54 protein-coding genes (2 of these 54 cut by a window edge) are annotated in these 56,547 nt (G+C 63.8%); 20 read left to right on the top strand and 34 right to left on the bottom strand.

Annotated elements, in window-relative coordinates; translation table 11 throughout:
- From DK366_RS06325 to DK366_RS06315, 3 genes are all read left to right on the top strand, one after another.
- Positions 1–1,613: the 3' portion of a multidrug efflux RND transporter permease subunit gene (locus DK366_RS06325; RefSeq protein WP_109124695.1), read on the top strand. 1,588 nt of this gene lie to the left of the window's left edge; 1,613 of the gene's 3,201 nt are visible here — the last part of the coding sequence; its start codon lies beyond the left edge, outside the window; the stop codon is at positions 1,611–1,613.
- 202 nt (positions 1,614–1,815) lie between these two features.
- On the top strand, positions 1,816–3,204 hold the full coding sequence (locus DK366_RS06320; protein WP_198651452.1) for a TolC family protein: 1,389 nt from the start codon (positions 1,816–1,818) through the stop codon (positions 3,202–3,204).
- A gap of 38 nt (positions 3,205–3,242) precedes the next feature.
- Positions 3,243–3,965 carry an SDR family oxidoreductase gene (locus DK366_RS06315; RefSeq protein ID WP_109124693.1) on the top strand — a complete coding sequence of 241 codons (723 nt, stop codon included), beginning with the start codon at positions 3,243–3,245 and terminating at the stop codon, positions 3,963–3,965.
- 39 nt (positions 3,966–4,004) lie between these two features.
- On the opposite strand, the gene DK366_RS06310 is transcribed toward DK366_RS06315, so the two are convergent.
- The 11 genes from DK366_RS06310 to DK366_RS06260 all read right to left on the bottom strand — a co-directional run bounded on the left by DK366_RS06310 (position 4,005) and on the right by DK366_RS06260 (position 11,368).
- Positions 4,005–5,099 (bottom strand): AI-2E family transporter, encoded by a 1,095-nt coding sequence (locus DK366_RS06310; RefSeq protein ID WP_232820941.1) that lies wholly within the window; start codon positions 5,097–5,099, stop codon positions 4,005–4,007.
- 71 nt (positions 5,100–5,170) lie between these two features.
- Positions 5,171–5,461, bottom strand: coding sequence for a hypothetical protein (locus DK366_RS06305; protein WP_109124691.1), 291 nt, complete (start codon positions 5,459–5,461; stop codon positions 5,171–5,173).
- Complete coding sequence (locus DK366_RS06300; protein ID WP_109124690.1) at positions 5,458–5,922, bottom strand: hypothetical protein; 465 nt, start codon at positions 5,920–5,922, stop codon at positions 5,458–5,460. Before DK366_RS06300 ends, DK366_RS06305 begins: the two co-directional genes overlap by 4 nt.
- Before the next feature lie 21 nt (positions 5,923–5,943).
- Positions 5,944–6,309: a DUF883 family protein gene (locus DK366_RS06295; RefSeq protein WP_109124689.1), complete on the bottom strand. Its 366-nt coding sequence runs from the start codon at positions 6,307–6,309 to the stop codon at positions 5,944–5,946.
- Positions 6,310–6,395: 86 nt separating this feature from the next.
- On the bottom strand, positions 6,396–6,551 hold the full coding sequence (locus tag DK366_RS06290) for a DUF1328 domain-containing protein (RefSeq protein WP_109124688.1): 156 nt from the start codon (positions 6,549–6,551) through the stop codon (positions 6,396–6,398).
- A gap of 130 nt (positions 6,552–6,681) precedes the next feature.
- Positions 6,682–7,302, bottom strand: a complete 621-nt coding sequence (locus tag DK366_RS06285; protein WP_109124747.1) for a YbhB/YbcL family Raf kinase inhibitor-like protein — start codon at positions 7,300–7,302, stop codon at positions 6,682–6,684.
- Between the two features lie 52 nt (positions 7,303–7,354).
- Complete coding sequence (locus tag DK366_RS06280; protein ID WP_109124687.1) at positions 7,355–8,449, bottom strand: PQQ-dependent sugar dehydrogenase; 1,095 nt, start codon at positions 8,447–8,449, stop codon at positions 7,355–7,357.
- 61 nt (positions 8,450–8,510) lie between these two features.
- Positions 8,511–8,912 carry a DUF3224 domain-containing protein gene (locus tag DK366_RS06275; RefSeq protein ID WP_109124686.1) on the bottom strand — a complete coding sequence of 134 codons (402 nt, stop codon included), beginning with the start codon at positions 8,910–8,912 and terminating at the stop codon, positions 8,511–8,513.
- Between the two features lie 108 nt (positions 8,913–9,020).
- Positions 9,021–10,025 carry an alpha/beta fold hydrolase gene (locus DK366_RS06270; protein WP_109124685.1) on the bottom strand — a complete coding sequence of 335 codons (1,005 nt, stop codon included), beginning with the start codon at positions 10,023–10,025 and terminating at the stop codon, positions 9,021–9,023.
- The gene (locus DK366_RS06265) at positions 10,022–10,798 is read right to left on the bottom strand and encodes a lysophospholipid acyltransferase family protein (RefSeq protein ID WP_232820936.1); all 777 of its coding nucleotides are present in this window, start codon (positions 10,796–10,798) and stop codon (positions 10,022–10,024) included. The genes DK366_RS06270 and DK366_RS06265 overlap by 4 nt, the downstream gene beginning before the upstream one ends.
- Positions 10,799–10,891: 93 nt before the next feature.
- Entirely contained in the window at positions 10,892–11,368 is a 477-nt protein-coding gene (locus tag DK366_RS06260) for an Lrp/AsnC family transcriptional regulator (RefSeq protein WP_109124683.1), read from the bottom strand.
- Positions 11,369–11,513: 145 nt separating this feature from the next.
- Between DK366_RS06260 and phhA the strand changes: the two genes are divergently transcribed.
- Complete coding sequence (gene phhA / locus DK366_RS06255; RefSeq protein ID WP_109124682.1) at positions 11,514–12,404, top strand: phenylalanine 4-monooxygenase; 891 nt, start codon at positions 11,514–11,516, stop codon at positions 12,402–12,404.
- A 158-nt stretch (positions 12,405–12,562) separates the two neighbouring features.
- Positions 12,563–13,180: an OmpW family outer membrane protein gene (locus DK366_RS06250; RefSeq protein ID WP_109124681.1), complete on the top strand. Its 618-nt coding sequence runs from the start codon at positions 12,563–12,565 to the stop codon at positions 13,178–13,180.
- A 70-nt stretch (positions 13,181–13,250) separates the two neighbouring features.
- Here the strand turns inward: DK366_RS06250 and DK366_RS06245 are convergent, their stop codons facing one another.
- A complete protein-coding gene (locus tag DK366_RS06245; RefSeq protein WP_109124680.1) occupies positions 13,251–13,934 on the bottom strand; it encodes an RES family NAD+ phosphorylase in 684 nt (227 codons plus the stop codon).
- A gap of 141 nt (positions 13,935–14,075) precedes the next feature.
- Positions 14,076–14,468 (bottom strand): MbcA/ParS/Xre antitoxin family protein, encoded by a 393-nt coding sequence (locus DK366_RS06240; RefSeq protein ID WP_109124679.1) that lies wholly within the window; start codon positions 14,466–14,468, stop codon positions 14,076–14,078.
- A 144-nt stretch (positions 14,469–14,612) separates the two neighbouring features.
- Between DK366_RS06240 and DK366_RS06235 the strand changes: the two genes are divergently transcribed.
- Complete coding sequence (locus DK366_RS06235; RefSeq protein WP_109124678.1) at positions 14,613–15,146, top strand: SRPBCC domain-containing protein; 534 nt, start codon at positions 14,613–14,615, stop codon at positions 15,144–15,146.
- Between the two features lie 39 nt (positions 15,147–15,185).
- On the opposite strand, the gene DK366_RS06230 is transcribed toward DK366_RS06235, so the two are convergent.
- From DK366_RS06230 to DK366_RS06200, 7 genes are all read right to left on the bottom strand, one after another.
- Positions 15,186–16,958 carry a DUF885 family protein gene (locus DK366_RS06230; RefSeq protein ID WP_198651451.1) on the bottom strand — a complete coding sequence of 591 codons (1,773 nt, stop codon included), beginning with the start codon at positions 16,956–16,958 and terminating at the stop codon, positions 15,186–15,188.
- Between the two features lie 14 nt (positions 16,959–16,972).
- On the bottom strand, positions 16,973–18,643 hold the full coding sequence (locus tag DK366_RS06225) for a SulP family inorganic anion transporter (RefSeq protein WP_109124676.1): 1,671 nt from the start codon (positions 18,641–18,643) through the stop codon (positions 16,973–16,975).
- A gap of 178 nt (positions 18,644–18,821) precedes the next feature.
- Positions 18,822–19,529 (bottom strand): YafY family protein, encoded by a 708-nt coding sequence (locus DK366_RS06220; protein WP_109124675.1) that lies wholly within the window; start codon positions 19,527–19,529, stop codon positions 18,822–18,824.
- A gap of 142 nt (positions 19,530–19,671) precedes the next feature.
- On the bottom strand, positions 19,672–20,313 hold the full coding sequence (locus DK366_RS06215; protein WP_109124674.1) for a glutathione binding-like protein: 642 nt from the start codon (positions 20,311–20,313) through the stop codon (positions 19,672–19,674).
- A gap of 33 nt (positions 20,314–20,346) precedes the next feature.
- Positions 20,347–20,751, bottom strand: a complete 405-nt coding sequence (locus DK366_RS06210; RefSeq protein WP_109124673.1) for a GFA family protein — start codon at positions 20,749–20,751, stop codon at positions 20,347–20,349.
- Positions 20,748–20,942: a hypothetical protein gene (locus DK366_RS06205; protein ID WP_109124672.1), complete on the bottom strand. Its 195-nt coding sequence runs from the start codon at positions 20,940–20,942 to the stop codon at positions 20,748–20,750. Before DK366_RS06205 ends, DK366_RS06210 begins: the two co-directional genes overlap by 4 nt.
- A gap of 13 nt (positions 20,943–20,955) precedes the next feature.
- A complete protein-coding gene (locus DK366_RS06200) occupies positions 20,956–21,573 on the bottom strand; it encodes a DJ-1/PfpI family protein (protein WP_109124671.1) in 618 nt (205 codons plus the stop codon).
- A gap of 320 nt (positions 21,574–21,893) precedes the next feature.
- Here DK366_RS06200 and DK366_RS06195 point away from each other — a divergent pair, with 320 nt between their 5' ends.
- From DK366_RS06195 to DK366_RS06170, 6 genes are all read left to right on the top strand, one after another.
- On the top strand, positions 21,894–22,907 hold the full coding sequence (locus DK366_RS06195; RefSeq protein ID WP_109124670.1) for a class 1 fructose-bisphosphatase: 1,014 nt from the start codon (positions 21,894–21,896) through the stop codon (positions 22,905–22,907).
- 333 nt (positions 22,908–23,240) lie between these two features.
- A complete protein-coding gene (locus DK366_RS06190) occupies positions 23,241–24,164 on the top strand; it encodes a patatin-like phospholipase family protein (protein WP_109124669.1) in 924 nt (307 codons plus the stop codon).
- A 156-nt stretch (positions 24,165–24,320) separates the two neighbouring features.
- Positions 24,321–26,348, top strand: coding sequence for a S9 family peptidase (locus DK366_RS06185; RefSeq protein WP_109124668.1), 2,028 nt, complete (start codon positions 24,321–24,323; stop codon positions 26,346–26,348).
- A gap of 111 nt (positions 26,349–26,459) precedes the next feature.
- Positions 26,460–26,843: a GntR family transcriptional regulator gene (locus DK366_RS06180; RefSeq protein WP_109124667.1), complete on the top strand. Its 384-nt coding sequence runs from the start codon at positions 26,460–26,462 to the stop codon at positions 26,841–26,843.
- Between the two features lie 66 nt (positions 26,844–26,909).
- Positions 26,910–27,803 carry an ABC transporter ATP-binding protein gene (locus tag DK366_RS06175; RefSeq protein WP_109124666.1) on the top strand — a complete coding sequence of 298 codons (894 nt, stop codon included), beginning with the start codon at positions 26,910–26,912 and terminating at the stop codon, positions 27,801–27,803.
- Positions 27,800–29,278: a hypothetical protein gene (locus DK366_RS06170; RefSeq protein ID WP_109124665.1), complete on the top strand. Its 1,479-nt coding sequence runs from the start codon at positions 27,800–27,802 to the stop codon at positions 29,276–29,278. The genes DK366_RS06175 and DK366_RS06170 overlap by 4 nt, the downstream gene beginning before the upstream one ends.
- 7 nt (positions 29,279–29,285) lie before the next feature.
- On the opposite strand, the gene DK366_RS06165 is transcribed toward DK366_RS06170, so the two are convergent.
- Complete coding sequence (locus DK366_RS06165; RefSeq protein WP_109124664.1) at positions 29,286–30,377, bottom strand: PA0069 family radical SAM protein; 1,092 nt, start codon at positions 30,375–30,377, stop codon at positions 29,286–29,288.
- 49 nt (positions 30,378–30,426) lie between these two features.
- Positions 30,427–32,640, bottom strand: a complete 2,214-nt coding sequence (locus DK366_RS06160) for a hypothetical protein (RefSeq protein ID WP_109124663.1) — start codon at positions 32,638–32,640, stop codon at positions 30,427–30,429.
- A 198-nt stretch (positions 32,641–32,838) separates the two neighbouring features.
- Between DK366_RS06160 and DK366_RS06155 the strand changes: the two genes are divergently transcribed.
- Positions 32,839–33,099, top strand: a complete 261-nt coding sequence (locus tag DK366_RS06155) for a GlsB/YeaQ/YmgE family stress response membrane protein (protein WP_109124662.1) — start codon at positions 32,839–32,841, stop codon at positions 33,097–33,099.
- A 77-nt stretch (positions 33,100–33,176) separates the two neighbouring features.
- On the opposite strand, the gene DK366_RS06150 is transcribed toward DK366_RS06155, so the two are convergent.
- Positions 33,177–34,835, bottom strand: a complete 1,659-nt coding sequence (locus tag DK366_RS06150; RefSeq protein WP_109124661.1) for an MFS transporter — start codon at positions 34,833–34,835, stop codon at positions 33,177–33,179.
- Positions 34,836–35,013: 178 nt separating this feature from the next.
- Complete coding sequence (locus tag DK366_RS06145) at positions 35,014–36,528, bottom strand: hypothetical protein (RefSeq protein ID WP_109124660.1); 1,515 nt, start codon at positions 36,526–36,528, stop codon at positions 35,014–35,016.
- 220 nt (positions 36,529–36,748) lie between these two features.
- Between DK366_RS06145 and acs the strand changes: the two genes are divergently transcribed.
- Positions 36,749–38,689 (top strand): acetate--CoA ligase, encoded by a 1,941-nt coding sequence (gene acs, locus DK366_RS06140; RefSeq protein WP_109124659.1) that lies wholly within the window; start codon positions 36,749–36,751, stop codon positions 38,687–38,689.
- A gap of 172 nt (positions 38,690–38,861) precedes the next feature.
- Entirely contained in the window at positions 38,862–39,536 is a 675-nt protein-coding gene (locus tag DK366_RS06135; protein WP_109124658.1) for a response regulator transcription factor, read from the top strand.
- 15 nt (positions 39,537–39,551) lie between these two features.
- On the opposite strand, the gene DK366_RS06130 is transcribed toward DK366_RS06135, so the two are convergent.
- Positions 39,552–43,016 (bottom strand): NahK/ErcS family hybrid sensor histidine kinase/response regulator, encoded by a 3,465-nt coding sequence (locus DK366_RS06130; protein WP_109124657.1) that lies wholly within the window; start codon positions 43,014–43,016, stop codon positions 39,552–39,554.
- Between the two features lie 109 nt (positions 43,017–43,125).
- Here DK366_RS06130 and DK366_RS06125 point away from each other — a divergent pair, with 109 nt between their 5' ends.
- Complete coding sequence (locus DK366_RS06125) at positions 43,126–43,770, top strand: 4'-phosphopantetheinyl transferase superfamily protein (protein WP_109124656.1); 645 nt, start codon at positions 43,126–43,128, stop codon at positions 43,768–43,770.
- Positions 43,771–43,844: 74 nt separating this feature from the next.
- The gene (locus tag DK366_RS06120; RefSeq protein WP_109124655.1) at positions 43,845–44,588 is read left to right on the top strand and encodes a pyridoxine 5'-phosphate synthase; all 744 of its coding nucleotides are present in this window, start codon (positions 43,845–43,847) and stop codon (positions 44,586–44,588) included.
- Between the two features lie 205 nt (positions 44,589–44,793).
- On the opposite strand, the gene DK366_RS06115 is transcribed toward DK366_RS06120, so the two are convergent.
- The 9 genes from DK366_RS06115 to dnaA form a co-directional block, all read right to left on the bottom strand.
- Positions 44,794–45,210, bottom strand: coding sequence for a biopolymer transporter ExbD (locus DK366_RS06115; protein WP_109124654.1), 417 nt, complete (start codon positions 45,208–45,210; stop codon positions 44,794–44,796).
- Positions 45,211–45,215: 5 nt separating this feature from the next.
- On the bottom strand, positions 45,216–45,629 hold the full coding sequence (locus DK366_RS06110; protein ID WP_109124653.1) for a biopolymer transporter ExbD: 414 nt from the start codon (positions 45,627–45,629) through the stop codon (positions 45,216–45,218).
- A gap of 11 nt (positions 45,630–45,640) precedes the next feature.
- Positions 45,641–46,387 (bottom strand): MotA/TolQ/ExbB proton channel family protein, encoded by a 747-nt coding sequence (locus tag DK366_RS06105; RefSeq protein ID WP_109124652.1) that lies wholly within the window; start codon positions 46,385–46,387, stop codon positions 45,641–45,643.
- A gap of 49 nt (positions 46,388–46,436) precedes the next feature.
- A complete protein-coding gene (locus DK366_RS06100) occupies positions 46,437–46,991 on the bottom strand; it encodes an energy transducer TonB (protein WP_109124651.1) in 555 nt (184 codons plus the stop codon).
- Between the two features lie 197 nt (positions 46,992–47,188).
- Positions 47,189–48,478, bottom strand: a complete 1,290-nt coding sequence (locus DK366_RS06095) for a tetratricopeptide repeat protein (RefSeq protein WP_198651446.1) — start codon at positions 48,476–48,478, stop codon at positions 47,189–47,191.
- Positions 48,479–48,788: 310 nt separating this feature from the next.
- On the bottom strand, positions 48,789–51,206 hold the full coding sequence (gene gyrB, locus DK366_RS06090) for a DNA topoisomerase (ATP-hydrolyzing) subunit B (RefSeq protein ID WP_109124650.1): 2,418 nt from the start codon (positions 51,204–51,206) through the stop codon (positions 48,789–48,791).
- A 75-nt stretch (positions 51,207–51,281) separates the two neighbouring features.
- A complete protein-coding gene (recF, locus tag DK366_RS06085; RefSeq protein ID WP_109124649.1) occupies positions 51,282–52,361 on the bottom strand; it encodes a DNA replication/repair protein RecF in 1,080 nt (359 codons plus the stop codon).
- 96 nt (positions 52,362–52,457) lie between these two features.
- Positions 52,458–53,558 (bottom strand): DNA polymerase III subunit beta, encoded by a 1,101-nt coding sequence (gene dnaN, locus DK366_RS06080; RefSeq protein ID WP_109124648.1) that lies wholly within the window; start codon positions 53,556–53,558, stop codon positions 52,458–52,460.
- Between the two features lie 261 nt (positions 53,559–53,819).
- Positions 53,820–55,175: a chromosomal replication initiator protein DnaA gene (dnaA, locus tag DK366_RS06075; protein ID WP_109124647.1), complete on the bottom strand. Its 1,356-nt coding sequence runs from the start codon at positions 55,173–55,175 to the stop codon at positions 53,820–53,822.
- Positions 55,176–55,388: 213 nt separating this feature from the next.
- Between dnaA and rpmH the strand changes: the two genes are divergently transcribed.
- The 3 genes in view from rpmH to yidC are tightly spaced (at most 58 nt apart) and all read left to right on the top strand, a layout consistent with a single transcriptional unit that may run on beyond the window.
- A complete protein-coding gene (gene rpmH, locus DK366_RS06070) occupies positions 55,389–55,526 on the top strand; it encodes a 50S ribosomal protein L34 (RefSeq protein ID WP_019464789.1) in 138 nt (45 codons plus the stop codon).
- Between the two features lie 13 nt (positions 55,527–55,539).
- Entirely contained in the window at positions 55,540–55,938 is a 399-nt protein-coding gene (gene rnpA / locus DK366_RS06065; RefSeq protein ID WP_109124646.1) for a ribonuclease P protein component, read from the top strand.
- Between the two features lie 58 nt (positions 55,939–55,996).
- Positions 55,997–56,547, top strand: partial view of a membrane protein insertase YidC gene (gene yidC / locus DK366_RS06060; RefSeq protein WP_109124645.1) — the beginning only. Its footprint extends 1,147 nt past the window's final position; only the first 551 of its 1,698 coding nucleotides appear in the window; its start codon is at positions 55,997–55,999; the stop codon falls past the right edge of the window.

Below are 56,547 nucleotides of genomic sequence, written 5' to 3'. Positions count from 1 at the left end.
GCGGTGCAAATCGCTACGTGGGCGGCGTGAAGCGCATCCTGCGTTCGGGCTCCATCGCACTGATCATCTACGGCGGCCTGGTGGTGCTTGGTCTGTTCGGCTTTGCCCATGTGCCGTCGGGTTTCGTACCGCCGCAGGACAAGCAGTACCTGGTGTCGTTTGCGCAGCTGCCCGACGCGGCCTCGCTGGATCGTTCGGAAGACGTGATCCGTCGCATGAGCGACATCGCGCTCAAGCAGCCGGGCGTGGAAAGCGCGGTGGCGTTCCCGGGTCTGTCGATCAACGGTTTCACCAACAGCACCAACTCCGGCATCGTGTTCGTGACGTTGAAGCCGTTCGAGGAACGTCGTGATCCGTCGCTGTCGGCAGGTGCCATCACGGCGGCCCTGCAACAGAAGTACATGGGCATCCAGGATGCGTACATCGCCATCTTCCCGCCGCCGCCGGTGAACGGCCTCGGCACGATTGGCGGCTTCCGCCTGCAAGTGGAAGACCGTTCGGATGCCGGCTTCGAGGAGTTGTACAAGCAGACGCAGAACCTGATCCAGGCGAGCACCAAGGTGCCATCGCTCGCGGGCCTGTTCTCCAGCTACCAGGTGAGCGTGCCGCAGATCGACGCAGACGTGGATCGCGAGAAGGCGAAGGCTGAAGGCGTGGACCTGGCCGACGTGTACCAGACCATGCAGGCGTATCTCGGCTCGCTCTACGTCAACGACTTCAACCGCTTTGGTCGCACGTATCAGGTGAATGTGTCCGCGGAGCCGAGCTTCCGTCACGAAGCCACCGACATCCTGCAATTGAAGACGCGCAGCACCACGGGTGAAATGATTCCGCTGGGATCGTTCCTCACCGTGAAGCAGACCGTGGGTCCGGATCGCGTGCAGCACTACAACGGTTATCCGACAGCCGAGATCAACGGTGGACCGGCACCGGGCTTCAGCAGCGGCCAGGCACAGGCGGCGATTGAAAAGCTGGCCAAGGACAACCTGCCCAACGGCATGACATTCGAGTGGACCGAGCTGACGTACCAGCAGATCCTGGCCGGCAACACCGCGGTGCTCGTGTTCCCCTTGTGCGTGCTGCTGGTGTTCCTGGTGCTGGCGTCGCTGTACGAAAGCCTGCTGCTACCGCTCGCGGTGATCCTGATCGTGCCGATGGTGTTGCTGTCTGCCATCTCGGGCGTGTGGATGACCGGTGGCGACAACAACATCTTCACCCAGATCGGCCTGATCGTTCTGGTGGGCCTGGCGTGCAAGAACGCGATCCTGATCGTGGAGTTCGCCCGCGAAGCGCAGATCATCGAAGGCATGGACCGCGTGCAGGCCGTGCTGGAAGCCGCCCGCCTGCGACTGCGTCCGATCCTGATGACGTCGTTCGCTTTCATCATGGGCGTGGTGCCGCTGGTGACCTCGCATGGCGCAGGTGCAGAGATGCGTCACGCGATGGGCGTAGCGGTGTTTGCCGGCATGCTGGGCGTCACCTTCTTCGGCCTGATCTTTACCCCGCTGTTCTACGTGCTGGTGCGCGGCTGGGGCGAACGCATGAGCGAACGCCGCCGCGCCCGCAAGGCTGCGCGCCTTGCGCAAGCCAGCAAGCTCATCGAGGAGCATTGATATGTCTTTCTTCAAGAACCTCAAAGCCACACTTCTCCCTCTCCCCACCGGGGAGAGGGCCGGGGTGAGGGGCCAATCTGGCGACACTCTCGCAACCGGCGCGGGCCTGATGGACGTCTCCAACATCGACGCCTGCGAAACGTGCCGCCCCGTCTCGCGACGCGCTTCAGCCAAGAAAGTCACCGCGATCGCCGCCGCCATCATGCTCTCCGGTTGCGTCAGCGTCGGCCCCGACTACCACGCGCCCCAGGAAACACCGGTCGCGGTCCAGGGCGTCAACGCGCAGGAGAACACACAGAACTTCCAGGCGCAGTGGTGGAAGCAGTTCAACGACCCGACGCTGGACGCGTTGATCCAGCGCGCTGCGTCCAACAGCCCGGATCTGAAGATTGCCTACGCACGACTGCGTGAATCGCGTGCGTTGTTGGGTGTGGCTAAGTCGGCACAAATTCCGGACATTGAAACCGGCGCCAATTACACGCGCAGCAAGGAACAGCAACCCGGCTTCACCGATCAGCGCGTGACCACCACCAGCTATCAGGCGGGTTTCGACGCAAGTTGGGAGATCGACCTGTTCGGTGGCGTGCGTCGCTCGGTGGAAGCCGCGCGTGCGGATGCCGGCGCCAGCCAGGCGGCGCTGCAGGACGCGCAGGTGACGCTGTTCGCCGAGATCGCGCGCTATTACTTCGACCTGCGTGGCGTGCAGTTGCGCATCGACGTGGCCAACCGCGACATCGAGAATCAGCGCGAGACGCTGCGCTTGATCCACGCCCGAGCCGACATTGGCACCGTGTCGGAACAGGATCTGGCCAGCGCCACGGCGCGACTGAATTTTGTCGAGGCGCAGCTGCCCACGTTGCAGACGCTGGCGCAGAACGACACGTCGCGACTCGCCGTGCTGGTCGGTGAGCGCCCCGGTGAACTGGATGTCGACCTGTCGCCGAAGGGCTTCAAGCCCATCGATGTCGCACTGGACATCGGCAATGCTGGCGACGTGCTGCAACGCCGTCCGGATGTACGCATCGCCGAACGCGAACTTGCTGCTGCCAACGCCCGCATCGGCGTGGCGAAGGCCGACTACTACCCGCATATCCAGCTCGGTGGTTTCCTCGGTTTTCTTGCCGGTCGCAGCAACGACTTCGGCGGCGCACAGTCGCGTGCGTGGTCCATCGCGCCAAGCATCACCTGGTCCGGGCTCAACGTGCAGCGCGTGCGTTCCAACGTGAAGGCCAGCGAAGCGCGAGCCGATGCCGCACTCGCCGGTTATCAGCGAGCCGTGCTTCAGGCTGTGGAAGACGTGGACAACGCCATCGTCGGCTACAACCTGCAACGCGATCGCGTGCTCAAGCTGGAACAGCAGGTGACCAACAGCCGCCACGCGACCGACCTGGCGCGCATCCGCTACAACGAAGGCGCGGCCGACTTCCTGCAGTTGCTGGATGCCGAACGCACGCAGCTGGAAGCGGAAGACGCGCTGGCCGATGCGCAGGCATCGATCAACCTGCGCGCGGTGTCGGTGTACAAGGCACTGGGCGGTGGCTGGCAGGCGTGTGCCACCGAGCGTTGCGACCAGCTGGCCGCCACGCCATGAGCGCGGTGGCGTTTCCGGGGAGGCCATCGCGACGCCGCATGCTCGCGCCCGAACCGGAACCGTCACAACGCGTAGCGCTGGTGAGCGGCGGGAATCGCGGACTGGGTCTTGAGGTCTCGCGACAGCTCGCCGCCACCGGCGTCACCGTGTTGCTCGGTGCACGCCGTCCACTCGCGGGCGAAAAGGCGGCACGCCAGTTGCGACGCGACGGTGGCAACGTGGTGTCCGTGCCGCTCGATGTCACATCGGCGGAAAGCGTGCGCGAACTCGCCGCGCGTATCTCCGGTGAATACGGTCGGCTCGATATCCTGGTGAACAACGCCGGTGCATATTTCGACATCGACGACCAGGCCTCGTCGGTGGATCTCGATGTGGTCCGGCAGGCGCTGGAAACCAACCTGATCGGCGCGTGGCAACTCACCGAGGCCATGCTTCCGCTGATGCAGCGCCACGGTTATGGGCGCATCGTGAATGTGTCCAGCGGCTGTGGTGCCGTCGAAAGCGAAGGCGCGAGTTGCCCGGCCTATCGCGTGTCCAAGGCCGCGCTCAACAGCCATACGCGCATGCTCGCGGCGGAACTCGCCGGCAGCGGCATCCTGGTCAACGCGGTATGTCCCGGCTGGGTCGCCACCGACATGGGCGGTCACGGCGGACGACCTGTACCTGATGGTGCAGCAGGCATCGTATGGGCGGCGATGTTGCCGTCGCGTCCGGCGATCAACGGCGGCTTTTTCCGCGACAGGCAACGGATCGACTGGTAGCGCCGTGCTACGGAAACAGTCTCGCCGCGAATCGCGCGACTAGCGCTGCACCATGCGCGCAAACCAGCGCCAGCCGCGCACACGCTCGGTCACCAGTTTTGCGCTGGTGAGCATGGGCACGGCGAGCAGGGCGCCGGGAATGCCCCACAACCAACCCCAGATCAATAGCCACAGCAGGATGGCGATGGGGCTCAGGCGCATGCGGTGGCCCTGGATCAACGGCGTGACCAGGTTGCCTTCGAACGCCGTGATGCCCGCAAAGGTGAGCGCTGGCAACAGCGCCTCGCCCGCCTGGTTGAAATTGAGCAGGCCCACGATGGCAAGCACCGCCGTGGTGCTGATGGCGCCCACGTAGGGAATGAAGTTGGCGAGCATGGCCACGGTGCCCCACAGCAGCGGATCGGGCATGTGGTAAAGCCACAGCATGCCTGCCGTTACCGCGCCCAGGCCGAAGTTGATCAAGGTGGCGGTGAGGATGTATCGCGACACCTCGTATTGAATGCCGCGCACCACGTGCACCGCGTGCCGCTTGTAACCGAAGCTGGGTGAGGCCTCCACCAGCCGCCGCAACAGCAGGTCGCCATACACCAGGAAGAAGAACACCAGCAGGATGACCGTGAGCACGCCGGCCAGCACCTTCGGCGTGGTGGCGAGCACGTCCCACACCGTGAAAGACAACGGCGGCGGCTGCACGGAACCCTGCACGCGCGATGTGCCTGTCAGGCCCTGCGTGGCGCGGTTGGCGGCTTCCAGCGGCTGGATCACGTTGCGCAGCTTGGGAACGAAATTGCGGATGGCCGTCGGCGCCTGGTGCACCCACTCGGCCGCTGGCTGCGCGAGCATGCCGATGCCCGCGCCGATGGACGCGATCAGGCCAATCATCAACACGCTGGCACTCAACCAGCGCGGAATACCCAGGTGCCTGCAGCGTGCCACGAGGGGATTCAGCGCAAGGCCAATGAACGATGCGAGCACCAGCGGTATCAGCAGTTGCTTGGTGAGCGTGACCGTGTACAGCAACGCCAGCGCGAGGAACACGTTGAGCACGAGTCGGATGCCGCGCAGGTGCCGGCGCGCACTCTGCGTACGTTGCACCCGAAGCAGGTGCGGCGGCGGTTCGCGGCTGGGCACCATCGCTTCGACGGGCGCTTCGGTAAGCGCCGCGTCACCTCCGGCAACGGGCGGTGGGGACGAGATCGGCGTGTTCATGTGAAGTCGCTGGTGTCCTGCGTGAACTCGGCCACCAGGCGCATGGCCTGCCCCACGACTTCGGCAGCGGTGCCACTGAGCAGCGCGCCGAGCCCGGGCACGCGCAGCGGGTGCACGTTGAGCTGGCCCAGCACGAAGCCTGCGCCCGTCGCGATACCTACGGTGGTCAGTGGATAACGCTGTCCACGCGCCAGCAGTGCCTGTGCGGGCACGGCCAGTTCCTCGCGGGCAGCCTGCGCACGCGCCTGTGCCTCGCGTACCGCATGCAACTGCTGGATGAGGCTCATGGCACGTCCTCCGGGCGGGATCCACCCTGCGGGTCGGGACGACGCAGGGCCTCGCGCATCATCGCATTCCACTCGCCGCGCGTCGCGGGCAAGGTCATCCAGTGCATGCAGCGACGGAACAGCACCATCGCGCCGGCCAGGAACAACAGCTCGACCAGCGCCAGCGCGGCCAGCGCCCAGGCCCATGAGCCCAGCCACTGCGCCAGCAGCCAGCCCATCAGGCCGAGCAGGGTCAGCCCCATTCCCACCGCGGCCACGGTGGCCACCAGGCCCGCGATCAGCAGCCAGTGGACCGCGCTGCGCGCCAGCCCCAGTTCGGCCGCCAACAGCTTGAGTTGTGCCCCGAACAGCTTCTGGAAAGCACGACCGAGTCGGCCGATATCGTCCAGCAGGCCCGGCGGCGCAGGGAGTGGCGTCTCGTCGGGCGAGGCGGGCGCGTCATCGCGTCCGGTCTGGTCCATCCGCTGTCCTCGATGTGGCTATCAGCGGCGAAGTATGCGGCCCAGCAGCCAACCAGCGCCAAGGGCGATGGCGACGGACTGCACGGGTTTCTCACGTACGTAGTCGCGGGCGACTTCCAGCCATTCGTCGGCGCGGTCCACGGCTTCGTCATAAGCCTCGCGACCACGCTGGCGATATTCGTCGGCCTTCTCCGTGGCGCGCGTGGCAGTGTCGGCCGCCTTGTCGGTGGCGCGATGCAGGCCGTCCTCGACCTTGTCGGCCGCCTTGTCGACGGCTTCCTTGGTGTGCGCCACGGCAGCGCTGGTCGCCTGCTTGACGCGCTCGGCGCGTTCCTCGATGCGCTCGGCAGCCGTGCTTTCCTCGTGCGCCTGGACTTGCTTGTTCATGACGTTCTCCGTTGAAGCGGACATTCACTCTACCCAATCGTGTCGGCGGAAACGCATCGGGGCGTTACACCCCGATGCGCCATCGTCTAACTCGCGCGTCGGAAGAACGCGATGATCGCGAGGATCAGGAAGACAATGAACAGGATCTTCGCAATGCTTGCTGCCGTGCCCGCAATGCCGGTGAAACCGAACAAGGCAGCAATGATGGCGATGACCAGAAAGACCAGGGCGTAGTGGAGCATGGGTGCGATCCTCTTGGCGGGCATGACATCGTCCCTCGGCCATTCACCCACAGCCCATGCCTTGCGGGTGTGAAAATCGCAGGAACCCCCGGCTGCCTTTGGTCCCCGTTCACGCTTGCGACGAGGATGTTTACGTCGCAGCCGGATTGATGGTGTAGCTGCCCATGATCTCCGCCTCGGCCAATACATGGCCGTCCATCGCCGCGCGCAGTTCGTCCACGGTGAAACCATCGGCGAGGCGCAGGCTTTCCACGTCCAGCGCAAACAGGCGGAAGTGGTAGTGGTGGATGATCGAATCGTTCCAGGGCGGGCACGGGCCGTCATAACCGAGGTATTCGCCGCGCATGTCGGCATCGCCGGCGAACCAGCCGGTGTAGTCGTTCTTGCCCTGCACGCTGCCCGGCGGCCCGTAGGGCGCACGCTTGCCGTGCGGCACGATGCCATCGCTGCACGCGCCTTCGGCCAGTTCGCCGCATTCCACCGGAATGTTCGCCATCAGCCAGTGCACGAATTCCACACGCGGCAGGTCAGCAGGCACGGTGCGGCCTTCCTTGTTGACGTCGTCCGGCTTGCTCGGCACGTCGAAGTCCAGCGCCATCAGCGCGAACGAACGCGTCGCATGCGGCGCGTCTTTCCATGCCAGGTGCGGGCTCAGGTTGTCCGACAACGCAATGGGTTCGCCGCGCTTCGCGAAGGCAAGGCGGGTCGGCATCGGCTGGCCGTGTTCGAAACTTTCGCTGCGCAGTTGCAAGGTCATTCTCCCAATCAGAGGCAAAGTCGGTGAGCGTCGCTCCAGCGGCGCATCAGGGTTTTCGATAAGTAACGCGATAGACCGCGCCGGCCAGGTCGTCGCTCACGAGCAGGCTGCCATCGGGCAGCGGCTGCACGTCGGCGGGCCGGCCCCAGGCCTTTTCGTCCTTCTGGAATCCATCCAGCAACGGCTCGTACGAAGTGACCTTGTCGCCACTCAGGTGCACGGTCATCACGCGATAACCGGATTTCTTGGTGCGGTTCCATGAGCCGTGTTCGGCGATGATGATCGCGCCCTTGTAACTGGCCGGAAACTGCGTGCCTTCGTAGAAGCGCATGCCGAGCGCCGCCACGTGCGGTCCCAGTTTGTAGACCGGCGCCGTGTAGTCCTTGCAGTTCCTGCCCTGGCCGAATTCAGGGTCGAGCGTGTCGCCCTGGTGGCAGTACGGGTAGCCGAAGTGCTCGCCCACATGCGAGAGGCGATTGAGTTCGTCATTGGGCATGTCGTCGCCCATCAAATCGCGGCCGTTGTCGGTGAACCACAGCTGCCTGGTGGCCGGCTGCCAGTCAAAACCCACGGTGTTGCGAATGCCGTAGGCGACATCTTCCAGGCCGCTGCCGTCGGCATTCATGCGGGTGAGCTTGGCGTAGTCCTTGCCCTTGTCGCAGATGTTGCACGGTGCGCCGATGGGCACGTACAGCTTGCCGTCCGGACCGAAGGCGATGAACTTCCAGCCGTGATGCGTCTCGGTGGGAAACTTGTCGTAGACCACGTCCGGCTTTGGCGGATTGTCGAGATGGTTCTCGATATCGCGCAGCACCAGGATCTTGCTTACGGCGGAAATGTAGAGATCGCCGTTCTTGAACGCGACGCCCACCGGCAACTGCAAGCCACTGGCGATCACGCGCACCTTGTCGGCGCGGCCCGCGTTGCCGCTGTCGGTGAGCGCATAAACCTTGCCCGCGCTGTTGGAACCGACGAACACCGTACCTTTCGCGCCCAGGGCGATTTCCCGCGCATTCGGCACCTGATCCGAATACAGCGCGACATGGAAACCTTCCGGCAGGGTGAGCTTGTCCAGCTGCGGCGCGGCGGCAGCCACGCTGGCGGCGAACAGTGCGAGCAGCACCGCAATCAGCCTGCGCATGAACGACGCTCCAGGAAGGTGGTTTGAAAGCGTAGCGCCAGCGCTGCCTGCAGGGGAAGCCTCAGGGTTCATCGGGCAACGTGTAATCCAGCACATAGCTGTGTGCGCCATGCTCGACAAGGATCGAGAAGCTGCCGGCGATGCCTGCCAGCGCATCCGTGCCCGAATCGGGAACGATGGTGACCGACAGCTGCGGGTTGCCGCGGTTCATCGTGCCGGTGTGCTGCAGCGCAAAGCTGCCCTGGCGACCGTGCACACGGGCGGTGACGCGTTCCATCGCCACGTACCCGGCGGAACCGTCGACGGGCGTGCCGACGGCAAGCATCTGGCCTTTGCCGTGGCCCTGCATGTCGCCCTTGAACTGCTTGTCGATGGCCATGCGGCCCACGGTGGGATCGCCCACGCCGTCCTGCGGCGGTTGGGGCGACATCTTCACTTCGAACGTGCCGGTAGCGCGTGCCATGTCCGTCTCCTTCCGCATTGAAGGGCGATGCTGACGCGGATGTTGCAATGTCGTTGTGACAACCAGCGCATGCTCCGCGCCGGCTGCCAGCGTGTCAACGCCGAAAGATCACGCCGCCGCCACCGCATTGAAGCGCGCGGCGATGTAGTCGTCGGTGAAGCTGGTCATGTCCCAGCCGCGGATGAAGCCGCAGTGGCCACCGTAGGCGGAGATATCCAGCTCGACGTTGGCGGGCAGGTCCAGTTTTTCAAAGGCGGTGACGGGAATGACGGGATCGTCGCGCGCCGTGAGGATGGTGCACGGCACGTGCATGTTTTCCAGCGCACGACCGGCCACGGAATAGCCGTCCAGATACGCTTCGAGTGAACCGAAATCCGTGTGGCGGGACACCAGCGACGCGGTAAGACCACGCAGGTTCTGCTTCAGCTCGGCCAGCTCGAAATACTGCACATGCGGAAACGCGGCCTGCTTGGCCTGAAGCGAACGACGCCACTTGTGCATGAAGTACGCCTGGTAGAACCACGGCGCCGATGCTTCCAGCGAGAACAGGCCCTCGCCTGGATCAATGATGGGACACACCGCCAGCGCATAGCTCAGCGACAGCCCTGCCGCGGGCGCGCTCATGGCCGCGCGCAACGCGAAGTTGCCGCCGAGCGAAAAGCCTGCCAGCACCATGGGGCGCGAGGGAAAACGCTGCGAAATGTCACCCAGCGCGTGCACCACTTCGTCGATGCGGCACGAATGGAACAGCGCCTCGTTGAGGTGATGGCTGTCGCCGTGATCGCGGAAGTTCAGGCGGAAAACGTCCCAGCCATCGGCCAGCAGGCGACTGCCGGTCTGCAGGACATAGGTGGAATCGACGCTGCCTTCCCAGCCGTGGAACAGCACGGCCAGGCCGCGCGACTGCGCGTGTGTTTTCTGCGCGGTGTACGCGCCGGTGAGCCGCACGCCGTTGCCGCCATCCACCATCATGGGCTGCGAGCCCTGCAGCACGGTCTGCGCGGCCTTGGGCAGCAACAGGCGCCGCACGCCGCTGGAAGACAGCATGGTCTGGATATGGCCGCTGCGTAGCGGCCTTGGCGGCAGAAAATCCTTTCCCCTGGGTAGCGTCATGCGCGGTTTTCGCTACCCGGCTTGTCTTCCAGTGCCTGCGCAATGCGCTCGCGCGAGGTTTCCGCCATGCGGCGGCGCGCGTCCGGTGTGTTCGGCACGGGTTCGAGGAAATGTACTTCCGCGTCCAGCGGCGCTTCGCCGAGCAGGCGCAGGAAGTTCTGCATGAAGTTCTCGTGTTCGCGGAAGCCGGCATCGATCACGCGGCGACCGTCGCGCGCAAAGCGCAGCGCCACCGGTTGCACGGGGACTTCGGCATCCAGCGCCGCCTGGAAAATGCGCGCATGGAACACGCGCAGCACGCCGTTGTGGCCGGTGCCGCCTTCCGGGAATACCGCCACGGAACGACCGGCGCGCAAGCGATCCACCATCACCTGCATCACTGCCGCCAGCGAGTGGTTGTTGCCGCGACGGTGGAAGATGGTGCCGCCGGCCGAGGCCAGCCAGCCCACCAGCGGCCAGCTGGCGATTTCCGCCTTGGCCACGAAACAGGCCGCACGCTGGCTGTGCAGCAGCTCGATGTCGATCCAGGAGGTGTGGTTGGCGACAAACAGCACCGGATCGGCCAGCGGCTGGCCGACGCGCACCGAGCGCAGGCCAAAGATGCGAAGCAGCGCGGTGGACCACCAGCGGATGGTGCGATGCGCAAACGGCTCGCGGCCGTTTTTCATCACCACATCGCGCCGCCAGGTAAGTACCAGCGAGCAGAGCAGGATGCCCAGCACCACGTGCAGAAGCAGCAACGGCACGCGCCAGAGGTAGCGCAGCGGTCGCATCAGGTCTCGGCGAGCAGGGGCGGTAAGGGAATGGCTGTTCATCAGTCCAGTTAGTTTAGCGTTAGTCGGCGCCTGCGTCCCTGCGCCGCAGCATCAACGTTCCAGTTGTGCCAACGGCAACGCCGAGGCCCGCTTCACCGTGCGCAGCACGAAGCTGGAATTCACGTCGGCCACGCCCGAGGCGTTCAGCAGGCGATCCAGCAGGAAGCGCGAAAAATCCTGCAAATCAGCCACATAGACATGGAGAAGGTAGTCCATGTCGCCGGTCAGCGCATAACAAGAAACCACTTCTGGCCATTCGTTGACCAGTTCGGAGAACCGCTCGACCACGGCGGCCTCGTGCTTGGCCAGCTGCACGCGCACGAACGCCTGCAGGCCCAGGCCGACAGCCTGCGGGTCCACCTGGGCGGTGTAGCCGGTAAGCACGCCGTCGCCTTCCAGCTTCTGGAGGCGGCGCAGGCACGCCGACGGGGACAGGCTCACCTTGTCGGCCAGCTCGGCATTGGTGATGCGTCCATCCGACTGCAGGACGGCCAGTATCCGTAAATCGGTGCGGTCCAGAGTGGTCATCGCAATAAATCTCCCTGACGACTTCGGGTGAAGCACGATTGTTGCGCAATCGAACTGAATCAATGCAATAAAACAAAGATCGTGCGCGGGAATCGCCTTATGCTGGGTCGTCCAAGCAACGCCGGCCTTTGGCCAGGAGCACGCCATGAACTCCACTCCCCGCCGCGTCGAACACCAGCAGACCGACCGAGGCTATGTCCCGGTGTATGCCACCGGTGTCGTGGAGCAACCGTGGGACAGCTATTCGGCCACCGACCACGAGGTGTGGGACACGCTGTACAAGCGTCAGCGCGACCTGCTGCCCGGCCGCGCCTGCCAGGAGTTCATGGATGGCGTGGAGCGTTTTGGCCTGGGTGATGGCGGCATTCCCAAGTTTTCCGAGCTCAACAAGGTGCTCGGCGCCGCCACCGGCTGGGAAGTGGTGGCGGTGGAAGGCCTGCTGCCGGACGAGGTGTTCTTCGACCACCTGGCCAACCGCCGCTTCCCGGTGAGCTGGTGGATCCGCAAGCCGGAACAGCTCGACTACATCAGCGAGCCCGACCTGTTCCACGACTTGTTCGGCCATGTGCCGCTGCTGCTGAATCCCGTGTTTGCCGACTACATGCAGGCCTACGGCAAGGGCGGCATGAAGGCGTTCGCCATCGGCCCCGAGGCGCTGATGAACCTGACGCGCTTGTACTGGTACACGGTGGAATTCGGCCTGATCAACACGAAGGACGGCATGCGCATCTACGGCGCGGGCATCGTCAGCTCGAAGGGCGAGTCGATCTACTCGCTGGATTCGGCGTCGCCCAACCGCATCGGCTTCGGGCTGGAACGCGTGATGAGCGCGCGCTACCGCATCGACACGTTCCAGCAGACGTACTTCGTCATCGACAGCTTCGAGCAGCTGTTCGACGCCACGCGTCCGGACTTCACGCCGATCTATGCCAGCCTGCGCGAACAACCGGCGCACGCTGCCGGCGATGTGCTGGAGAGCGACCGCGTGTTCACGCGCGGCAATCGCGAAGGCTGGGCGACCAACGCCGACACCTGATCGACGCATTGCATCGACCTAAAAAAGCCCGCCACGTGCGGGTTTTTTTTGTGCCTGCGTCCGAATGCCCCAAGAACACCTGATCTGGATCAAGAGCGCACAACGACTTCCTAACGACCATGACGTTGTCCCCAACGAAAACACGATGGATCAACGTCATGAAAGTCCTGCTTCCCCTCGTCATCGCCGCCGCTTGTGGCATCGCCGCCGCGCCTGCCGCTCACGCCGATGCCAGCGACGCATGGGTGCTGCGCGTGGGTGGTGCGGTCGTCGCGCCGAAAGACAACAACGGCAACCTCGCCGGTGCGCGCGCCGATATCAGCAGCAGCACGCGTCCCACCATCGACCTGGAATACATGTTCACGTCGAACTGGGGCGTGGATGTGCTCGGCGCATGGCCGTTCCAGCACGACGTGAGCCTCAAGGGCCTCGGCACCGTCGCACGCACCAGGCAGCTGCCGCCCACCGTGGGCGTGAACTATCACTTCATGCCGAATGCTGCGTGGTCGCCCTTCATTGGCGTGGGCGTGAACTACACCAACTTCTTCGACACGCACGCCACCGGCGCGCTCCATGGCGACAGCGTGAGCATCGCCAACAGCTGGGGTGGCGCCGTGCGCGTGGGCTTCGACTTGAAGATCACCGAGCAGTGGTTCACCACGGTGGACGTGCGCTGGGCCAACATCGAGAGCGACGTGAAGGTGAACGGTGACAAGGTCGGCAAGGCCAAGATCGACCCGGTCGTGTTCGGCGCCAGCATCGGCTACCGCTTCTAGAACGGGAGACCAGGCGGCAGGGAAGCTGCGGGGCCCTTCGCGAGAAGGGCCCTTTTTCGTGCGGGCGTGGCTAGCCGCGCTTCCACTCGTCCACGGTAAGCACCTGCGCAATGCGCTTGCCATCCCAGCGGTACATCAGGTGTTGTGCCTGCACGCACGGTGCAACGCGATCGGGATAGAACACCGCCACGCACTCGCCACCGGCGTGCCGCACGCTGTCGTACACCAGGCCGTCGGAACCTTCGTTGCGCAGCTTGCGCGCCAGGGCGACGCCGGCCGCGTAGTTGTCCGGATCGTGTTCGGACGTCCATCCACCACGCAGATCGTGAAGCTTGGCCTGGATGCTGGTGCGGTAGCAGCGCATCTCGATATCGCACGCCGGCTCGGACGTGGCAGCAAGGAACAGTTCGCGGTGAAACACCGTTTCCTCGACGGCGGTCGCCACACTGTGCGCCGCGTAGAACACGCCCCATGTGCCATCGGAAAAGCGGCTGCCTTCTGGATTGAGATGGGTGAATGCGGCCATCACCGGCGTGGTGCCGGGACCACTGATGCGCCGCTCTGGCGGCACCAGATGCAAGTCGCCGATTTCTGTGCGCAGGCGTGGATTGGTCATCGCCTCGATCGCGTACAGCGCTTCAAGATCGCCAGGCGCAGCGATGCGATCGAACACGCCGATCGGCGGAAACCGGCTGGGCACGATGCGATACGCGTGGTTCCAGCGAATGCGTTTGAGCGGTGGAATGTCGGCCATGACGTGGATCTCTCACGCGTGTCGCCAGAAGGAGAGAGTATGGCGAAGTGGCGTATCGCGGGTTGCGACGTGGGGCGCAGGAGTGCGCCGCGTGACGGCAGTCGCGCACCGGGTGCGCTCCCACAACAGCCCATGCCTTGCTCAGCCGCGTTGGGCGTCGAGGTATTGTCGAACCACATAAAGATCGGCGACGTTGCCCGACAGCATGCGTTCCAGCGCCGAACGACCACCGAACAACGAAGCCTGGTTGGCGCGATGCACCCAGCCATCGGCCTGGTCCGGATCGGGAAAGAGGATCTGCAGATCCTTGAAGATGCCCAGCAGGTAACTGATGCGCTCCAGCGTGTCGCGCCCCAGGGTGCCGCTCTGCAGGCGTTTCCACTTGTAGAAGGTGGATTCCGGCGGGTCGCCCAGCAGGCGGCGCTGGTCGGCGATGCGCAGGTTCCAGCGCTCGGCGATGTTGAAGAAGGCGCGCAAGGCAGGACCGCCGAGGTCGGCTGCGGGATGGCTTTCAGGCTGGAGATGAGCCGCCATGGTTCGACTCTCCCTGTGAAGTTGATGACAACTTTACTCCACTGGTGCATTTTTGGCCAATAGCCCGGTCATCTGCCGTTCGGCCAGTACAGCGCCCTGCCCGACGGCCGCATACTCGGCCGCGCCTGTTCGGGAGGACACGCCATGCGTAGCCACGCCGTTGCCGCCGCCATCCTGCTGTCGCTGTGCGCTTTCGAGGCACAGGCCGAGGTGAAGGACGCCTCCGCCGACCACTTCCTGATCCAGGACAGCCGTACCATCCATGCGCCGCCCGACAAGCTCTACGCCGCGATTACCGACGTCGCCCACTGGTGGAACAGCGAGCACACCTACTCCGGCGACGCCTCGCACCTGAGCCTGAAAGCCGATGCCGGCGGCTGCTTCTGCGAACGCTGGGACAACCAGAGCGTGGAGCACATGCGCGTGATCTGGGTGTCGCCACCGAAAGCCTTGCGACTGAAAGGTGCGCTCGGCCCGCTGCAATCGATGGCGGTGGATGGCGTGATGACGTTCGCGCTGAAACCCACCGCCGATGGCACCACGCTGCAGTTCGAATACCGCGTCAACGGCTCAAGCCACAGCAACCTCGACAAGATCGCGCCGATGGCGAACGAGATGCTGATGGACCAGTTGCAGCGGTTGCAGCACTACGTGGAGTCCGGCAAGCCGGCGCCATGAAGAACGATCCCGGCCTTGGCCGGGATCGTTGTGTTGCCCTTACTTGCTGGACGCCTTGTCCTTCGCACAATCACACCCGAAATCCGGCTCCGGACCACCTTCGGCAATGAAGCGCTCGATGCGCTTCTCCAGTACCGGCAGCGGCACGGAGCCGATCTGCAGCACGGTGTCGTGGAAGTGGCGGATGTCGAACTTCGGGCCCAGGGCCTGCTCGGCCTTCTGGCGCAGTTCCAGGATTTTCAGGTAACCCAGTTCATACGACAGCGCCTGGCCGGGCCAGCTGATGTAGCGGTCCACTTCGTTGGCGATTTCCCGATCGGACAGCGCGGTGTTCTGCGTCATGAAGTCGATTGCCTGCTGGCGCGTCCAGCCCAGGTGATGGATGCCGGTATCGACCACGAGTCGGCATGCACGCCACATCTGGTAGGTCAGGTAGCCGAAGCGGTCGTAGGGCGTCTTGTAGATGCCCATTTCGTTGCCGAGGTATTCCGAGTACAGGCCCCAGCCTTCGCCGTAGGCGGAGATGTAGCCTTCACGGCGGAACTCCGGCTGGCCATGCTGTTCGCCGGCAAGCGCCAGCTGCAGGGAATGGCCGGGTGCGGATTCATGCAGCGTGAGCGCGGGCATGTTGTACAGCGGACGCGACGGCAAATCGTACGTGTTCACCAGGTACGTGCCTGCACCGCCGCGACCGGAGGTGTAATACGGCGCAATGTCAGCCGGCACCGGCACGATGGCGAAACGCTGGCGCGGCAGGCGGCCGAATTCCTTGCCGAGTTGCGCATCCACCTGCTTGGCCACCCACGCGGTGCGCATCAGCAGTTCGTCCGGCGTCTTGGCGTAGAACTGCGGATCGGTGCGCAGGAAATGCAGGAAGTCGGCGAAGCTTCCCTTGAAGCCCGTCTCCTGCATGGTCTTCACCATCTCGGCGTGGATCTTCGCCACCTGCTCCAGGCCAATCTTGTGGATGGTGTCCGGATCGAGATCGAGCGTGGTGTATTCGATGATCTGCTGGCGATAGAACGCCTTGCCGTCCGGCATGGCTTCGGCGGCCAGCGTGGTGCGCGCCTTGGGCACGTATTCGTTGTGGAAGAAGGTCAGCAGATTTGCGTATGCCGGAATCACCTTACTGCTGATGGCCTGCTTCGCCTGCTGCTGCAGCTTCGCAGCATCCGACGCGGGCACGGTGGACGGCATCTTCTCGAACGGCTTGTAGAAGCTGCTCTGGGTCGGGTCTTTCAGCTCGGACACCGAGGTGATGGAGGCATCGCGACCGTTCAACACTTCCTTGGGCACGGTGAAACCACGCGCCAGGCCGTCGCGCATGTTGTCGATCTGCTGCTTGAAGTACGCCGGCACTTCGTTGAGGCGATCGATGTAGCGCTGGTAATCCTGCGTGGTGCGCAGCTTGTCGCCATCGAGCACATAGCCCAGTTCGCTCCAGAACGCGGAGTCGCTGTTGAAGGGCATCTGCCACTGCTTGAACTGCTGCGAGGCGAGCAGCGCCTGGATCTGCGCGCGATACACCGCATAGTTGATCTGTTCTTCCGGCGACAGCTGCTTGACGTCGATGCCGTCGAGGTCGTTGGACACCTTCTGCCAGTAGTCCTGACGCTTCTGCTGGTTGGCCGCGTCCACGTTGTCCAGGCGCGAACCGTTCGGCTGTGCCTCGCCCGAGGTGGAGATGCCCGACTGGCCGTTGCGCCATGCCCATTCCTGCTCGTAGATCTGCTTGAAGCGGGCGTCGGCGGCGGTGTCTGCCCAGGCCGGCGCGGCCAGGGCAAGCGTGGTGGCTGCGGCCAGCCAGGTCATGCGTAGAGCGTTCTTCACTTCGGGTTTCCCTTGTTCAACGGTGTCGTGGGCGGCGATGCCGACACGGCATCCTCCACGCTCCAGTCTTCCAGCGCCTGTGGCGGAAGCTGGGGTAGCGCCATGCGCGACAAGGCGTCGCGCGCGTCGTCCTTCAATCGTGCCACGCGCAGCTCGATGCCACGAGCCTCAAGCCACGTGACGAAATCGGCGATGGATTCGAGCGAGGTGCCATCCAGGTCGGGGCTTTCCTCCAGGCTCAGCACCACGCGGCGCAGGCCCTGGCTGGCTTCCACCTGCTGACGTGCCTGCGCCAGCATGGCTTCGGCGTTGACGAAAAACAGCGGCTCTTCAGGGCGGACAATCAGCATGCCGGCCACGGGCAACGCGGTGGGATGCTGCTGGATGTCCACGAAATCGTGGCCTTCGGCCAGGCGTCCCAGCACGCTCAATCGCGGCGTGGCCAGCTGGCGCAGCAACATCACCAGGCTGAAGGCGATGGCGCACAGCAGGCCGTTGAGGATACCCAGCGACAGCACGGCCACCACGGCGGCCAGCAGGATCAACCGGTCGCGATGCCATTGCAGGTAGGGCGCAAACACCGACAATCGCAAGGACTTGCTTACCGCATGAATCACGATGGCGGCCAGCACGGGTTGGGGAATGCGTTCGATCCAGCGCAAGGCGAGCAGCACCAGCACGAGCACGCACGCCGCGCCGATAAGCCCGGCGAGTCGCGATTGCGCACCGGCCGCCTCGTTCGCTGACGTGCCCGAATAGCCCGCGCCCACCGGCATGCCGTGCAGTGCGCCGGAGACGACGTTGGCAACGCCAAGCACCAGCAGGTCGCGGTTGGGATTCACCGCGTCGCCATGCTTCAGTGCGAAGCCGCGAATGGAGCTGTACGACTCCGCGTAAAGAATCAGCAGCAGGGCAGCGGCCAGTTCCACGCTCGGCAACCATTGGCCGCTGCGTGGCCACGTAGGCCAGCCCAAATCGACCGCCAGGCGGATGGCACCGGTCAACGCCACGTCGTGCGCCGACAGCCAGCCGGACGCCGCCACGCCCACCGCAATGGCCACCAGGCTGCCCGGCAAGCGTCGAACACGCTCGCAGGCGAACAGCAAGACCAAAGCGACAACGCCTGCACCCAAGGCTGCCAGGTTCACCTGCGGCAGCACTTTCGCCAGCTGGGCGAGCAACGCCGGCATGAAGTCCCCATGCACATCGGCCACACCCATCAGATGCGGCAGCTGCTTCACCGCAATCACACAGGCCAACCCAAACGTGTAGCCGCGCAGCACCGGCCGCGCGATCAGATGGGAAAGCCCGCCCAACCGCGCCGCGCCCGCGATGAGGAAGCACACGCCGCCAAGCAGCACCAGCGTGGTAGCCATGGCAACGCGAGAGACATTGTCCGCCCCGGCCAGCGCCAGCGTTCCCGCCGCCAGCACCGCAGCCGATGATGATGTGGCGGAGACGATGGCGTAGCGGCTGTGGCCCATCAATCCGTAGGTGGCCAGGCCCACGAACAGCGCAATGACGCCCGCCTGCGGCGGCAGGTTGGCAATGCCCGAGTAGGCGACGGCTTCGGGAATGAGCAGGCCGGCGATGGAGAGCCCGGCGATCAGGTCGAGGTGCCAGGAAGGTGGCGCCTTGGCGACGACGGTGGGGTTGGTCGTGGACATGGGCGCCTCCGGCCGGGTGCGGTTGGAGGGTAGCGGATTGTGGGGTGGGGTGTGGGCTGTGTTGATTCTTGACCGGTTTTGTTTTGTCTTGGTTCTGCGATCAACGTTGAGGCGAGCACCCCCCCCTCACCCCAACCCTCTCCCCGGAGGGGAGAGGGAGCACGGGGACGGCGGGTGTTTAGCCTTCCATTCCCTCGTAGTACCCGCGCATGGCTTGCAGGTAGGCATCCAGATCCTTGCCTTCTGCTTCGCCAAATCGCTCACCCGTGATGGTGCACGTGGAGATGCGGTCGGGGCGGAAATTCCGGAAGCCCACACGCAGGCGACACCATGTACCCAGCGTCCATGCACCGCCCCAGAAGGCCAGGCACAGCGGTTCCACTTCGCGCGTGCTGGTGCGGCCGGCTTCGTCGCTGTAATCGAGCCGGAGCACCTGGTTGTCGGTGATCGCCGCATTCAAGCGATCGATCAGCGCGGCGAAATCGCTCTTGGTCTGGTCACGCCAGATGGGTGCGTAGATGCGCGTACGCGTGGCGCGTTCGCGCAAATCCGGCGGCAACACGGCTTCGATCTTGAGCAGCGCGGCCTGTGCGCTCTCTGCCAGTTTCTGCCCGGCGAAGGCACGCACGAAACGCGTGCCTACCACCAGCGATTCGAGTTCGTCGGCGGTGAACATCAGCGGCGGGATGTCCGAGCCCTTGCGCAACAGGTAGCCCACGCCGGCTTCGCCTTCGATGGGTACACCGGAGAGCTGCAGGTCGGCCACATCGCGGTAGACCGTGCGCAACGATACGCCAAGCGTGCCCGCCAGCTGACGCGCCTGCAGCGCGGTGCGGCGACCGCGCAGGGCGTGAATAATGAGGAAGAGTCGGTCAGCGCGACGCATTCGTGAATGATGGCGGAGCAATGCGTTCGTAACCACCGCCGGTAGTCACGGAATGAACGTGACAGGGAAGTGAGAGCGCTATCTTCCGCCACCATCGCGATGGCGTATCGACCAGGGCTGTACGACAACGACATGAGCTGTCTCAGGCGGCCTGTTCTTCCGCCTGCTCCGCGGCCAACTCGGCATCCAGCGACATGGCATGCCGCATCGCCGGCCTGTTCATCACGCGGTCGACATAGGCGCAGATCACCGGCAATTCCGGCACCAGCTTGAACATCGTCATCCAGTTCAGCGCACATCCCCATAACACGTCGACGGCGGTGAAGCGCTCACCCAACATGTACGGTCCGCGTTCAAGCTGCGCTACCAGGGTGTTGAACATGGTGTCCCAATCGCCATACGGACAGGTGGATGGTGGCGCCGGTTCGCGTTTCAGCGCGCGATCCACCGCGGCGGGTTCGAAGCACGAGCCGTAGAACACCATCCAGCGCAGATACGGCCCACGCAACGGATCGTCGATGCGTGGTGCAAGTCCTTTGTCCGCATACAGGTCGGCGAGATAGAGATAGACGGCCGGTTGCTCGGTGATCAGTTCACCGCGATGCCAGATGGCCGGCACCTTGCCCATGGGATTCACCGTGGTGTACGGGAACTGATGCTGCTCGTTCTTGCGCAGGTTGAGCACTTGCAGGTCATAACCCACACCCAGTTCTTCCAGCAGCGCGCGGGCACCACCGGAGCGACTGTTGGGTGCGTGATAGAAGGTCACGTTGGGCACGCTCATGGCGCAATCCTCGTGGAAGGTGAGATGGAAACATCAGAGATAGCTGGTGACGGCAGGCGCATTCCGCCAGTTGTTGTCGCGCCCATCGGAATAGCGAATCGGAGCGGCGGCCCACTCCTCGTCGCTGACGTCATCCAGGCAGGCCACGTTGACCGATACGAATTCACCGCCGATCTGTTCGACATAGCCACGATGGAACGAATGCGTGCCGCAGTGACGGCAGAACAGGTTGTTGGTGCTGTCGGTGCCGAAGCGGTATTCGACCAGCGCGTCTTCGCCACTCACGACACGAAACGTTTTCAGGTCCGCCATGGCTCCCCAGAAACGCAGCTTGCGGCAGATGGAGCAATTGCATCGCCCGGTGCCGGCGGCGAGATCCACATCCGCTTCGTAGCGGACGGTGCCGCAATGGCAACTTCCCTGATGCGTGCGCTTCATGCACGTACTCCTCGCCATGTTCGCGGTGATGCCGGCATGCGCGCGGCGCTGATTTCCTTGCTGACTTTTTCCTTCGTTCCCTGCGCGGGTTTCGGTTCGCTGACGGGCAAGCGGTATTGGCCATCCATCAACAGGCCGCGCAGGTACAACGGCCGGTAGGCCATCAGGATCTTTCCAAGCGAAACTGCCATGACGTTCTCCTAGTCATGCCGCAACAGCGGCGGTGGCTTCACCTGCGCACCACGGCGGCGGCAGGGCGTGCTTGAACAAGCGATACCAGTGCTCGCGATCGCTCGGGCTGTAGAGATCGAGCGCGCGAATCACCTCGCGGGCGAATTCCACGCTGCCGAGCTGGCTGGCAGTGATGACGCCGTCGTCGCTCACCGCGAGGGCGGTGGCGGCAAAGAACTCGCTACCCGTGTAGGCGGGAACATGCGCACCGAGGTGACCCGGCCAGCTGCCGGTGTGTCGACGCGCATCCAGCATGCCCGCCTGGGCCAGCACCAGCACGCCACTGTCGACGGCCGCTACCGATGTACCCGCCGCATGCATGCGGCGCACGGCTTCCACGGCTTCGTCGTCATGGCCGTGTTCCCACAGATAGCCACCCGGCACGATCAGCATCGCCGCGCGCTTGGTATCCATCTCCTCCAGCGTCAGCTCCGGCACCACGCGCAGACCGGCCATGGAAAGCACCGGCTGCATGGAGAAGCCCACCGTCTTCAACTGCCACTCGCCCGGACGGCGGATCTCGCAGAGCGCATGCGCCGCATGCCAGTCCGCGAAGCCATCGAACGCCAGGAAATACACCGTGTCGCGCATGAGAGTCCCTCCTTTTGACGGGACCCAGTTTGCGTACCCCCTGCTGCCAGCGTGTTGTCAGCAGGACGCTGCGAAGTCCATGTGGGAGCGCACCCTGTGCGCGACAGGCGCCCCATGGCGCAGATCGACAACCGGCTGTCGCGATATCGGCGAGGCGCTGTCGCGCACAGGGTGCGCTCCCACAGGGGTAGACCGGGCCAGCTGGTGGCTCACCAGAAAAGGTTTACAGAACACACACATGAACCCACTGGTCAGCTTTTGAGCTGACAAGTATCGGTTTTGTCCCGGACAATACGCGGACCTTTTTCCGCGGGTTTGCCATGAAGTCCATCTCGCTCATCCAGTTCCTCATCGAGGAACGCCGTGCCGGCCGCATCAACGCCGAGCTTTCCCTCCTGATCGAAGTCGTGGCGCGCGCCTGCAAGCGCATTGCCGTGGCCACCAACAAGGGCGCCATCGGCGGCGTGCTTGGCGAGGCCGGCACCGGCAACATCCAGGGCGAGGCACAGAAGAAGCTGGACGTGATCTCCAACGAGATCCTGCTGGAAGCCAACGCCTGGGGCGGCCAGCTGGCGGCCTGCGCGTCGGAGGAAATGGAAGATCCGCAGCCCATTCCGGACATGTACCCGAAGGGTCACCACCTGCTGCTGTTCGATCCCCTGGATGGCAGCTCCAACATCGACGTGAACATTTCCGTTGGCACCATCTTCTCGGTGCTGCGCTGCCCGGACGGCATCACGGAACCGAAGGCCGAGCACTTCCTGCAGGCAGGTACCACGCAGCTGGCCGCCGGTTACGTGGTGTACGGCCCGGCCACCGTGTTCGTACTCACGTTCGGCCACGGCACGCACGAATTCACGCTGGATCGTGAAGTGGGCAGCTTCATCCTCAGCCGTCGCGACATCCGCATTCCGGAAGAGACCGCTGAGTTCGCCATCAACATGTCCAACCAGCGCCACTGGGAAGCGCCCATGCAGCGCTACATCGGGGAGCTGCTCGCGGGCACGGACGGCCCGCGCGGCAAGGACTTCAACATGCGCTGGGTCGCCTCGATGGTGGCCGACGTGCATCGCATCATCACGCGCGGCGGCGTGTTCTTCTATCCGCTGGACGCCAAGATCAAGTCCAAGGGCGGCAAGCTGCGCCTGATGTACGAAGCCAACCCGATGGCCTTCATCGTGGAACAGGCGGGCGGTGCGGCCACCACCGGTCGTGAGCGCATCATGGATCTTCAGCCGACCGGGCTGCACCAGCGCGTGCCGGTGTTCCTTGGCTCGAAGAAGGAAGTGGAAGTGGCGACGCACTACCACGTCACGGCCGACGCGGCGGGTTGAATCTCGCCGCTGTTCCCACAGCCGTCATACCGGCGCAGGCCGGGAGCCAGGGTCTGTCGTCGTCGGTTGCCGCGATATCGTTCGCTGGATTGTCTTGTCGCGACAATCCAGACCTATCGATACTGGATGACCGGCACGTCAGCCGTTGAAAGCGCCTCCGGCCTTCGCCGGGATGACACGCTGGTGATGCCTTACCGCAGCTGACCGGCGCCCAACGGGCGCCGCGTCCCGCCATCATGACGCCCCTTGGCGGTCTTACACTCGCCCGCCAGTCACCGGCCTGTTGATGGATCAGCGAGCCGGCCATTCCCTCTTCTCGCCTGCGCCATCGACATGACGTCCATCCGCCGCTTTCGCCCTGTCCTGCCCCTGCTCGCCAGCCTGGTGCTGTGCGCCTGCTTCGGCACCAAGCCCACGCCGCCGCCTGCGCCCATCGCGCCACCGCCGGTGGTGAAGCTGCGCATTGGGCTGGCGCTCGGTGGCGGTGCCGCCAAGGGCTTTGCGCATATCGGCGTGATCAAGATGCTGGAAGCCAACGGCATTCGCCCGGACGTAGTGTCCGGCACCAGTGCCGGCAGCGTGGTCGGTGCGCTTTATGCCAGCGGCATGGATGCGTTCCAGCTGCAGGAAACGGCCATTTCGCTGGATCAGTCGAGCATCCGCGACGTGCGCCTGTTCTCCGGCGGCGTGGTGCAGGGCCAGAAGCTGCAGGACTACGTGAACCAGATGGTGAAGAACCGTCCGCTGGACAAGCTCGACAAGCCCTTCGCCGCCGTGTCGACGCAGTTGGAAACCGGACAGCGCACGGTGTTCGTGCGAGGCAACACCGGGCAGGCGGTGCGCGCCTCCAGCAGCATCCCCGGCGTGTTCGAGCCGGTGGACATCAACGGCAAGCATTACGTGGACGGCGGCGTGGTGAGCCCGGTGCCAGTGGATGCTGCGCGCCAGCTCGGCGCGGATGTGGGGATCGCTGTGGATATCTCCAGCAAGGCCAGCGGCAGCAATCCACAGGGCATGCTCAACATCGTCAACCAGTCCATCAGCATCATGGGCCAGAAGCTCGGTGAGCAGGAGCTGGCACGCGCGGACATCGTGATCCGCCCCAAGGTGAACCAGATCGGCGCGACGGATTTCGAGCAGAAGGATCAGGCCATCATGGAAGGCGAGCGCGCCACGCTGGCCGCCATGCCAGCCATCCGGGCGAAGATTGCGGCCATCCAGGAAGCGCGCCAGCAGCAGGCTGCGGCTACCCACTGAGGTACCCCATCGTCTCGTGTAGGAGCGCACTTGTGCGCGACCGCAGGCCCGAGACGCCTCGATAGGCTCGACCGGACGGTCGCGCACAAGTGCGCTCCTACACAGGGCTCCTGCGCCTGTAAGCTTGGGCCTTTCCCCGCAACACAGGCTCGTGCCATGCAACACCCTGCCCGCCTCCTGCTGCCTCTGATGGCGGTGGCGTTTGTTTCCTCCGTCCACGCCGCGCCTGCTGTCGATCCGCGCATTGAGAAGCTGCTCGCCGACCTCGGCAAGGCCCGCGCCATCAATGCGGTGCAGCTGTCGCCGGATGGCAGCCAGCTCGCCTGGGTCGTGCGCACGGCCGGCAGGGACGTGATCGAAGTGGCGGCTGCCGACGGCAGCAACGCGCATCGCATCAACGCCAAGGCAGGCGACTGCAACGAAACTGATCCCGCCTGGGCGCCCGATTCGCGTCATCTGGCCTACGTTGCCAATTGCACCAGCGGCAGTGGTCGGCAGAAAGATCTGTTGATCGCCGACGCACAGGCCAAGGAATCGCCGCGGCACATGGCCACGTTGCCGGGCGTGGCGCAGGGTTTCAGCTGGTCGCCGGATGGCAAGTCGCTGGGCTTCCTCTACGTGCCCAACGGCACGCGTCGCGCGAGCGCGGTGTATGCAGCCAAGCCGGCGTCGGGCGAAATCGGCGTGGATGGCCTGGAAGTGCAGCGCGTGGCCACGGTGGATGCCGCGGGCGGCGCCGTGCACCTGCTCTCGCCCGAGAACACCTACGTCTACGAATTCGGCTGGTCGCCGGACAGCCAGCGCATCGCGTTTACCGGCGCACCACCGCCGGGCGACAACAACTGGTGGGTAGCCAAGCTTTACGTGCAAGCCGCGCAGGCAGAGGCCAAGGCCACCGCCATTCTCGATCCGACCACCGTGAAGGGCTCGCTGCACGGCCTGCAGATCGCGCTGCCGCGCTGGTCGCCGGATGGCCAGCGCATTGCCTTCATCGGCGGCCTGATGAGCGACCAGGGTGCAACGGGCGGCGACATCTACGCCGTCGCCGCCAATGGTGGCGAGCCAACCAATCTCACGCCCAACACGCGCGTGACGCCGGCCTGGTTCGCCTGGACCAGCGCACAGAAGATGGTGGTGGCGCAGGTCAGCAACGGCCAGAGCCAGGTCGCCGAGTACGACGTCACCGCGCAGGCGGCGACACCCACGCGCACGCTGTTCACCCTGCCCGCCAGCATCGGCGACGGCAGCGCGGAGATGGCGCTGTCGCTTTCGAACGACCGCGCCAAGGTTGCCTTCATCCAGAGCTCGTACGCGGAAGCGGCCGAAGTGCATGCCGGCGCGCTGGGAGACACACCGCCGCCAGCCGTCACTCGCTTCAACGCCGATCTCAAGCCGGGTTGGGGCAAGGCCGAGTCGGTGGAGTGGGACAACGAAGGTCGCCACGTGCAGGGCTGGCTGCTGTATCCGGCCGACTACGACGCGAAGAAGACCTACCCGATGATCGTCACCGTGCACGGCGGTCCGTCGAGCGCGGTGATGCCGCGCTGGCCGGGTGTCGGCTTCGGTGGCGTGCCGTTCTCTGCACTGGGCTATTTCGTGTTCATGCCCAACCCGCGTGGCAGCTTTGGCCAGGGCGAGGCGTATGTGCAGGCGAACCGCAAGGACTTCGGCCACGGTGACCTGCGCGACATCCTCACCGGCATCGACACCATCGAGAAGACACTGCCCGTCGACGACAAGCGGCTTGGCCTCACCGGCTGGAGCTACGGCGGCTTCATGAGCATGTTCATTCCCACGCAGACCACGCGCTTCCGCGCCGTGGTGGCGGGCGCGGGCATCGCGAACTGGCAGAGCTATTACGGCCAGAACCTGATCGACCAGTGGATGATCCCGTTCTTCGGCGCGTCGGTGTACGACGACCCGCAGGTGTACGCCAAGAGTTCGGCGATCAACTTCATCAAGCAGACCAGGTCGCCGACGCTGGTGGTGGTGGGTGACCGCGATGCGGAATGCCCGGCGCCACAGTCGTTCGAGTACTGGCATGCGCTGCGTGCGCTCGGCGTGCCGACGTCGCTGGTGGTGTATCCGAACGAAGGCCATCACTTTGTCGACGCGGACCACCAGCGCGATGTACTGCAGCGCGCACTGATGTGGTTCCAGAAATACCTGCCGCCCTCGAACTGAGTTTCCCCGCAGTTATCCATAGGCCGCCGGTGTCCGCACCGGCGGCTTTTTTCATGCCCCTGCCATCCGGCCTATTGCACGCAGGCCAAGTGTATTGTTGTATTAATACACATGGATGCCTCGATGTTCGCCATACAACCCACCTCTGCCGAGCCCATCTACCGGCAGATCGTGGAACAGCTGCGCCGGATGATTGCCGGTGGCCAGTTGTCGGCAGGCGACCTGTTGCCGTCGGTGCGCGATGTCGCGGGTTTTCACGCCATCAATCCGATGACGGTGTCGCGCGCCTACGGCATGGCGGAAACCGAAGGCTTGCTCGAACGCCTGCGCGGCAAGGGCATGGCGGTGGCCGCCACCACCAGGGGCAATGCCACCCAGGCACAGCGCATGACCCTGCTGGAGCCGCAATTGCAGGCGCTGGCCCGGCATGCACAGGAACTGGAGCTGCCGTCGGACCCGGTGCTGCGACGCCTGGGCCGCCTGCTCGAGGATTGAACAACGCATTGATAACGCCGGCGAGCATCGCCGGTCTGCAAGGGATTCGACTGCGAGGGTAGTTCGATGAATGCCGTACTGCGTTCCATCTCTGACGACGACGCACCGCTGGCGGTGCAAGGCCTCACCCACGGTTACGGCGACGGTGCCGTGCTCAACGGCATCGACCTCTCGCTTTCGCCGGGCAGCGTGCTTGGCCTGATCGGTCGCAACGGCGCGGGCAAGTCCACGCTGATCCGCGCGATGGTCGGCCTGCTCAAACCGCACACCGGCACTGCGTGGGTATTCGGCGAACCCGCACTCGCGCTGTCCGATCGCGCCAAGGCGCGCATCGCGTATGTGCCGCAGCAACCCGAGGCGCTGGCCTGGCTCACCTCGCAACAGATGCTCGACTACGTGGGTCGCTTCTATCCTGCGTGGGACGCCAGGTTCGCCAAGGACATGCTGCATGCGTGGGACATCCAGCCCAACCGCGTGCTCGGCAAACTCTCACCGGGTGAACGCCAGCGCGTGGATCTGATCCGCGCCCTGGCGTCGCAACCGCAACTGCTGGTGCTCGACGAACCGGCGGCGGCTCTCGATCCCGTCGCGCGTCGCGACCTGCTGCGCGAAATCGCATTGCGCGCGGGTGAAGCAGGCACCACGGTGCTGTTCTCCACGCACATCGTGTCCGATCTGGAACGCGTGGCGTCAGACATCGCGTTCCTGCACAACGGCAAGTTGCTGCTGCAATGCCCGGTGGACGACACCAAGGAACGTTTCGCGCGACTGTGGCTTCCGGCGCATATGTCCGCTGCCGCGCCGTCGAACACGCTGGGCCAGCGTCGTCATGCCGACGGCAGTCTGAGTCTGGTGGTTGAACGCCAAGCAGATGGCCGCTGGCCGGAAGCCGCGTATCTGCCCGGCGCACGTGTTGATGCGCTGGGGCTGGAAGACCTGTTCGTGGAGATTGCCGGATGAACGCGCGCGCGGCGTTGGCCGCTCCCTGGTATTCCACGCATGCCGCCATGCGCTGGCTTGCGTTTGGCGTGCTTGCCGTGTGCGTGATCGCTGCTGTTTGCCTGGGCATATTTTCCAGCAAGGTCCATTGGGCGTGGGCCGTGGTGGGTCTCTACAGCGCGGGTCTGTTCTATCTGTGGGCGTTCTATCTCTCCAGCATCACGTTGCTGGCGGTGGATGCACATTGGCTTTGCATTCCCGGACTGAAACGCAGCGCGACCTTCGCGGTGATCTTCTATGCGGTGCTCAGCCTGATGCCGACCGTACTGGTCGCACTCGCGGACGGCAATGACATTGCGCCGATGATCCTGGTGTCATCGCTCGCCATCGCGGGAGGCCTGAGCCTCGCCTTGTTGCCGCGCTACTTCGCCATGTTCACGGGTGTGGTACCCGTGCTGTTCAGCGGCTTGTCGCGCACATTCCATCTGCCCGGCGTCGACGATCCACGCTTCACGCTGTTGACCGGCGCGATCTTGCTGGCGCTGCTTGTCCTGTGCGCCTGGCGCTGGCGCACGGTGATAGCCACGGCACCGCAGAACCAGTCCGGCGTGTCGGGCGCACTGGTGTTGCAATACCGCCGCAGCCAGTGGTCCGGCTGGGGTGGCATGAACGGCCTGGACAGCACGGCGCAGGCGCGCCAGCGCCCGGACTGGATGCAACCCCGCGCCGATCTTCGTCGCGTCGGTCCGCTCTATCCCAGCAACAGCATGCGTGTTGCGCTGGGCGGCTGGTATCTGCCGCTGACGGCAATGGGGCGTGTACGCGCCGTCGTTCCCACGCTCGCCGCGATGACACTGCCGTTCCTGGTGATGTTCCTCATCTTTTCGCAGGACCACGGCCTGTCGCCGTCGTTCTGGTACCCGTTCCTGGCGTTGATGGGTGGCTGGATCTGCCTGTTCGGCGCCATGGGCATGACCTTCATGACCGTGATGCTGATGCAGCAGCGCTGGCGCAAACCCAACGCCGAACTGCCGCTGCTCGCACTGATGCCAGGCCTGGGCGATGCCGCATCGGCCAAATGCCACCTGCTGTCCACGGCCATTGGACGTCCATTGCGACTGCAGGTGATGGCGTTGATCCTGCTCGTCGGCATGATGATCGCCACGCACGCCGCCGGCACCACCATGCTGATGATCGTGGTGGGTCAGCTTGGCTGCATCGCGGCGCTGATCGTGTGCGTACTCGGCATCGTCGCGGGCCGACCGCTGCCGGGCTGGGGCACCTTCGCGCTGATGATCGCCATCAGCCTGCTGCTCGGCTGCACGTCGTTCCTGCCCAGCAGCACGGTCGGCAAGCATCCATGGGTGCCGGCCACATCGTTCGTGGTCGCCGTGCTTGGTGGGTGGACACTGGTGGCCATTGCCATGGCCTGGATCGGCCGCCGCGGCATGGCGGCGTGGCGCAAGCGTCCACACGTGTTCATGCCGAACGGTTGAGCCGCTTTTAGAACAATTGCCCCTGCGGTGACGGCTTGCGCGGCGGCATGAACTTCGTCGTATCCAGCCACAGTTCGCGGGCACGGCCAAAACCGTGCCTGCGGCAGGCAACATCGAAACGGCGACGGATGAGTTCGGCGAACACCCCCTGCCCGCGCATGCGCGTGCGGAAGTCGCTGTCGTAATCGCGGCCGCTGTGCATCTGCTGCACCAGGCTCATCACGTGCGCGGCACGCTGTGGGAAATGCAACGCCAGCCATTCGCGAAACAACGCTTTCAGCTCGTACGGCAGGCGCAGCGTGGTGTACCCCGCGCAACTCGCGCCAGCATCCGCCGCCTGTTCGAGCACGGCTTCCATGTCGCGATCGTTCAACGCCGGAATGATCGGCGCCACCAGCACGCCCACCGGCACACCGGCTTCATGCAAGGCACGCACGGCCTTGATGCGGCGGTGCGGCGCACTCGCGCGCGGTTCGAGCTTGGCGGCGAGATGGTTGTCCAGCGAATTGATGGACACAAACACCTGCACGAGGTTTTCTTTCGCCATCGGCGCCAGGATGTCCAGGTCACGTTCCACCATCGCGTTCTTGGTGACGATGGTGCATGGATGCTTGCATTCGGCCAGCACTTCCAGCGCCGCACGCGTGAGCCTCCAGCGACGTTCGATCGGCTGGTACGGATCGGTGTTGCTGCCGATGTTGATCGGGCTCACCGAGTACGACGGCCGCGCCAGTTCATGTCGCAACACTTCGGCAAGGTTGCTCTTGGCACGCAGCTTGGTTTCGAAGTCGAGACCGGGCGACAGGTTGATATAGCTGTGCGATGGGCGCGCAAAACAATAGATGCAACCGTGCTCGCAACCACGATAGGGATTGAGCGCCTGGTCGAAATGGATGTCCGGCGAATCGTTGCGCGTGATCACGCTGCGCGCGCGTTCTTCCGTCACCTCGGTGCGCGGCCGCGGCGCCTGCTCGTCGAGCAGCAGGCTTTGCCAGCCGTCGTCCTCCGCGCGATGGCGGATCGACTCGAAGCGCCCTTCCGGGTTGGAAGCGGCGCCACGACCCTTCAGGGCCTGCGGAGGAAGAAAGGATTCGGGCATGCCGCCAGTGTGCACCGCCCATGTCTCAGCCAGCGCGACACCTTGCGCATCAAGGCACGGGCGCCAGTTGCTCGCGCAACGCGGTGCCCATGGCTTGCAAGGGATAGTTGTCCAGCTGCCGTCCCAGCTCGCTAAACACGGGCGAGGAAATGGTCCATCCCAAGGGAATGGGGTAATTGCCCGGGCAAAGTCGAAAATGCCAAAGCATGTCGCCCGCACCCGGGTTGGCTGCATCCGGATGCATAACATTGAGCAGTTGCACGCGCGCGTATTCGCCACGTGACGTGCGCGTGCCAAGCAGGGCATCGAGCGGTGCGATGGCTTCACCGCTGACGTGCTCGTGCGCCATGCCGGGCGCAGCAGGGCATGCGACGGAATAGAGCGGCATGGGATGGGCCGGGTCGTGCTGATCGATGAAGTCGATCATCAAGGGATCGTTGCTGATGTGGATAACGATGAAACGCAAGGCGATGCCATGCAAGCGGGCACGACCGCGCACCAGGCGCATCAATTCAAGCAAGGTCGTGGTGCCGGAGTTTTCGAAGTAGCCACCGTCAACCAGCTGCATGCGTGCAGGCACCGGCGGGTTGGCCATGTGCGCCTCCAGAGTGCCGGCAGGGCTGACATAGGTGAAGCGTGCGCTGTTGAGCACCACTTCGCTCAACGGTACGCGTGGATCGAGCCAGCTCGAACCGTCGAGACCCGCCGTCCAGGGTTGCCGTTGCGGCGTGGCTATCGGCTGGAACGGGTGCTGGACGAACCGCTTGCCGTCGGCCACCGTCGTGCTGTTGAGGAACAGCGCGGGAAGCGATGCAGGTGCGCCACCCTGTGCATACAACGCCGAGAAAGGCTGCGCGAATGCCGGCATGCCCTCCTTGCGTGCCGCGGATTCCCACGCACGCGTCAATGCACGCGAACGGTCATCCATCCATGCGCCCGGCAACCAGCGTTGCGTGAAGTCGACGAAGAACGCGTTGGCCAGCGTGGGCGCGAGAAAGTCATGGCTCAACATGGTTTGCGCGCGAGCCTCCAGCGTCGATGTGTCCGTGGGCTGCGGTTGCGCCAACGACGCCACATAGACAGCCAGCCCCAGACTTCCACCCGACACGCCGCTTGCCGCCAGCATGTACCGGGCGAACAGCGGTTCGCCATTCACCACGCCAGCGGGTTGGGTTATCGCGGTGAGCCGACCCAATACCTGCGCCGTCCAGGCCGCGCCGCGAATGCCGCCACCTTCCGAGGAAACCAGGATCACGGGACAGGGATCACGCCCCGTGCAACGGTCCGTCAGCCACGCATCCACGTAAGCATCGAACGCAGGCCGTGTATCCACCGGCTGCAACGCAGGAGGCTCGTGCGTGCTCATCGTCGGGTACTGGCGCACTTTGTGGTTGTCGTTCAGATGCAGGGCGTGCAACACGGTCGTCAGCGAGAGCATGAGCGTGAGCAAGGGAATCCCGTGCCGATCGCCGATCATGCACAGCAAGCCTCCGCTGTAGCAGAGGAAGGTGGCTGCGATGAGCAGGATCGCGAGCGGCCCGATGCCATCCAGCAGTTCGGGCATGAAAGCGATCAACACCGTGGCGAGCACGTTGAGTGCCACGACAACGACATACATCACGACGGGGAAGGTGCCGAGATCGCGGATACGCGACACTCGCGATTCATCCTGGGGCCGCGAGGCCAACGCGGCCATGCGCGGAACACGCTGTGCCACCGCTCGCCACAAACGCCGGCGCGTGGTGAGAAACACGATCAGCGCAGCGGACTCGGCCAGCAAGCCCAACGCTCGCCAGCTTCGCTGCGCGCAATGATCAGTGACGACGCCGCAAGGTCCATGCGGCAACTTGGCCAGCGCAAACACATAGCCAAGACAAACGAGCAGGGGAACCAGCGCACCGAGTACACGCGGTAACCAGTCGCGCAATGGCGCGGCGCGTTCATCCTGCAATGCGGGCCATCGCGGATAGCTCAGGCGATACGCGTTGCGCGCGGCATGCCACATCGCCAGGCCAAGCAACGCGCTGGTGGCGAGCAAGGCGACATATCGCCAGGCGTTGGGATCGGTCCACAGCGCGATAAGGAAGAGTTCCGCCGCCTGGTCCACGCCAATGGCGACGAACACCGCAACGGCGAGAATGATCAGCGACACCCGCACGGGTTTCAGGTGATCAAGCGCCAGTGCGCTCCATCCCAACGCGCGGTGCCAACGCATGCGCATGCCGGATTCGGGTGTTTCGCTTCCGCGTTCGACGTGGGGCATGCGGCGCCCTCCCGGTGCCGTGCTTCGCCATGGCCGCGACCATAGTAGAGCGACGCGATCGATGTCACCCGTGACCGCCTTGGCATGCACGGTTTCCTGACATCGCCAACCGCGCCCTGAAGGCAGGTTCCTGCATCACACCCATGCGACCGCCGGCTGTGGATACTTCGCGCACCGATGCCATGTGAGGAGCGTGCGATGACTGTGGAAGGCCTGCTTATTTTCCTGTTGATCGGCGCGATTGCCGGCTGGCTGGCCGGGCTCATCGTGCAGGGATTTGGCTTCGGGCTGCTCGGCAATATCGTGATCGGCATCATCGGCGCGTTCTTCGCCGGCTGGCTGCTTCCTCGCCTTGGCGTACACTTCGCCGTGGGCGGCCCCATCCTCAACAGCGTGCTGCATGCCATGATCGGCGCGGTGGTGTTGCTGGTCATCGTAGGACTGATACGCCGCGTGTAGTTCCCGCCACGGCGTCAGCGCAAAAGCAAAAGGCGCGGCGGTTACCCGTCGCGCCTTTTGTCTGCCTCGTCTTTCGCTCAATGGGCGATATCGACGTCCTTGGTTTCCCGCAGGAACAGCAGGCCGATGAAGAACGTGGCAATGGCCACGATGATCGGATACCAGAGGCCGTAGTAGATATCGCCCTTCCACGCCACCAGCATGAAACCGATGGTGGGAACAAAACCGCCGAACCAGCCGTTGCCGATGTGATACGGCAAGCTCATCGACGTGTAGCGGATGCGCGTGGGGAACATTTCCACCAGCCACGCGGCAATCGGCCCGTACACCATCGTCACGTAGAAGACGAGGATGGCCAGCAGCACGATCAGCATGCCGTAGTTGGACTGGGCGGGATCGGCCTTGTCCGGATAGCCTGCTGCCTTCAACGCACCACCGAGTTGCGTGCCGAAGTCCTTGCTCTGCGCAGCGAATGCCTTGCCATCCAGCGATGCGCCTTCGAATGAGCTGATGGTGCGATCACCAATCTTCACTTCCGCCACGCTGCCCGGTTCGGCCGCCACGTTGGAGTAAGGAATGCCCTTCTTCGCCAGCGCGCTCTTGGCCACGTCGCACGAGCTGGTGAATTTCGCCTTGCCCACGGGATCGAACTGGAAGCTGCACGCCTTGGGATCGGCCACCACCTTCACCGGTGATGTTGCCGCCGCCGCTTCAATGGCGGGATTGCCGAAGTGCGTGAGGCCCTTGAAGATCGGGAAGTAGGTGAGTGCGGCAAGCAGGCAGCCGGCGAGCACGATGGTCTTGCGGCCGATGCGATCGGATAGCCATCCAAACAGCACGAAGAACGGCGTGCCGATGGCGAGTGCCGCGGCAATCAGCAGGTTGGCCGTGGTGCCGTCGATCTTCAGGCTCTGCGTAAGGAAGTAGAGCGCGTAGAACTGGCCCGTGTACCACACCACCGCCTGGCCGGCCGTTGCGCCGAGCAGTGCCAGGATCACCAGCTTGAGGTTCTTCCACTGGCCAAACGCTTCGGTCAGCGGCGCCTTGGACTGCTTGCCCTCGGCCTTCATCTGCTGGAACACCGGCGACTCATGCAGCTGCATGCGGATGTACACCGACACGATCAGCAGCAACAGCGAGATGCCGAACGGGATGCGCCAGCCCCAGTCCTCGAACGCCTCGGTGCCCAGCCACAGGCGCGAACCCAGGATGACCAGCAGCGACAGGAACAGGCCGAACGTGGCCGTGATCTGGATGAAGCTGGTGTACAGGCCGCGCTTGCCCTTGGGTGCATGTTCGGCCACGTACGTCGCCGCACCACCGTATTCGCCACCAAGCGCCAGGCCCTGCAGCAAACGCAGCGAGATCAGGATGACGGGCGCCGCCACACCGATGGACGAGTAGTTGGGCAGCACACCGACCAGGAAGGTCGACAGGCCCATGATGATGATGGTGATGAGGAAGGTGTGCTTGCGGCCGATCATGTCCCCCAGGCGGCCAAACACGATGGCGCCGAACGGGCGCACCGCGAAGCCGGCGGCGAAGGCGAGCAGCGCAAAGATGAATTGGCTGGTTTCGTTGAGCCCGCTGAAGAAGTGCTTGCCGATCAGCGCGGCGAGCGAGCCGTAAAGGTAGAAGTCGTACCACTCGAACACGGTGCCCAGGCTGGAAGCCAGGATGACGCGGCGGTGGCCGGTGTCGAGCGATCCCCGCATGTCGACGGCGGTCGTAGCCATGATGAAGCCCTCAGTTGTCACGCCCAATCGGATCGGTAGCGGCAGTTTCGGCCTGCCAGCCACCGGAGCGGCGTACGCCACTCGGTATGGTTTCCTTCCCTTCCCCGGGTAAAGCGCCTCCCGTTGCCCTGCCCGGTCGTTCCGGTGACGACGCCCTCCGCGCCGCCACCGCCGTGCGTCAGAACTTGTACATGCCGCTGAAGCTGACCTGGTTGCCGTTCGTGGTCTGGCTGGAGGCGGAATTCTTCAGCTGGTAGCGCACGTCGTCATAAATCCATTCCACCCCAAGCTCGTAGTTACCCGACGCATATTGCAGGCTCAAGGCAGACATGTTGTTGCGCAGCAGGCCCACGCCCGGTGCGGCCGCCGTACCGGCCGCGGTCCATGCCATCACGTCGTCGCGGTTGGGACGCGCCGCGGCGAAGAAGCCGTTGACGCTCCACTTCGGCGTGAAGTTGTAGCTGGCCTGCGCGAAGCCGCCCGCTTCCTTGATGTTGCCGAACTGGGACATGGCGCCAAAGATTTCACCCAGCGCCTTGCCGGTATAGACCAAACCCTTGAAGGTCCACGGACCGGGCTTCCATTGGCCGCCCAGGTCGTAGCCGATGCTCTGCAGGTTGTCACGCGGCGGCTTGGCGGTGATATCGCCCACGCCGTGCAGGTCGATTTCCGAGTAATGCGCGGTGAGATACGCCAGCCAGTCGCTGCCCTGCGCATGCAGGCGCGCTTCGACCTGCGGTTTGAAGTTGGCCGCACCGCCGTTGAGGTAATTGATGGTGGACGTACCCGCGGCGTTCTGCGGGCCGCTCCAGTTGCCTTCCAGCACGGCGACATCGAAGCGCCACTTCACCCCATCGGAGCCGTGGTTGAGATCCTGCATCACGATCACGCCCGGATAGCGCCAGCCGACGATGCCCTGGCCATAACCCAGCGGGAAGGCGATATGCGACAGCGACGTCGGCGTGTTTTCCAGCGGGAACATGAGATCCCACATCTGGCCGATGCGCACCGTGGTGCCCCAGGTGGGGTTGTTGATGTCCATGTAGGCCTGGCGCAGGCGCGGAAGCGGCTGCTGCTGCGCGTAGGCGCCGGTGCCGTTGTTGCCACCGAAGAAGTCCATCTCCAGGCGACCGCTGCCGTTCCAGTTGTCGTTCAACCTGGCGCCGGTGAAGTCGAGCCAGAAGCGCGTGTTGCGCACGTCAGCACCGCTGAGCGAACCGGTGTAGCCGTTGGCCTTGTTGGCCGCGGTGGGCGGCGCCGGCAACTCGGCGTTCTGGCCGTTGCCGTAGTTGGAGAAGGTCTTGTCCTGCGTGAACACCGTGGCATCGATGAAACCGTGCAACGCCACCGACAATCCCGGTGCCGTGGTGAACTGCGGCTTGGGCGCGGCTTCCACCTTGGTCTGGGTGGCCTGCGCCGTGGTCTGCGCCTGCGTGGCGGCAACCTGCGCCTGCTGGGCCGTTTGCGTGGCCTGCGTGGTGGCGGTCTTCTGTTCCTGGATCATGGCCTTCAGTTCGGCCAGTTCCTGTTCGAGCTGGTTCACGCGTTGCTCGAGTTGTTGTTCGCGCGTGCCGCTCTTGGTCTTCGTGGTGGTGGTCGTGCTTTGCGCGTGGACGCCAAGCGGCAGACATAGCGCACAGGCAATGCTGAGCGCGAGGATGCGGTGGCGTCGGGCGGTCGTAGGCAGTGTCATGGCAGGCCTCCCCAGGTCGAGATGACCACCCGAGCATGTCCATGCTGCATTGCGAGCGCCTATTCACCATTGGTCGAACCTCGACCAAAGTCGAAACCGGGGATGTTCACGCGGAAACGTACCGATCACCGGCCAACGGATACACTCGGGCGCTACGCCGTGGAGAGCGGCACATTCAACGCTAGAGGAGGCCGGCAGGGCCGGCCGCAGGAGCCTTAAGATGAGCAAGGTCTACCCCGTCAAGCCCGATGTCGCCGCCAAGGCCCGCGTCCGCAAGGACGACTACCAGCGGCTCTATGCCGAGTCGGTGAAGGACCCGGAGGGCTTCTGGGGCAAGATCGGCCAGCGTCTTGAATGGAGCAAGGCGCCGACGAAGATCAAGAACGTCTCGTTCAATCCCAAGGACCTGCACATCCGCTGGTACGAAGACGGCGAGCTGAACGTCTCGGCCAACTGCCTGGATCGCCACCTGGCCGAGCGCGGCGACAAGACCGCCATCATCTTCGAAGGCGACGACCCGAACGAGTCGCGCCACATCACCTACAAGGAATTGCACGCCGAAGTGTGCAAGTTCGCCAACACGCTCAAGCACCTTGGCGTGACCAAGGGCGACCGTGTAGCCGTCTATATGCCGATGATCCCCGAAGCGGCCGTGGCCATGCTGGCCTGCGCACGCATCGGCGCCATCCACTCCGTGGTGTTCGGCGGCTTCTCGCCCGATTCGCTCGCCGGCCGTATCGCCGATTCCACCTGCAAGGTGGTGGTGACCGCCGACGAAGGCGTGCGTGGTGGCAAGAAGATCCCGCTGAAGGCCAACGTGGATGCCGCACTGGAACGCCCGGGCACCAACAGCGTGGAAACGGTGATCGTGGTGCGCCGTACCGGCAGCGCCGTGGCCATGCAGTCGCCGCGCGACCGTTACTACCACACGCTGATGGAAGGCCAGTCCACCGATTGCCCGCCGATGCCGGTGGAAGCGGAGCATCCGCTCTTCATCCTTTACACCTCCGGTTCTACCGGCAAGCCGAAGGGCGTACTGCATACGTCCGGCGGCTATCTCGTCTATGCCAGCTACACGCATGAACTGGTTTTCGACCTGCGCGAGGACGACGTCTACTGGTGCACCGCCGACGTGGGTTGGGTCACCGGCCACAGCTACGTCGTCTATGGTCCGCTCGCCAACGGCGCCACCACGGTGATGTTCGACGGCGTGCCGAATTACCCGGACACCAGTCGCTTCTGGAACGTGGTGGACAAGCACAAGGTCACGCTGTTCTACACCGCACCGACCGCCATCCGCGCATTGATGCGCGAAGGCGAAGGCCCAGTGAAGAAGGCTTCGCGCGCGTCGTTGCGCCTGCTGGGTTCCGTGGGCGAACCGATCAATCCGGAAGCGTGGGAGTGGTACTACCGCGTGGTGGGTGATGAGCGTTGTCCCATCGTGGATACCTGGTGGCAGACCGAAACCGGCGGCATCCTGATCACGCCGCTGGCCGGCGCCATCGACGAAAACCCCGGTTCGGCCACGCTGCCATTCTTCGGCGTCAAGCCGGCGATTGTGGATGCGGGCGGTGCCGTGCTCGACGGGGCCACCGAAGGCAACCTGATCATCACCGATTCGTGGCCGGGCCAGATGCGCACGGTATACGGCGACCACCAGCGTTTCATCGACACGTACTTCAGCGCGTATCCGGGCAACTACTTCACCGGTGATGGCGTGCGCCGCGATGAAGACGGTTACTACTGGATCACCGGTCGCGTGGATGACGTGATCAACGTAAGCGGCCATCGCATTGGCACGGCCGAAGTGGAAAGCGCGCTGGTCTCGCATCCCAAGGTGGCCGAGGCCGCCGTGGTGGGCGCGCCGCATGACATCAAGGGCCAGGGCATCTACGCGTTCGTGACGCTGGTGGCCGGCGAACAAGGCAGCGACGAACTGCGCAAGGAACTCGTGGCCTGGGTGCGCAAGGAGATCGGCCCCATCGCCACGCCGGATTTCCTGCAGTGGGCGCCGGGCCTGCCGAAGACGCGCTCGGGCAAGATCATGCGCCGCATCCTGCGCAAGATCGGCGAGAACCAGCCTGACCAGCTTGGCGACATCTCCACGCTGGCCGATCCGGGCGTGGTGAAGAATCTGGTGGACGAACGACTCATCAAATAAGCCTGGAAAACCCCATGTAGGAGCGCACCCTGAGCGCGACCGCGGAACGACGATGTATCTCTGTGATGAATCACCATGAACATCCGCACCGCGTCGCTCACTCCCTTGATCAGCCGCCTCGCCAACGGCGGTCGCGCACAGGGTGCGCTCCTACAGGGAAGCTAAGGATTTTATGCCTGACGTACTTATTGCCGATGACCACCCGCTGTTTCGCGACGCCTTGCAACGTGCCGTGGTCGCAGCGATTCCCGAAGCCAGCGTGCACAGCGCCGACAGCGTCTATTCGTTGCTGGGCCTGATCGAGCAATATCCCGACGCCGAGCTGCTACTGCTCGACCTGCATATGCCAGGCGCACGTGGGTATTCCGCGCTGGCTCATATCCGCGGGCAGAACCCGGGGCTGCCAACCATCGTGGTCTCCGGACACGAGGACGTGGCCGTCGCGCGTCGTGCGCTCGCCCATGGCGCGTCGGCCTATATTCCCAAGTCGACGCCGGGCGAAGACATCATCACGGCGATCCGCAAGGTGCTCGACGGCGACGTGTGGCTGCCGCATCAGTTGGTCGGTGGCGGCGCGGAACTGAAGCCTGACGAAGCGGCCGTTGCCGACCGCATAGCCACGCTGACGCCGCAGCAATTTCGCGTGCTGACCATGATCGCCGAAGGTCTGCTCAACAAGCAGATCGCTTATGACCTGGGTGTTTCCGAGGCCACCGTGAAAGCGCACATGACGGCGATCATGCGGAAGCTGGGCGTGAACAACCGCACGCAGGTCGCGTTGGCAGCGAGTCACCTGGCCATCGACCAGGAAGCCATGCCGTCGCTTCCGGACGATGAGGAAAACTGAAGCGCGGGTACCGCCTCAAGCCGTCTGTCGCCTCACCAGCGCACTCAACAGAGCGCGCAGAGCCGCGGGGCGCACAGGCTTATGCAGGATGGGATAACCCAGCGCACGTGCGCGCTGCTTCAACTCACTGCTGCCATCGGCGGTGATCATCGCAACCGGCGGCAACTCGCCAAGCACGCTGCGCAAATCATCGAGCGCCTGGAGTCCATCGAGATCATCATTGAGATGATAGTCGGCGAGCACCAGGTCGATGCCGCCGCGACGCAACTCCTGCTCCGCCTCCGCAACATCAAGCGCCGTGCGGCAGTCCACGCCCCAGCGCTGCAATAACGCGCGCATGCCGTCGAGAATGGCGGGGTCGTTGTCGAGGCACAGCACCGTCAGCGGCAACTGCTCACTCGATACCGGATGCGCATTCGCACGGCGACGCGGTATGGCGCTCTCGGCGCGCGGCACGCGTACGGCGAAACGACTGCCCTTGCCCACGCGCGAGTCCAGCTCCAGCTTGTGGTTGAGAATGCCGGCGATGCGTTCGCAGATGGACAAGCCAAGGCCCAGTCCTTTTTCGCCCCAGGGCGACGGTCGGTCCAGTCGCTGGAACTCCCCGAAAATGCGCGCGCGCTGTTCTTCCGCAATACCGGGGCCGGTATCCCACACTTCCAGGCGTACCTCGTTGCCCATGCGCCGCGCACCCAGCAGGATGTCGCCTTCGCGGGTGTAACGAAGTGCGTTGGAAATGAAGTTCTGCAGGATGCGGCGAAGAAGCTGCGGGTCGCTTCGCACCGCGAGCTTGGTCGGCACCACGCGAAGACGAAGTCCACGCTGTTGCGCGATCACGGCGAATTGCGCCTTCAGCGATTCGAAGAGATCGGAGAGGGCGACATTGCTGATGTCGGCGCGATAGCTGCCTGCATCCAGGCGCGATGTATCCAGCAACGCATCGAGCAAGTCTTCGGCTGCACGGAATGAGGCGTCGATGCGCTCGGCCAGCAAGCTCGCTTCACCATCGAGACCGGGATGCTGGCGCAGGGCGGCGGTAAACAGGCGTGCCGCGTTGAGGGGCTGCAAAAGATCGTGACTTGCCGCCGCCAGGAATCGTGTCTTGGACGCGTTGGCCATCTCTGCTTCGCGTCGCGCGTGCGCCGCTGAGTTCAGCGCTTCGCTCAGTTCCGCCGTACGAAGATCTACGCGCTGCTCAAGATTTTCGTTGGCTTCGATCAGCGCCTGCTCGGCATGCTTGTAGGCAGTGACGTCGGTGTACGTCGTGACATAGCCGCCGCCGGGCAACGCGCGACCGCGCATCTCGATCACCGAACCATCGGGCCGAATGCGCTGGAACACGTGTGGCGAACCGGCATGCATATGCGCAAGACGCTTGGCGACATGCGCCTCCACTTCACCCGGACCGCACTCGCCGTGATCGGCGTTCCAGCGAATCAGATCGGCGACCGGCACACCCACGTAGACCATGCCATCGGGATAGTCGAACAGTTCAAGGTAGCGTCGATTCCACGCCAGCAGTCGCATATGGGCATCGACCACGCTGATGCCTTGCGACACGTTTTCCAACGTGGTGGAAAGCAACTCGCGATTGAAGCGGAGTTCCTGCGAGGCTTCTTCCATCAAAGCCATCGCCTCGGCAATATCCAGGCCGGAACCGGACAAGGCGCCCATCAGGATGCGACGCGCACTAGCCGCACCGACAGCGGAAGCCAGCAAGCGCTCGGTGTACTGGATAAGCGCGCGATCCGCGGCTTCACCCGGCTGCAACGGCTTGCCACGCCGCTCCGCGTATTCCTCGAAGGCGCGCTGGCTGCTGCGTTCACCGACGATGCGTTCGGCGATGGTGCGCAGGTCCGCGACGGCCACACGGCCACGCCAATCACCCGCACCGCGATTGTCGACCGCGTACGGATCGATGAACATCGCCGCGTGCAGGCGTTCTTCAAGATTCGGGCGGAAGCGCAGCGACACAAAGATGAGGCACGCCACGTTGACGAGCAACGACCAGAACGTGCCATGCATCACCGGGTCCCAGCCACTCAGGTGGAAGAGCGCCTGGGGCTGCAACCAGCTGAGGTTCATGGGGCCGGTGTCCAGCCAATCCGCCGAGCGGTTCATGGCAGGAAGCAACAACGTATAGGCCCACACAAGGAAGCCTCCGGCCAATCCCACCGCCACGCCTTTGCGGCTTGCTCCCCGCCAATAGAGCGCAGCGACGATGCCGGGGGCGAATTGCGCCACGGCGGCGAATGCCAGCAATCCCGTTGCCGCGAGATTGGTGGTATCGGCAACGACGCGATAGTAGACATACGCCATGGCGGCGAGGGCGATGATGGCGATGCGTCGCACCAACAGCACCAGCTGCGAGAGATCCGCGCGCTGCTCCAGCTTGAACGCGCGTACCCGCAACAACATGGGCATCACGATGTCGTTGCTGATCATCGTGGACAGCGCCACGCATGCCACGATCACCATGCCTGTCGCCGCGGAAAAGCCGCCGATGAAAGCGAGCAGCGCCATGCCGCGATCGCCGTAGGCCATCGGCAACGTAAGCACCCACGCGTCCTTGTTGCCGTTCTGGAGCTGGGGCAGATGCAGGCCGGCCGCCACGATGGGCAACACCGCAATGCTGATGATGGCCATGTAGATGGGAAACAGCCAACGTGCGCGCGAGACGTCATGCGGGTCTTCGCACTCCACCACGCCGATCTGGAATTGGCGCGGCAAACAGAACATCGCGCAGAACGCGAGCAACGTCTGCGCGAGAAACCCGGGCGAAACGCCTTCGGAGAACTGTTCCGCCGGCAGGCGTACCGTTGCCGCCAGGCCAGGCCCATGCCAGAGCGCGTAACCCGCCAGCACGACGAACACGACGATCTTGATCAGCGACTCCACCGCAATGGCCAGCATCATGCCGTGATGATGTTCGGTGGCATCGATCGTGCGCGTACCAAACAGGATCGCAAATGTCGCGAGCAGGATCGCGCACCACAAGGCGCTGTCGCTGAATTGCGACGTGCCCGGCGGTGAAGGGCTGCCAAGCACCGCATAAGACATGGCCACGGCTTTGAACTGCAGCGCGAGATACGGCACCACCGCAATGACGGCAATCACCGCGACCAGCGCGGCAAGCCCGTGCGATTTGCCGAAGCGTGCGCCGATGAAATCGGCGATCGACGTGATGTTGCGCTGGCGCGCCAGCAACACGAGTCGACGCAGCAGACCAAAACCGAACACGAACAGCAGAATCGGTCCGAGATAGATCGGCAGATAGCTCAAGCCTTCGCGCGCGGCCGTGCCCACCGCGCCATAGAACGTCCACGACGAGCAGTACACGGCAAGCGCCAGGCTGTAGACCACCGGCCGCAAACGCGGTTGCCGTGGATACAGCGGTCGACGATCGCCCACGTAGGCGACGACAAACAGCAGCCCGACGTAAAGCAGGGAAGCCAGCAGCAATAGCCATCCGGCGATCAAGCGGTGTTCTCCGACATGAGGGCTCCCTGCACTGGAACGGCACGCAGCGCGCGCGTGGGCGAAACACCCACAGTTGTAAGTATCGCCTCTTGGGCGGCAACATGCGCGGATGATCACGACCGACGGCCTGACACCCGGCGAGATGGCTGCGCAGCTGGGCGATGACGACATTCACGTCTGGCGACTCGCCTACGACCACCATGACGGCCGCGCGCCGCTGCTTTCCATGCTTGGCGCCTATCTGGGGATTCCGGCCGCGAACGTGGAGCTGGAAGCCTCCGAGCATGGACGCCCTTCGCTGGCGGGTTCGCAGCGCGACGCGCTTTCCTTCAACTGGTCCCACAGTCACGACCAGGCACTGATCGCCATTGCGCGCGGTGTAGTGCCCGGCGTCGATTTGGAGCGTTTGCGACCGCACCCCAAGGCGGTTCCCATTGCCCGACGCTATTTCAGCCCGGACGAGACGACGGCGCTGGAATCCTTGCCCGACGGACAACGTGACCGTGCCTTCCTCGAGCTATGGACGGCCAAGGAAGCCGTGCTCAAGGCGCTGGGGCGCGGGTTGGCCTTTGGGCTGCATCGGCTGAGCATTCTTGGTCCCTCCGAGCTGCCCGTGTTGCATCGGCTGGAGGGATACGAAGCGCAGCAATGGCAACTGCATCGACTGATTCTTGATGACGCGCATGTCGGCACCCTGGCCTGGCAAGGCGGCCCTCGACGTATCCGACAGTGGACACTTGCCGGCACGGATTGATCGGCGCACTGTGACCAGCCCCGCCGTGACCGCGGCGGCTTTGCCAAGTCTTGTCAGCGAGTACCCCATTTTCCATGACCCTGCTGAGCGTCAACGTCAACAAGATCGCCGTCTTGCGCAACTCACGCGGCGGCACCGAACCCGACATTCTCCGCGCTGCACACACTTGCATCGACGCCGGTTGCGGCGGCATTACCGTGCATCCGCGCCCGGACCAGCGTCATGTGCGTCCCGATGACGTGCGTGCGCTGGCGGCGATCACGCGAGGCCGTGTCGAGTACAACATCGAAGGCAATCCCTTCGCTCCGGCACGTGGCAGCTATCCCGGCCTGATCGAGCTGGCCCGCGAAGTTCGCCCCACGCAGGTCACGCTGGTCCCGGATGGCGATGGGCAGATCACGTCCGATCATGGTTTCGACCTGACGCGCGACATCGAAACGTTGAAGCCGCTTGTCGCGGCGTTGCGCGAGCTCGGTTGTCGCGTCAGCCTGTTCGTGGACTCGGGCGCCACAGGCTTTGAAGCCGCGGTAGCCATCGGCGTGCAGCGTATCGAGATCTATACGGGCCCATACGCCCAGGCTTTTGACGAAGGCCATGTGCAGCAGGAACTGGAGTGCTGCGCCGATACGGCGCGTCGAGCGCAACATGCGGGGCTTGCCGTCAACGCCGGCCATGACCTGAGCCAGGCCAACCTCGGCACGTTCAAGGCCGCCATTCCCGGGCTGGCAGAAGTCTCGATCGGTCACGCGCTGATCGGTGAAGCGCTGTACGACGGTCTTTCGGCGACCGTGCGGAAGTACCTGCAGATACTTCGCTGAACTGAGCCCACCTCGACGACGGACGTCATCCAGGTGCGTCGTCGATCATCGACCGGTTGATGCGTCGAATATCGTTTGGACGTCCATACGGCCGTTTTGCCTTGCGTGCTTCGTCGCTGGAAGGCCGCTCGTTTTTTTTCCCCAAAAAAGACCCCCGCACTTGGCGGGGGTCCAAAGGGTAGTGTTGCTGTAATGCCTTACAGAATTACTGACCTTCAGTGAAGCCGATCTTGGTGAGGCCGTAGCTCTTCGCATCGGCCAGCACACGGGCCACATGCTCATAAGCAACGCCATCATCCGCGTTGATCTGCACTTCCGGCTGCTTGGCCGGATCGCCCAGACCACCGATCACGGCGAGCTGTGCCTTCAGGCCCAGCTCGTCCACCGGCGTATCGTTCCAGTACAGCGCACCGGACTGGTCGATCTTCAGGCGAACGGGTTCCGGCGGGTTTTCCGGCTGGACCACGTTCGGGTTCGGCTGCGGCAGGTCGATCTTCACTTTGTGGGTAAGAATCGGCGCCGTGATCATGAAGATGATCAGCAACACCAGCATGACGTCGACGAGCGGCGTCACGTTGATGTCGGCCATCGGGCCCTTACCACTTCCAGAACTGAATGCCATGACTCTTACTCCTTGCCCGTCGTCATGAAGCCGACATGGACCATGCCCGCTTCCTTGGCGTCGGCCAGGACTTTCTTGACGATCTTGTATTCCGTGGTCTTGTCCGCACGGATCTGCAGTTCGGGCTGCGGCGACTGCTGTGCCGCAACCGCGAACTTTGCCTTCAGCTCGCCCTCGTTGACTTCGATGTCATCGAGGTAATACGTGCCATCGGGCTTCACGGCCAAGTCCATCGGCGTCACCTGCTCCGTATCCGTGGTCTTCGGATTGGCAGTCGGCAACTCGACGGTGATTCGATGGGACATCAGCGGCGCCGTGATCATGAAGATGATCAGCAGCACCAACATGACGTCGACGAGCGGCGTCACGTTGATCTCCGACATCGGGCCGCCGGAATCGCCTCCGGTACTCATTGCCATGGGTCAGATCCTCACTTGCCTTCGACGCGAGCGCCGGTGGCGAAGAAGTCGTGCAGGTCGTGAGCAAACTCGTCGAACTGAGCGTACGTCAGGCGGTTCGAGCGGTTGAAGAAGTTATAGGCGAGCACGGCCGGGATAGCGGTGAACAGACCGAAGGCGGTCATGATCAGAGCTTCACCCACCGGACCGGCCACAGCTTCCATCGAAGCGTTGCCCGAAGCGGAGATCTTGATCAGCGCGTGGTAGATGCCCCACACGGTACCAAGCAGACCGATGAACGGTGCCGACGAACCGACCGTGGCGAGCAGGGTCAGGCCGCCTTCCAGACGCAGGCTCTCGCGAGCCACGGCCTGGCGCAGGGCGCGATCGATGAACTCGGAGCGGCTGAGCGACTCGGCGAGGCGACCACCGCCGGCCGAAGCCTGCTGGTGGTGAGCGACGGCCGAAGCGGCGTCGAGGGCGATCTTCGAGAACGGTTCGCCCTTGGGCTGGGCTTCCAGCTCACGGATGGCGTCCTGGGTCGAACCATTCGCCCAGAAACCGTTGATGACCTTGTCGGCGCGACCGCGAACCATGGAGTTGCGGATCGCGTTGGCGACGATGAAGTACCAGGAGGAGAAGGACATCACCACCAGCACCACGAACACGATCCAGCCAAGGAAATCGAAGTTGTGGATAAGGTGGTCAAAGCCCATCGACTTCATGGCTTCGGCGTTGGTGGTACCGCCCGCGGGGGCCGGAGAAGTTTGCAGGAACATAACGCTACCCTTGGAAAGTCAAGCGTGAACTGATTAACCGTAACCGAAGTTACAGCTGATTGAGATTGAAGTTGATCGGGACGCGGACATAGCCTTCCGTCTTTTGCCCGTTCCTTATATTCGGATTGAAGCGCCACTTGCGTGCCGTTTCAATCGCGGCCTGATCCAGCTCGCGAAAACCGCTGGACGCTTCCACCTTGATGTCCTTCGGCGAACCATCCACGCCCACCAGAATCATCAGCGTGACCGTGCCCTCGTGACGCTGGCGAATAGCCTGCGGCGGATACTTGGGCTGAATACGGCTGTTGTAGCTGATGTCCTGACTGGCGGTGATATCCGCAGGCGGTGCCGGAGGAGCAGGCGGTGCCGGCGGGGCTGCCGCAACGGCGTTGGCCGAATGCTCTTCCACGCTCGGCGGCGGCGGCGGGTCGATAAAGTTCACCTGGACCGTGCGTTCTTTTTCTTTCTGTACCTGCTTCGGCGGTGCCATAGGCGCCACCAGCAACAGGAACGCGAACGCATGAAGCGCGATGGCTACGGCCAGCGCCCAGGTACGCCTCCAATTGAACGGCCCTTGGCCGGTTGCATCGTTACTTGAGGCCATCTGTCACTATCTGGAGCTAATTAATCGGTGAGACGTGGTCACGGTTTCCTGTGGCAAATCGATCCAAAGGGATGACATTTGCCACTGGACGAGAACACGGAAAGGTTTCAACGGTACAACAGCACATAGCATTTGTATAGCACTTGTGAGGCAGACAAATGGACGTCTATCTGCCCCTCAGCAGTTACACAGATGCCTTACTTGCTCGCGCCCTGTGCCTTCAGCCAAGCCTTTGCTTTGGTTGAGGTTTCGGGGTCCTGTGCGGCCTTCTCCATCGCAGCGATCGTGCCCGGCTTGTCCTTCAGGCCACGGCACGCTTCGGCCAGCAACATGTAAGCCGTGCCCTTGTGCTGCACGCCCTTGTCGATGCCCTGTTGGATGAGGCTCTTCGCCTCGCTGAACTTGCTGTCCTGGATGAGCAGCTGGCCGGCGCGAATGTTCGCCTCGCCGTCCTTCGCCATCGGGATGGCCTTCTGGTAGGCGGCCAGCGCTGCCGACGTGTTGTCGGACATGTAGTTGGCGGCGCCCAGCAATTCGTAGTTCTCGGCGGTCGGCGTGACGATGCCCTTGGTCATGCCTTCCTGGAGGGTGGCAGCGGCCTTCGTCGACGGACCCTTCTGATCGCCGCTGTTCTGGCCGGTGATCAGGTAGAGCTTGGCGAGGTTGACGTAGTCCTTCTCGGTCTTGAACTGACCGGCGTCCTTCGCCTTCTCCATCAGCGCGATGGCTTCGGGGTACTTCTGGCCCTGCATCAGCACGGCAACGGCGTTGTTCAGCGCGTTGGGATCGTTCGGGTTGGCAGCGAGCTGCTGCTGCGCCACCTGTGCGGCCTGGTCACCCTGGCCCGATTCGGAGTAGCTGGCCATGAGGATCTGGTTCCAGCTGTCGTTCGGCTTGTCGGTCATCGACTGCGCCTTCTTGATGGCGGCAATCGCTTCCGGGAACTTCTCGAGGCGGTAGTAGGCATTGCCTTCCAGCGCGTACGACTCGGGGGTTTCCTTCTTGCCTTCGGCGCGCCACTTCTCGACGGTGTCGATGCTCTGCTGGTACTGCTCGTTGGCCAGGTAGAACTGGGCAAGCATGTACTCGAGCTGGAAGTAGGTGTCGTTCGGCAGCGTGCCGTTCTCAAGCGCCTTGTTGAGCAGGTCGATGGCGCCCTTCACGTCGCCGTCGTTGTAGTGCACGTTCGCCAGACCCTGGAGGGCCAGCGCCTGCGCGTACTTGCTCTTGCTGCTGTCGGCGATCGGCTGAAGGATCTGGACCGCCTTTTCCTTGTCCTGGTTGTTGACTGCGTCGAGGCCGTCGTTGATGGCCTTCTGGTCCTTCTCGCTGGTCAGGTCCAGCTTCGGTTCCTTGCGCGTGGCGTTCGGGTACAGCGCTTCCTTCTTGTCCTTGGAAGTGCTGTCGCTCGCGATGACCGGAGTGCTCACGACGGCCAGGGCCAGCGCCGTACCGGCAAGCATCTTGATCAGGGGAACACGCTTCATGGCAGTCCTCAATGTAGGTTTCGCGCGGTTGCGGCGCGGGGGATCGCTGAGCGTAACCTGACTAGGCCGTAGATAACAAGTCGCAACGCGGCAATAAAGTTTGTTAAAAATCAATAAGTTGAACCATACGGACGCGACTGGACCTGATTTTCAAGGCGGAGGTCACTGTGACCCGTGACTTTTTGGCCTGGAAACACGCTATCGGCGCCCGTTTTCCTGACTTTAGATAGTGCACTAACGCGTTAGTACGCGATGTCGAAAAAAAGCCGAGGGGATGCGAAGACCTCGCACCGCCCCCGGCTCGACCTGGTCAGATGTCCAGGTTGGCGACCTTCAGCGCGTTGGCTTCGATGAAGTCGCGACGGGGTTCCACCGCTTCGCCCATCAGCATGGAGAACATCTGGTCGGCCGCGAAGGCGTCCTCGATGCCCACCTGCAGCATGCGGCGGGTTTCCGGATTCACCGTGGTTTCCCACAGCTGCTCCGGGTTCATTTCGCCCAGGCCCTTGAAGCGCTGGATCATGCGGCCCTTCTTGCCCTCTTCCAGCAGCCAGTGGCGTGCTTCGGCAAAGCTCTGCACGCCCCGCGAACCATTGCCACGGCGCACCACGGCATCAGCCTGCACCATGCCGGCGAGCTGCTGGCTGATGTGCAGGATCGGGCGGAACTCCGCACTGGCGAAGAACGGCTGCGGCAGCAGCCAGGTGTGGCTGAGGCCGTGCTGCTCGCGCACCACTTCGATGGCCGCCGGATGTTCGCCTTCCGATGGACGGAGCGCCAGGCGATAACGCGGCTTGCCCAGACCACTGGCGGCCAGGCGCGATTCCACGCCCTTCATCCAGCGCTGCATGGCCAGCTCGTCGCCCCACAACGCCGGTTCCAGTGGCGCGTGCTCGAGGAGCGCGGTGAGCACGGTCGCATCAAAGCGATGGCCCAGGCGTTCGATCTGGTCAAGCGCGGTCTGGTATTCGCGCAGGAGCTTCTCGAGCGCTTCGCCGCTGATGCCCGGGGCGTCGGCCGAGTACTGCAGTTCGGCACCGTCCACGGCGCTGGAGACGAGGTAGCTGTTCAGCGCCGCGTCGTCCTTCATGTACATCTCGTTCTTGCCCTGCTTGATCTTGTAGAGCGGCGGCAGGCCAATGTAGACGTGGCCGCGCTCGATCAGTTCGGGCATCTGGCGGTAGAAGAACGTGAGCAGCAAGGTGCGGATGTGCGAGCCGTCCACGTCCGCGTCGGTCATGATGACGATGCGGTGGTAGCGGAGCTTGTCCGGGTTGTATTCCTCCTTGCCGATGCCGGTGCCCAGCGCCGTGATCAGCGTGCCGACTTCGGCCGAGGACAGCATCTTGTCGAAGCGGGCCTTTTCCACGTTGAGGATCTTGCCCTTCAACGGCAGCACGGCCTGCGTCTTGCGGTTGCGACCCTGCTTGGCCGAACCACCTGCGGAGTCACCCTCGACCAGGAACAGTTCGCACAGCGCCGGATCCTTTTCCTGGCAGTCGGCGAGCTTGCCCGGCAGGCCCGCGATGTCCAGCGCGCCCTTGCGGCGGGTCATCTCGCGCGCCTTGCGGGCGGCTTCGCGGGCACGCGCGGCGTCCACCACCTTGGAGGCAATGGCCTTGGCTTCGTTGGGGGGTTCCAGCAGGAATTCGCCCAGCTTCTCGTTGACGGCCTGCTCCACCGCGGTCTTCACCTCGGAGGACACCAGCTTGTCCTTGGTCTGCGAGGAGAACTTCGGGTCGGGCACCTTGACCGACAGCACGGCGATCAGGCCTTCGCGCATGTCGTCGCCGGAGAGCGCCACCTTGGCGTTCTTGGCCAGGCCTTCCTTCTCGATGTAGCCCTGCAGCGAACGCGTCAACGCCGCACGGAAGCCCGTGAGGTGGGTGCCGCCGTCGCGCTGCGGGATGTTGTTGGTGAAGCAGTACATCGTTTCCTGGTAGGCGTCGGTCCACTGCATGGCCAGCTCGACCGAAATGCCTTCCTGCATGGCGCTGAGGCTGATCACGTTGGGGTGCAACGCGGTCTTCAGCTGCGCCAGATGCTGCACGAACGACTTGATGCCGCCTTCGTAGGCAAAGCGATCGCTACGCCCTTCCCCGCGCTCGTCCTTCAGGTCGATGGTGACGCCCGAATTGAGGAACGCCAGCTCGCGAAGGCGCTTGGCCAGGATGTCGTAGTGGAATTCGATATTGGAGAAGGTTTCCGTGCTCGGCATGAAGCGCACGGTGGTGCCGCGCTTGTTGGCCGGACCGACTTCCTTCACCGGGTACTGCGGCTCACCCAGCTTGTATTCCTGCTGGTATTCCTTGCCGTCGCGGCAAATGGTCAGCCACAGGTGCGAGCTGAGCGCGTTCACCACGGACACGCCCACGCCGTGCAGGCCGCCGGAAACCTTGTAGGAATTGGCGTCGAACTTGCCACCCGCATGCAGCACGGTCATGACGACTTCGGCGGTGGAACGACCTTCTTCCGGATGCATGTCGACCGGAATACCGCGGCCGTTGTCGCTGACACTGACGGAACCGTCTTCCAGGATGGTCACGGTCACGTGGTCGCAGTAGCCGGCGAGCGCTTCGTCGATCGAGTTATCGACGACTTCGAACACCATGTGGTGCAGGCCGGTGCCGTCATCGGTGTCACCGATGTACATGCCAGGGCGCTTGCGCACCGCTTCCAGGCCCTTCAGAACCTTGATGTTGCTTGAGTCGTAGGTTTTATCGTTCATTCGGTGACCGATTCCTGGGCGCCTTTCCCCGTCCGGTTGGCGCCATACGAGGCCGGACGAGGACACAATCGTTGATTATAGCAGGGGGTTGAGACGACCTTGTTCCACGTGGAACACGAGCGCTGGGCTGCCCTGGAGCGCCTCAGGAACCTCGGTTCCCGTGACCAGTACCTGGGCGCCCACCGCCTGCAACTGGCTTACCACGGCGGCCTGATGCGCCTTGTCCAGTTCCGAGGCCAGATCGTCCAGGCAAACCACGGGCCACTCGCCCTTCCGCTCGGCGTAAAGCGCCGCCTGGGCCAGCATGCAGCCCAGTGCCGTGAGCTTCTCCTGGCCTCGGGAAAGATGTTCCCTCTGGGGCGCATGCTCGAATGCAATCGACCAATCGGCCCGGTGGGAGCCCAGTGTGGTGTGCCCCCGCGAAAGATCCCGACCGCGGGGGCTGGAAAGCAGCGCTCCCAGCGTCGATTCTTCAGCCCACCCGCGCCGGTAGCGCAACTCCCCCGCACCAAGCTCAGGCAGCAAGCTTCGCATCGTGGTTTCTATATGGGGGCGGAGTGCCGTCAAATACAGTTGCCGCATGTGGTCAATCAGAGTCGCCGTTGCATCCAGTTCGGCCTCCCAGGGGAGGAATAGCGCCTCTGGAATCGACATGGATTGGCGCAGTAGGGCATTTCTCTGCTTGAGCGCCCGCTGGTAGCGCCTCCAGGCGCCCATGAATTCGTGTTCCACGTGGAACACGCCCCAATCGAGGTAACGGCGCCGCTCTTCCGCGCCACCGGCAATCAGGGCGTGGGAGCCCGGTTCAAAGCAAACGACGGCGCACTCCCCCACCAGTTCGCTAAGGCTTACCACCTCGCCGTCTTTTCGAGCTTCCCACCTGGAACCCTGCCGCCCCAGGCCGAGCCGGCTTCCCCGGCCATCCCCATGCCTCAACTCGGCAAAGACCGAGAGTGAATCCGCACCGCGCTGAAGCAACGCGTCTTTTGCTCCCGCCCGGAACGACCGGGCGTGCGAGAGCAGAAACGCCGCTTCCAGCACGCTGGTCTTGCCCGCGCCATTGGCACCGGCAAACACCGACACACCGGGAGCCAATGGCAGAACCACGTCTTCCAGGCAACGCAAACCGCGGATGCGCAGACTTTCCAGATGCATGTCAGCGGGCGCCCCAAGCAAGAACGCCGGAGCGTCTTTCGACGGCTCCGGCGTTCGCAGCGGGCTTGCCCTGGTGGGGCAAACGAATGATCGACATCAGAGGCGCAGCGGCATGATCACGTGGCGGGCCTGATCGCTGTCGTCTTCCTGCACCAGGCAGCTGGATTGGGCATCGCGCAGGTTCAAGCGTGCCTTTTCACCGCGCAGCGCACCCAGCGCATCAAGCAGGTAACCCACGTTGAAGCCCACCGCCAGATCGGACACCGGCGTGTCGGCCTCGACCTCTTCCACGGCCTCTTCCTGCTCCGGGTTGTGGGCCACGATGCGCAGCTTGCCCGGCGACAGTTCCAGCTTCACGCCGCGGTACTTTTCGTTGGAAAGAATGGCCGCGCGCTGCAGCGCACCGCGCAGCACTTCGCGATCCAGCGTGGCGTGCTTGTCCGCGCCCAGCGGAATCACCGCTTCGTAATCCGGGAAACGACCGTCGATGAGCTTGGAGGTGAAAACCACATCGCCACGGCGGACACGCAGGTGATTACGGCCAAATTCCAGTTCGATCTGCCCATCGCCGGTTTCGAACAAACCGATCAACTCGTTCACGCCCTTGCGGGGAATGATGATCTGGCGACGCGTGGAAACCTTGCTGTCCAGCTTGGTTTCCTTCAGAGCCAGGCGATGGCCGTCGGTCGCCACGCAGCGCAGCGTGTGCTCCTGCAGATCCAGCAGCATGCCGTTCAAGTAATAGCGCACGTCTTGATTGGCCATGGCGAAGGCCGTGCGCTCCATGAGATCGCGCAGCACTTCTTCCGGTAGCGATACCCGCTCAACCAGCTCTATTTCATCGATGGTGGGAAATTCAGTGGCGGGCAGCGTGGCCAACGTGAAGCGGCTGCGACCCGCGTTCATGGCAACGCGATCGCCGTTGAGCTTCAGCTCGATCTGCGCGCCATCGGGCAGCGCACGAACGATGTCGAAAAGCTTGCGGGCTGGAATGGTGATTTCACCGTCCACCAGCTTGTCTGCCGGCGTGGTGGCGATCATCTCCACTTCCAGGTCGGTGCCGGTCATCGACACTTTGCCGTCGGCGACTTTCACCAGCAGGTTGGCCAGCACGGGCAGTGTCTGGCGTCGTTCGACCACGCCAACGACCTGCTGAAGCGGTTTGAGCAGAGCTTCTCGTTGAATGCTGAATTGCATGTATGCGCTTCCCCAATCCTGCTTTTCTGTTTTTAAAAGAAGTTCTGTAGTGGTGGTAGGTCGCGTGGATAACTCAAAAATCGAAAATTCTCTTTTTGAATCAATGAATTACGCGATTATTACTTTGTGTTCTGAAGTGCCTGATCGCTGTGTGCCAATTGTGGATAACTTCAGCGTCCAAGTCGTCCACCTATTATCCACAGGTTGCCACAGTACTTTTCAAGCGAAGAGTGCACAGGCACCCCCGCTTCCACCGGCAACTTAGCCGGTAAGAATGCGGATGAGCTGTTCCCAATCCTGACGCATGCGTGTGTCCGTCTCGCAATGCTTCTTGATCGTGCGGCAGGCGTGCAGGACGGTCGTGTGGTCGCGGCCGCCGAACGCCTCGCCAATTTCCGGCAGGCTGTGCTCGGTCAGCTCCTTGGACAGCGCCATGGCGATCTGGCGCGGACGCGCCAGCGAGCGCACGCGGCGCTTGGACAGCAGATCCTGCAGGCGCACCTGGTAGTAATCCGCGACGATCTTCTGAATGTTCGGCACGGTGACCGCCTGCGCATGCGTGGCCAGCAGGTCGCGCAGGGTTTCTTCGGCGAAGTCGATGGTGATGGGCTTGCCGTAGAAGTTGGCACGCGCCGCCAACGTGTTGAGCGCGCCTTCCAGGTCGCGCACGTTGGAGCGGATGCGCTTGGCCAGCAGCATCGCCACGTTCTCCCCTACCGCCACGCCCTTGTCGTGTGCCTTGGACAGCAGGATTGCCGCGCGCGTCTCGAAGTCCGGCGGCTCGATCGCCACCGACAGTCCCCAACCCAGGCGCGACTTCAGCCGCGGCTCCAGCTTGTCCACTTCCTTCGGGTAGCGGTCACAGGTGAGGATGATCTGCTGCTTGGATTCGAACAGCGCGTTGAAGGTGTGGAAGAACTCTTCCTGCGTGGTGTCCTTGCCGGCGAAGAACTGGATGTCGTCGATCAGCAGCGCGTCCACCGAGCGGAAGCGGCGCTTGAACTCGTCCATGCTCTTGGTGCGCAGCGCTTCGATCATCGAGCCCACGAACTGCTCCGAACGCAGGTACAGCACCTTGAAGTCCGGATTGCGCTCGCGCATCAGGTTGCCGGTGGCGTGCATCAAGTGCGTCTTGCCCAGGCCCGTGCCGCCGTAAAGCAGCAACGGGTTGTAGGCGCGGCCGGGATTCATCGCCACCTGCATGGCCGCCGCCTTGCCCAGCTGGTTCGACTTGCCTTCAACGAAGGTTTCGAAGGTGTAATGCGGATCGAGGTTGTGGGTGAACGTCGGCGGCGGCGCTTCGGCCACCATCGGTTCGGCCCGCGCGGGCGTCGGTGTCGGCGTCGCGGTCACCTTGCCGGTCGCGGTCGCCCGCGGGGAACTGGAACCCACTTCCAGGCGCACCGTCAGCTCGTGGCCGGTCAGCTGGCTGATCACCGTTTCGATACGCGCCAGATAGCGCTCGCGCACCGTTTCCAGCGTGTAGGGATTGGGTGCGAACAGCTTCAATCCATGGGTGTCGTCGCGCGCCTGCAACGGCATCAGCCAGGTGTGCAGGTCTTCGGCGTTCAATTCGCCCTCGAGACGCTCGAGACAGCGCCGCCACAGATCACTCATGGGAAGTCTTCAACCACTGAAAGGGGCGCTTTCGCGCGGGGTGGACCGGAAAGTCTAGCAGCAGAAAACGAGCTTGTCGGCACACATATCCACATGGATATCCACAGGCAGTCAACAGCCTTTGTCAACCCCGAAAACACCCCCATTTGACAGGGTCCTTTTGTACCCCGCATAATTTCCAACCTTTTTATCAACTTAACTTTGGAGGAAGCCATGTCCAAGCGGACCTTCCAGCCCAGCAAGCTCAAGCGTGCCCGCACCCACGGCTTCCGTGCTCGTATGGCCACGGCCGATGGCCGCAAGATCCTGAACGCTCGTCGCGCCAAAGGCCGCAAGCGTCTGATCCCGTAAGCGGCGCGCCCTGATGCGTGCCGCCGGCCTGCCGCGCGAGGCGCGGCTTCGCCGAGCCGGTGATTTCGCTGCATTGCGACAGAACAGCGGCCGCCTAGGTGGCCGCTGTTTTTCTGTGCGCTTTCGACTGAACGATCTGGGTCATCCCCGCCTGGGGCTGGCCATTTCCAAGCGCGTCTCCAAGCGCGCGGTCGATCGCAACCGCATCAAGCGCCTCATTCGCGAGTCATATCGCCGCGCTCGCCTTGAGCTTCCGCCCGTCGACCTCATGGTGATGGCGCGCGAGCAGGCTTGCAGCCTGCCCGGCCCGGAGTTGCTCGCCGAATTGCAGCAACTGTGGAAGAAACTGCGTTCCGCCAAGGTCGAAGCCACATTGAAGCCGGACGATACGGCCGGCACAATCGTGCGTTGACCTTTCTCCACCCTATGTCGCGGCTTGGCGTCGCGGCATGCACCGGATCTGCTCCGCGATGAATCAAACGCGCACGTTCCTCATCTTTGCCCTGCTCGCCGTGGCCTATCTGCTGTTCCAGGCCTGGGAGAAGGACTACGGTCCGCAGCCCGCACCGGCAGCCGCCAGCACATCGGCCACGCCAGGTGCCGATGCCAGCGTGCCGGGTGCGACCTCTTCCGCTGCCACGCCGACGGCTTCCGTACCTGGCACGGTGAGTGAAGCGTCGGCCCAGCTGATCACGATCAACACCGACGTGCTGCGCCTGACCATCGATACGCGCGGCGGCAGCGTCGTGCGCTCGGAACTGCTCAACTATCCGTCGGTGCCGCGCACCAAGAAGGACCCGGACCCCGCACCGGTGCGCCTGCTCGATGACGACCGCGCGCAGTACTTCGTCGCGCAGAGCGGTCTGGTGAGCAACCAGGGCGATGCGCCCGATCACCGCGCGGTGTTCTCCGCCGCCCAGACCAGCTACGTGCTGGCCCAGGGCCAGGACGAACTGAAGGTGGACCTGAGCTGGGCGGATGCCGCTGGCCTCAAGGTCACCAAGACCTTTGCGCTCAAGCG

This window comes from Dyella sp. C11 (genome assembly GCF_003121485.1).
GTDB lineage: Bacteria > Pseudomonadota > Gammaproteobacteria > Xanthomonadales > Rhodanobacteraceae > Dyella.
Note: the sequence above shows the minus strand (reverse complement) of the source record. Positions and strands in the feature narration are given on the sequence as shown.

Excerpts from the sequence above, each read along its gene's own strand:
- DK366_RS06215 (WP_109124674.1), bottom strand. The coding sequence starts at position 20,313 with ATGAGCGTGCCCAACGTGACCTTCTATCACGCACCCAACAGTCGCTCC.
- DK366_RS06305 (WP_109124691.1), bottom strand. The coding sequence starts at position 5,461 with ATGAGCCTCATCCAGCAGTTGCATGCGGTACGCGAGGCACAGGCGCGT.
- DK366_RS06185 (WP_109124668.1), top strand. The coding sequence starts at position 24,321 with ATGCAACACCCTGCCCGCCTCCTGCTGCCTCTGATGGCGGTGGCGTTT.
- DK366_RS06155 (WP_109124662.1), top strand. The coding sequence starts at position 32,839 with ATGACTGTGGAAGGCCTGCTTATTTTCCTGTTGATCGGCGCGATTGCC.
- DK366_RS06260 (WP_109124683.1), bottom strand. The coding sequence starts at position 11,368 with ATGACCACTCTGGACCGCACCGATTTACGGATACTGGCCGTCCTGCAG.
- dnaA (WP_109124647.1), bottom strand. The coding sequence starts at position 55,175 with ATGAGTGATCTGTGGCGGCGCTGTCTCGAGCGTCTCGAGGGCGAATTG.
- DK366_RS06165 (WP_109124664.1), bottom strand. The coding sequence starts at position 30,377 with ATGCCCGAATCCTTTCTTCCTCCGCAGGCCCTGAAGGGTCGTGGCGCC.
- DK366_RS06280 (WP_109124687.1), bottom strand. The coding sequence starts at position 8,449 with ATGCGCAGGCTGATTGCGGTGCTGCTCGCACTGTTCGCCGCCAGCGTG.
- DK366_RS06125 (WP_109124656.1), top strand. The coding sequence starts at position 43,126 with ATGATCACGACCGACGGCCTGACACCCGGCGAGATGGCTGCGCAGCTG.
- DK366_RS06250 (WP_109124681.1), top strand. The coding sequence starts at position 12,563 with ATGAAAGTCCTGCTTCCCCTCGTCATCGCCGCCGCTTGTGGCATCGCC.
- DK366_RS06135 (WP_109124658.1), top strand. The coding sequence starts at position 38,862 with ATGCCTGACGTACTTATTGCCGATGACCACCCGCTGTTTCGCGACGCC.
- DK366_RS06170 (WP_109124665.1), top strand. The coding sequence starts at position 27,800 with ATGAACGCGCGCGCGGCGTTGGCCGCTCCCTGGTATTCCACGCATGCC.
- DK366_RS06270 (WP_109124685.1), bottom strand. The coding sequence starts at position 10,025 with ATGACGCTACCCAGGGGAAAGGATTTTCTGCCGCCAAGGCCGCTACGC.
- DK366_RS06105 (WP_109124652.1), bottom strand. The coding sequence starts at position 46,387 with ATGTTCCTGCAAACTTCTCCGGCCCCCGCGGGCGGTACCACCAACGCC.
- DK366_RS06320 (WP_198651452.1), top strand. The coding sequence starts at position 1,816 with ATGCTCTCCGGTTGCGTCAGCGTCGGCCCCGACTACCACGCGCCCCAG.
- DK366_RS06175 (WP_109124666.1), top strand. The coding sequence starts at position 26,910 with ATGAATGCCGTACTGCGTTCCATCTCTGACGACGACGCACCGCTGGCG.
- DK366_RS06115 (WP_109124654.1), bottom strand. The coding sequence starts at position 45,210 with ATGGCATTCAGTTCTGGAAGTGGTAAGGGCCCGATGGCCGACATCAAC.
- DK366_RS06205 (WP_109124672.1), bottom strand. The coding sequence starts at position 20,942 with ATGGCAGTTTCGCTTGGAAAGATCCTGATGGCCTACCGGCCGTTGTAC.
- DK366_RS06235 (WP_109124678.1), top strand. The coding sequence starts at position 14,613 with ATGCGTAGCCACGCCGTTGCCGCCGCCATCCTGCTGTCGCTGTGCGCT.
- DK366_RS06240 (WP_109124679.1), bottom strand. The coding sequence starts at position 14,468 with ATGGCGGCTCATCTCCAGCCTGAAAGCCATCCCGCAGCCGACCTCGGC.
- recF (WP_109124649.1), bottom strand. The coding sequence starts at position 52,361 with ATGCATCTGGAAAGTCTGCGCATCCGCGGTTTGCGTTGCCTGGAAGAC.
- DK366_RS06100 (WP_109124651.1), bottom strand. The coding sequence starts at position 46,991 with ATGGCCTCAAGTAACGATGCAACCGGCCAAGGGCCGTTCAATTGGAGG.
- DK366_RS06180 (WP_109124667.1), top strand. The coding sequence starts at position 26,460 with ATGGATGCCTCGATGTTCGCCATACAACCCACCTCTGCCGAGCCCATC.
- DK366_RS06195 (WP_109124670.1), top strand. The coding sequence starts at position 21,894 with ATGAAGTCCATCTCGCTCATCCAGTTCCTCATCGAGGAACGCCGTGCC.
- DK366_RS06210 (WP_109124673.1), bottom strand. The coding sequence starts at position 20,751 with ATGAAGCGCACGCATCAGGGAAGTTGCCATTGCGGCACCGTCCGCTAC.
- DK366_RS06095 (WP_198651446.1), bottom strand. The coding sequence starts at position 48,478 with ATGAAGCGTGTTCCCCTGATCAAGATGCTTGCCGGTACGGCGCTGGCC.
- rpmH (WP_019464789.1), top strand. The coding sequence starts at position 55,389 with ATGTCCAAGCGGACCTTCCAGCCCAGCAAGCTCAAGCGTGCCCGCACC.
- phhA (WP_109124682.1), top strand. The coding sequence starts at position 11,514 with ATGAACTCCACTCCCCGCCGCGTCGAACACCAGCAGACCGACCGAGGC.
- DK366_RS06145 (WP_109124660.1), bottom strand. The coding sequence starts at position 36,528 with ATGACACTGCCTACGACCGCCCGACGCCACCGCATCCTCGCGCTCAGC.
- DK366_RS06190 (WP_109124669.1), top strand. The coding sequence starts at position 23,241 with ATGACGTCCATCCGCCGCTTTCGCCCTGTCCTGCCCCTGCTCGCCAGC.
- dnaN (WP_109124648.1), bottom strand. The coding sequence starts at position 53,558 with ATGCAATTCAGCATTCAACGAGAAGCTCTGCTCAAACCGCTTCAGCAG.
- DK366_RS06310 (WP_232820941.1), bottom strand. The coding sequence starts at position 5,099 with ATGGTGCCCAGCCGCGAACCGCCGCCGCACCTGCTTCGGGTGCAACGT.
- gyrB (WP_109124650.1), bottom strand. The coding sequence starts at position 51,206 with ATGAACGATAAAACCTACGACTCAAGCAACATCAAGGTTCTGAAGGGC.
- rnpA (WP_109124646.1), top strand. The coding sequence starts at position 55,540 with ATGCGTGCCGCCGGCCTGCCGCGCGAGGCGCGGCTTCGCCGAGCCGGT.
- DK366_RS06300 (WP_109124690.1), bottom strand. The coding sequence starts at position 5,922 with ATGGACCAGACCGGACGCGATGACGCGCCCGCCTCGCCCGACGAGACG.
- DK366_RS06275 (WP_109124686.1), bottom strand. The coding sequence starts at position 8,912 with ATGGCACGCGCTACCGGCACGTTCGAAGTGAAGATGTCGCCCCAACCG.
- DK366_RS06220 (WP_109124675.1), bottom strand. The coding sequence starts at position 19,529 with ATGCGTCGCGCTGACCGACTCTTCCTCATTATTCACGCCCTGCGCGGT.
- DK366_RS06245 (WP_109124680.1), bottom strand. The coding sequence starts at position 13,934 with ATGGCCGACATTCCACCGCTCAAACGCATTCGCTGGAACCACGCGTAT.
- DK366_RS06120 (WP_109124655.1), top strand. The coding sequence starts at position 43,845 with ATGACCCTGCTGAGCGTCAACGTCAACAAGATCGCCGTCTTGCGCAAC.
- acs (WP_109124659.1), top strand. The coding sequence starts at position 36,749 with ATGAGCAAGGTCTACCCCGTCAAGCCCGATGTCGCCGCCAAGGCCCGC.
- DK366_RS06225 (WP_109124676.1), bottom strand. The coding sequence starts at position 18,643 with ATGTCCACGACCAACCCCACCGTCGTCGCCAAGGCGCCACCTTCCTGG.
- DK366_RS06290 (WP_109124688.1), bottom strand. The coding sequence starts at position 6,551 with ATGCTCCACTACGCCCTGGTCTTTCTGGTCATCGCCATCATTGCTGCC.
- DK366_RS06110 (WP_109124653.1), bottom strand. The coding sequence starts at position 45,629 with ATGGCAATGAGTACCGGAGGCGATTCCGGCGGCCCGATGTCGGAGATC.
- DK366_RS06315 (WP_109124693.1), top strand. The coding sequence starts at position 3,243 with ATGCTCGCGCCCGAACCGGAACCGTCACAACGCGTAGCGCTGGTGAGC.
- DK366_RS06200 (WP_109124671.1), bottom strand. The coding sequence starts at position 21,573 with ATGCGCGACACGGTGTATTTCCTGGCGTTCGATGGCTTCGCGGACTGG.
- DK366_RS06295 (WP_109124689.1), bottom strand. The coding sequence starts at position 6,309 with ATGAACAAGCAAGTCCAGGCGCACGAGGAAAGCACGGCTGCCGAGCGC.
- DK366_RS06160 (WP_109124663.1), bottom strand. The coding sequence starts at position 32,640 with ATGCCCCACGTCGAACGCGGAAGCGAAACACCCGAATCCGGCATGCGC.
- DK366_RS06230 (WP_198651451.1), bottom strand. The coding sequence starts at position 16,958 with ATGACCTGGCTGGCCGCAGCCACCACGCTTGCCCTGGCCGCGCCGGCC.
- DK366_RS06265 (WP_232820936.1), bottom strand. The coding sequence starts at position 10,798 with ATGCGACCGCTGCGCTACCTCTGGCGCGTGCCGTTGCTGCTTCTGCAC.
- DK366_RS06150 (WP_109124661.1), bottom strand. The coding sequence starts at position 34,835 with ATGGCTACGACCGCCGTCGACATGCGGGGATCGCTCGACACCGGCCAC.